The following is a 52,203-nucleotide window of genomic DNA, read 5'->3' as shown; positions in this document are numbered from 1 at the left end:
AACTGGCGTGACCACCGAGAAGTGGCCGCCTTTCACCCCGGCGCACATCGTGCGCAGCGGGTCGCCCGCATCCATGGTGCGCTGGGTGCTGGCGTTTGCATGTTCGGTAATAAAGGGCGCCAGTTCCGGCATGGCCAGCATCAGCTCGCCGCGGTTGGCAGCGGTGATGGTGCGCAGCGGCTCGTGCACGCCATGGACCCGGTCGGCACCCTGGTGCGTCACCGGCACAATGAACGGGTCCGCCGACTGGATGACGTGGCGCATGGTGCCCTTGGCGATGCGGCGCATCGTGGCGTCGGCCAGCGGCCGCTTGCGCCCGAAGATGGACGGGCAGGGGATGCTGAAGTCCAGGCAGTCGGCAGCGGATACGCGCGGCTTCTGGCCCGGCGCGGTGCCGTGGCTTGCCGCAGGCCACACGATCGTCTCACCGTCGCGACGCCCCAGAAGGAACAGCCGCTCCCGGCTTGTGCCAGCACCGAAGTCACTGGCCACCAGCTTTCGCCATTCGACCACGTACCCCAGCGCCCGCAACGCGGCGACGAACTGCCGCCACGTGCGGCCGGTGCGGCTCTTATCGGGGACCAGCTGCTGATGCTCGACCGGCACGCGCTCGCCGCGCGCTGCAACGGTGCCGTCCATCTTCAGCACGCGACCCGTCGCCTTGCAGCGCTTGGCGATCAGCGGGCCCCAGGTCAGGATCTGCCACACGTTCTCCATCGAGAAGATGCGCGGGGCGGTGTTGGTAGCGTTGACTAGGTCGGCGCGCAACAGCATGCCGATCCACTTCAATACCACCCACGACAGGGCGCGCGTCTTTCGGCTGCGCGGCTGGCCGCCCTTGGCCTGGCTGAAATGCGTGCAGTCAGGGGAGGCATGGAACCAGCCCACTGCACGGCCGGCCACGTCCACGCGCGGATCGGCGTGCCAGATGTCCTCGCGGTGGTGGCTAGTGAGCGGGTGGTTCGCCGCGTGCATGCCGATCGCCAGTTCGTCGTGGTTGTAGGCGAGCGCGGGGTCTTGGCCCAACGCCTGCTTCAGCGCCTCGCTGGCGCCGCCGCCGCCGGCGAACAGATCGACCACAATCTCACCGGGGCGCAGGCGCGAACGCTGCGGCAGCGGGAAGTTGAACGAGCGAGAGCCATCAGCCATGGGTAGATTCCTTCGGGCACTGGTTGCAGGTAGCGGTGAGCGGCGCGCGCTGAGAAAAGCGGGAGCCACGGACGGGGACGGCGGGGCAGGTGACGGTGTGCCCGCAGGACAGGAGGCAGCTGTACTGCCTGCCTGACGGGGTGGCGCTCATGACGTTCCGCAATGGATTAGCCATGACGCGGCAGGTCCAGAGAGCGCAGGCGGGATTCACGGCGCAGCCAATCACCGAAGGAGGTGTCGCTGTCTTCCCGAAGATAAGCGGCATATCGGCGCTGCCCAGGTGTCGTCTTGGGCGGCAATGCCACGGCGGCCCTGCGGCCGGCCCGTGTGGCGCAGAACACGTCATCGCCACCAGAGAGGGCGTTGCCCTGATGCCGTACCATCAGGCCGCGATCAACCAGTGCCATGCAGAGGTTGTGATCGCCACTGCCGTGGCCCGTCGCAAAGTGGTTGCGGTGACTCGGCTCCCATCCGCCGTGCCCGACGCCGAGTGCATGCCGGAGAATCTCCAGCTGGTCGGCAGGCAGAGCGGGCGATGTGACGACCTCAGCCATTGCCCACCGCCTTGTTGTCGATCAGGTATATCTCGTGAGCAACGCGGTTGTCAGCGATCTTCGTGCGCTCGTCGCGGTACTTCGCGCAATCCAGCCACGTGGCCATGTCGGCGCGGGTGGGTTTGTACGCCTTGGTGAAGAAGATGTAGCCACCGCAGCACTGATATCCATGCCAGCCGCCAGCGTGCGGGCCAAGCCGGATGGCGAGCGCGCTTGAACCATCACCGTAGCGAACCAGGTCGCCCTCAAGCGGCCACTCCTCAGCAGCAGCGCCGGCTCCGGCGGGCAACGGCGTGTCGAAGTGCAGCGCATTCTTGGCTTCCTGCTTCGCCCTGATCCGTGCCATCACGTCAGGCTGGTTGATGCGGTCCAGTTCGGCCTGGCCATCGGCCATCATGCTCAGGCCGGCCACGCTGCAGTAGGCGGCCAGCGTGACCATGACGCCGCCGACTTCCTGAGCGGGTTCACCTATCGGCCGGCCATAGACGTAGTCCACCAGCGTGCGCACGCGCGCGCTGTCATAGCCCTTCGACTGCAGCAGCTCCAGAACCTCCTCGAGCAGGCGGTCGCCGCGCTCGGTCATGTTGTGATAGAGCGGGCGCTCGAAGCACTTCCGCGCCCAATCCGCTACGCCTGCTTGAAAGTCCACGACCTCCGGGCGCAACGCCATCGGCCGCACAAACCAGGCGTACGGTCCGTCCTCGGTGTCGCCCATCCATGCCAGTCGCCAGTCGCCCTCCGGAGCTTCCGGATTCCAGGCGCGCATCTCCTTCCAATACAGCTCATCTCCGTCTTCCAGCGCCTCATCGGTGAAATCTCCGGCGACGGTCACAAAGTCAAAGCCCTGCGCGAGCACCAGCTTGTCCAGCGGTTCTTCCCTATCATCTGGCCAAGTCGGCAGATCCGGGTGGATCAGCTGCCCATAGTCGCAACGCGGGGAAAGCCGCTCAGCCAAGTAGAGGCCGCGCCACGGGTCGATGGTGTCGATCTGTGCGTTCATCGTCGGGCCTCAGTCCGCGCTGCTGATTCGGAAGGCATCGGAGAGGCGGTCAAACAGCAGGCCCAGCTCTCCGATCTGCAGGGCAAAGCGGGCATCCAACTCCGCACGCCGGCCGTCGTCGTCGCTTTCTTCCAGCTTGTCCAAGGCACCATCGAGAAAGCGCAGCTTGCGCACGACCAGGTCGTCGCCCAGCACCAGCGAGATGTTGTCCTCGACCACCAAGCCGAGGCGGGTCACCTGCTTGCCTGCATCGAGGTGCTTATTGATCTCGTCGCTGACCAATTCCTGCCGGTCGAGCTTTGCAATGGCGCCTCCGGCGAGGGGGTCCTCGAGCTGGCACTGCTCGCCCAGCGACAGCCCGGCCGGCAGCGCTTCACCCGCAATCCAGCCGGTCAGCACCGATCGCGGCGCGACCTCGGCATTCAGCGGCATGGCCGGGAAGCTGCCGAGCAGGCCACGGATGTCCGACATCAGGTACTCGCCCTGCTTGCGGCTGCTGGTGTCCACGAAGGCGACGCCGCGTGCCAGGTCGAGGAAGACATCGCAGCGAGAGGATTTGACGAACGCTTTCGGCAGCAGTTCGTGCAGCAGGTCGTCCTTCATGCGCTTGCGCTCACGGCCACCGGGGCGGCGACCTTCGTTGCGCTCGATCTCGGCCAGCTTCTGCTCCAGGGCGTCCGCGACGGCTGAGGCCGGCAGGATCTTGTCCTGGGCGCCGACCGTCAGCCACAGCCAGTCGCCGATGGCGTGGTGCAGCTGCTCGGTTTCCTCGCGCCCGAACGGCGAGATAAAGCCACGGGAGGACATCTCGAGCGGGCCGACCGGCTTCAGGGTGGCGCGCGGCAGTTGCTCGGCGACCTGCGAGAAGTCGAGGCCGATGGGGAAGCGGAACATGACGAGGTTGCGGAAGAACATGGCGGCTCCTGAAAGGGGTTGCCGGCGCGTGGAACCCGGCCGGCGCGGGGCTCGGCGATGCCGAGCGGGCGGATTCAGTGCGTATCGGTGTAGGGGTAGCGCTTCTGCTGCGCGGCACGGCGGCGCGCATCGCTGCGGCGGCGCATCTCTGCCTTGAAGGCCGGCCAGTTCTTTCGGGTCTCGACCACGGCGCGCCATGCGAAGTGCAGGACGGCGATGAGGAAGACGGCGGTAAAGGTGTGGGCGCCGGTCTGGATGGCGCGCACCAGCAGCGCCAGGCAGAAGCAGGCGACAAAAGCGCAGTAGGCGGGCACGGTGAGGTGGTTCACTGACGAACCCCCTCGCTGCCAATCAACCGCAGAGCGTCAAGATCGGACGCGGCTCCGGCCTTGGAGATTTGCCTCAGAAGGCCGCCATGGGAGGCATGCAGCTGTGAGCTGACCGTCCAGTCATCGAACGACCAATCGATAGGCAGCCGCTCAAGAGCCCAGGCCATCTCAGCTGCGGCCGCCACAGTGTTACCGGTCATGGCAATGCGCCCGGTTCGCACGTGCGTGACGACCACCTCATGCTCTCCGCCGATCATTCCGTGGATGCAGAAGTTGTCGCTTACCTTGAGCGCCTGGATGTCCCACGGGCCTTGCTCGGTTGGGACGCTGATATCAATCGTGTTCAACGGGATCTCCTACGCCGATGGCGTCCGGGTGGTGGATGGCGATATCGGCGTTTCCCTTGAGCAGCAGTGCAGGTGCCAGGGGAGCCGGGCAGGGCAGGGGCGGCAGGCCGGTCTGCATGGCGGCAATGAAGTCGTGCTCGGTCATTCGCCACCTACCTGGTGCCGCGTCTCGGGAGGAATGCCGTAGGTCTCGGCCAAGGCGCGAGTCCACCGGAACGCGGTTGCGCGGCAGACGTTGAAGCGCGTCTGGACAGCTTCGATGGTGGGGAAACGTTCCTGCTCGTGCGCCCACTTCGCGAACTCCATGACGGCGCGCAGCGTTCCGTATCCGGCCCAGTCGTGCTTTACGGTCCGCCGGCGCTGAAGCTGCATTGGCGGAAGCTTCATGGAGGAGGCAAATGGGCGGGCACCGAGGCCCATGGAGGGGCGGAGGCTCATGCGGCACCCGGTGACAGGTCGTCACGGGACTGGCGGCTCAGCTTCTGGGCGGCGGCGACGACGGCATTGCCGCGGTTCCCCGCGCGCTGTGCCGAACGGAGTTGAGCGAACAACGGAGCAGGGTTCAGACCGGCCTGACGAACGTTGTCCCGAACGGTCTGGAACTGTCGGAAGTCGAAGACTTGGGCGCTCATGCGGCCAACCTCTCGGCCCGGCTGGGGAGTCTGGGCTGAGCACTGTAGGTGGCAGCCTCCTTGGCGGTAGGATTGAAGTGCCAACCCCGCACCACACCAACCAAGGAGACCGCCAATGAACCGTCCCGCGCCCGTGCAGACCCCCTGGATTCCAGACCCCAAGGGCACGCCGCCGAGCAGGAGCCCCTCGCAGCCGGCACGGCCGGCGCAACCAGCACCACAACCATCAAATCCGAGGAGATGACGTCATGACCGATGACCGCCAAGAGCGCAGCAAGGTAGAGGTGAGTAATGATCTCGCCTACGAGATTCGCCTCCATGAGAGGCATGCCCGTCTCTACCGAAGAGTCAGGGCGACCTTGGCGTTCATCGCGTTGTGTGGAGGTGCGAGCGCGTTCGCGAATCTCTTCGCGCAGCCAGCATGGTTGAGCGGCATCGGTGGCGTGTTGATAGCCAGCTGCGCGTTCTTGGACGTTGTTTTCGACTATAGCGGCAAGGCGGTGGCTCACGATTCCTTCCGCCGGAAAGCGCTCGCTCTTCAAGCCAGAGCGTCGGCGCTGAGCTTCGAACAAATGGACGCAGCGCTTTCGACCCTTAGCCAAGAAGATCCCGGAAGCATTGAATCGCTGCGACGGCCCGCTTTCCACGACATGCTTCGCACGCGTGGATACCCGGAATATGTTGACCGGCTGAATCTGAGGGAACGCATCGCGGATCTGATCGCTTAGGCGCGCGGTTTTCTTCGAGGCGCTCATGCGGCGACCTTGCCCAGCAGGGCCCGGGTGTAGTTGTCAGCAGTGACGCGTGCCATGCGTAGCTGCTGTGCCGCGCGCTGCAGCTCGATGGCGAGGCGCTCGGCTTCGTCGGCAACGAGGTAGGCGATGGCTTGGTCGTTGACGGTGATGCGGACCAGGTCACCCGAATCGAGGGTGCTGGCCGAGGCGCGACCGGTAATGCGGGTGATGGCGGTTGCCATGGAGGTCTCCTGCGCCCGGCCCCGGGATGGGGCGTCTTCGGCGACAGGGCTAGACTACGGAATACCGTAGACACATGTCAACGGAATTCCGTAACATAATTGTGGGAATGTTTGAACGGGTTAAGCTGGACCGGCCAGCACTAACGGAGGGATGACCCACATGGATTCTTTACTTGGCGGTGCCAGCGCGCTCGTCGCGCTCGCTGCGTTCTTCTTCCTGGTGGTGCTGACGATCTTGTGGATCCTCGTGCCGTTCGCGATCTTCGGCACGAAGCCGCTGCTACGGCAGATCCTTGCGGAACTCAGGCGCGCCAACGATCTCGCGGCCCGAACGACCGTGGCGGTCGTGCCGCCGTACGAGCAGCGCCCGTCTGCACCCTATGTCGATGAGAGGGAGCGGATCGAGCCGACGCTGGGGACTATTCGCGATGCAGTGCGTCAAGCACGTGACGGTGACGGGCCCCGTTAGCGGGTCCGGCACGGGAAGAGGTTGGAGGGCGCCGCACGCAGGCCGGCTGCTAGATAGCGCGCAAGCCCCATAGATGGCATCATCACGCGGCCATCACGGCGATGGTCGGCTGCCACGAAGGGTGCCGCAAATCTACAGGGGACAAGGATGAAAAAGTTTCTGACGGCCGTTGCCGTTGTACTGCTGGTGCCTGGCTGTGCCTCAGTGTTGAACGAATCGACGCATCCCGTGCGCGTCGATACCGTAACGTCTGGCGGCGAGGTGGTTAATGGAGCTGATTGCACTGTTACCAACGACAAGGGGAAGTTCAATGTGCGCTCTGGCGATACTGTAAACGTTCGCCGTTCGGCCAAGGATTTGGACATCACTTGCACCTCGCCGGGTCAACCCAATGCTTCTGCTCGTGCTGTCTCGCGCGCCAACGGCGGCATGTGGGGAAATATCCTGCTCGGTGGCGCTGTTGGCGCGATCGTCGATCACAACAAAGGAACTGCCTACACGTACCCAACGTGGATGCAGCTCGTGTTCGGGAAAGTACTTACGTTCGACCGTCGAGGCGAAAAGGAAGGCGCCCCGGTCAAGGCCGTTGAAGTCACGACCAGTAGTAACGTAGCGGTTCAAAGCCCCTAAGGGCTCACTAACGATCCTCGTCGACACAGGCTTGGAGAGCTCCGGCATTGCGTAGATGAAGCCCCGTGAAAGCGGGGCTTTTCTTATCTAGTGACGGTGCCTTCAGAACTTCCTCAGACCGGCGTGGATCAACGCCTTCCCGAGAATTGTCACCTCGTCGGCGTCCGGCCGGTATGCGGGAAAATCGGTGTTGACACTGACCACCCACAAGCCATCGCCGCGCTTCTGCAGCATCTTGATTTGCGTTTCGCCACCGACGTTTATCAGGTAGTAGTCGTCGCCGTCGAAGTAGTCGACGCTGGTATCGATCCAGATGATGTCGCCATCCTCGAGCTTCGGACGCATTGAAGGGCCGCGTCCGGTGATCAGCTGGATGCGGCCAGGGCGGGGCAGATAGCCCAGCTTGCGCCGGACCTCCCATTCCGCAACCTCGATTGTCTGGACCACTTCAGGGTAGTCATCGTTGACCACACCAATCCCCATGCCGGCACCCCCTTCGAAAACGTCGAAGCGAACATAGCCCGGCCGTGTCTCAATCTCCGCGACGGATGCGACAGCGTCTGCTGTGACTCGCTTCTTGCCTTTGCCGGTCTCAAGCCAATCCACATGCACGCCGAGGCGGCGCGCAATCTTGTGCAGCGCGGTGCTGGACTTGGATAGCCCCAGTTCCAGATTGGACAAGGTGGTCGCCGCAATGCCGGCGGCTTTCGCCAGTTCGTTGCGTGAGATCTCTTGCGCCTCTCGTTCGGCGCGTATGCGGGAGCCAATCGTATCCATGTTCATATTTGAACGGAACTCCGTAACGGAATGCCGTTGACTGCGTGTTACGGAATACCGTAGGCTGCTCGACATGGACAAATCCTGGGCTGAAGTGATTTCCGAGCTGCAGATCAAAGGCATGACGTATGCCCTGATCGGCGAAGCGGTGGGTTGTGCAGCGTCAACGATCGGCGATCTGGCCAGTGGCCGGTCTCAGTCACCGCGCGCTGCGGCGGCCTTCGCGTTGCTCAAGCTGCATTCCGAGCGCGTCGGCAATGGCGCCACCATGTCCGCGCCGCCCGTCGCTCAAATCCGCCAGCTGGTCGACAGCCGGATAAGCAAGCGCGCGCTGCGGCAGAAGTTCGGTTTCCGGACGGACGCGCACTTGGCGAAGGTGCTGGGCCTGCCGCTGGAGCAGGTGGAAGGGTGGGGCGAGACGGACATCATTCCGGCGCTGCCGCAGGTGATGAAGCTGCTGGGCCATGAGGAACAACCGGCCCAGCAGCACCGCCCGCAGGATCCGGACGCTGGTCGAATCGTCACCCTGGAGGTGGCCTGAAATGCGCGCGCTGGAGTGGATGCTGCTGCCGTTGGGCATCGCAGGCTGGCTAATTGGTTGGCCGTTCCACGTTGTACAGGACCGGAATTGGGCAGCATTCGGCCCCGCCGCCGTTACAGCCAGGCGTGCAGCTCGCGCAGTGCGAATCCGTCCACTGCGCTGTAGAGCCCAAGCTGTACCAGCAGGTGCGAATCGCCACTCAGCAGATTCCCGTCGAACGTCATCTCGCGCATCTCGCGGGTCGTCTCGATGAAGTACCCGAGCCGATTCGACGCGGCAAACACCAGCATCGGCGGCTTGAGCGAGTACGTCTCCAGGTCCGTTTTCAGTGCCTTGGCCTGCTCCGGGTTGGGGTGCGCCAGATCCAAGATCACCAAGTACTTCTTTCGCAGCGTCATGTCGCCCTCCTTGCGGGCTGTTCGTGTGGTGCCTGCAGCGTAGCGCAAGGGGGGCGGCACCTTTCGTCCATGAGTTGTTGATGTCCATGACGCACATGTTGCGTCCCAGTAGTGCCCGAATCCACGTTCACGAGACCGCCCAATGAACATCGCAGATGCCGCCCACAAGACCGTCCACGCCTATCCGGGCGGTAGCGAAACGCTTGCCCTGCGCATCGGCATGTCGGCCGCGGTGCTCCGGAACAAGGTCAACCCGAACAACACGACGCACCACCTGACCTTGGCGGAAGCCAGCGAGGTGATGGGTGTAACCGGCAACGACAGCATTCTGCACGCCCTGGCGTCGCAGCACGGCTACACGCTGGCCCGCACTGAGGTGCCGGAGAGCGGCAGCCTGATCGGCTCGCTTCTGGCCGCCAGCGGCGCCAAGGGCGATCTGGCTGAAGTCATCGCTGAAGCCATGAAGGATCACCGCATCACGCCCAACGAGGCTGCGGCGATCGCGCACCACTGCACGACGCTGCAGGCGATCTTCGCCCAGCTGTCGCAGCACGCATCTGCCGCCGCAGCGAGGGACATGCCATGAGCGCCCAGCTTGCCCGTAACACCGATTCCAGCGGCAGCCACGCGGCTGCGGATCGCATCGTCCGGAGCGGCGCCCACGCGGCGCAAAAGGACCTGACTGCTGCCGCCGTGCAGCGCTATCCGGGCATGACAAGCATGCAGTTGGCGCGCGTCACTGGGATGGACCGCTACATGCTCGCCCGTCGCCTTCCGGATCTCGCCAAGGAAGGCCGCGCATTCCGTGGCGCCAAGGCTCTGTGCCCGATCAGCAACATCACCGTCTGCACCTGGTGGCCAGTGGCCCAAGGCGACAACTTCACCCTGGCGGTCTAAGCAATGTCCACGATCATCATGTCCCAGTGCTGGCCGCTCCAGCAGCTGAGCGTCACCCAGAAAGCAGTGCTCATCTCGCTGGCCGATCAGGCGAACGATGACGGGGTCTGCTGGCCGGCCATCGGCACCATTGCCAAGCGCTGTTGCATGTCCGAGCGCGCGGTGCGCACGGCGATGGACCATCTGGAGGCTGTGGGCCTGCTGAGCCGTGAGCGTCGATTCAACAGCAGCAACGTGTACTCGGTGACGCCGGCCAAGTTCGATGCGTCGGCGGTGGGCACCAAGGCAAAGCGAAAGGCTGCGAAGCCGGGTACTGCACCGGGCGCAGGGGGTGCATCAGATGCAGGGGGTGCGCCCGATGCAGTAGGGGGTGCGCCCGCTGCAGGGGGTCCGGCACGGGGCGCAGGTCTGGAGGTGCGCCCCGTGCCGCCTAACCGTCATATAACCATCATTGAACCATCAGATGAACCGTCATTTCCGGCGGTCCTGCCGGACGCGCCGCCGGTGGTCGAATCGGAGACCGAGCTGCAGGCGGCATGCCGGGCAGCTTGGACGGCTTACGCCATGGCCTACCGCGAACGCCACGGCGCAATGCCGGTGCGCAACGCCAAGGTCAACGCCAACGTGAAGCAGCTGGTGAAGCGCCTAGGCGTGGTGGAGGCTCCGCAGGTGGCCGGCTGGTTCCTGCGGGTCAACGAGCGAATGGTGGTCCAGGGCATGCACGACCTCGGCCTGCTGCTCGCGCGCTGTGAGGCATACCGCACCCAGTGGGCGACCGGCCGGCAGATGACCGCCACCAGCGCGCAGCAGGCGGACCAGACCCAGTCGAACCTGAGCGCCGCGGAAGAGGCCAAGGCGATCCTGGCGCAGGGGAGGACACGCAATGCTGGCTGATCACGAACAGGACAGGCTGGTGGAGCTGCTGGTGGCCACGGCCGAGGTCATCGGCGACCAGCTGCGCCCGACTGCCGCGGCGTTCATCGTCAACGACCTGGCCGGCTATCCGCTGCCGGCGCTGGAGAAGGCACTGGCCGCGTGCCGCCGAGAGCTGAAGGGGCGCCTGTCGCTGGCCGCGATCCTTGAGCGCATCGACGACGGCCATCCGGCGCCGAACGAAGCTTGGGCCAACGCCATCCGCGCAGCCGATGAGGCGGCCACGGTGGTGTGGACCGAGCAGACGCGTGATAGCTGGACTGCGGCGCTGCCGCTGATCGAGGCCGGCGATAAGATCGCCGCCCGCCAGGCGTTCCTCGAGGTCTACACCCGCCTGACGAAGGACGCGCGCGCTGCGGGCCAGCTGGCCGTGCACCACGCATCGATCGGCTTCGACGCCTCCGGCCGCGACGCGGTGCTGCAGCGTGCGGTGGCCGCCGGCCAGCTGGCCCACGAGCAGGTCGCCGAGCACCTGGCGCTGCCGCCGGCCACGCCAGCATTCAATCCGGTCGCGCTGCTGGCCGGCCGCGTCGAGGCATCGCCGGAAGCCAATGCCCGCACGCGCGCACGACTGGCCGAGTTGGCGGAGCTGCTCGGCGCGCCGAGCGCCAAGGCCGCCGCATGAGCAGGATGCCGTCCCGTGTCGAGCTGGAGATACACCCCATCGCGGAGCCGGTCTCCGTGCCCAGCTGGTATCTCGGCTTCGGCTACGGGGTGAAGCCGCTGGTGCTGTACGCATCGCGCGGGCAAACGGTTTGGCGCGATGGCGTGCGCCAGGTGCCCATCACGGGTTACGCCGGTCCCATTCCGGATGGCGTGCCCACGCGCGCTGTGCAAACCCAGCGGAACGAGCGCTGATGTGGTCCAAGGCTCCGCCAGCGACGAAGGAAGAGGGCGCCCGGATCGAGTTGGCCAAGGTCGGCCCGTGCATGGCCTGCCTGGCGCTGGTCGAGCAGCACCTGCTGGCAGCGTGGCAGGTGGTCTACGGCTGCGACTACAACCACACCAAGAGCGGGAACATCCGCCGCGGCCATGCTTTCGGCTTCGCTCTGTGCAAATGGCACCACATGCGCGTGCCGATGGAAGGCAAGAGCTTCGCCCGGATGCGCGAGATCTACGGCCCGAGCCTGATGGACGGCTCGCGGACCTTTCACGAGACCTACGGCTCGGACGACGACCTGATCGCCCAGCAGACCTATATCAACGAACTGAGGAGCGTCGCATGAGCGACCAGATCCAATCTGTAGCGGAGGAGGTGCGGCAGGCATTCCTCGCTCGCCCGGACCATGCCTTTACCCACTCGGAGCTGTATCAGGCGCTCGGCGCCGACGGCGTGCTTCAGATGGACCTGCGCGCGCGCATTCTTCAGACGCTGCGCTACCTGGTCGGGTGCGGATATCTGGCCAAGCATGGCGAGCGGGCAGGGGCCACGTTCCGGACCACCGGGCAGCCCATGACCAAGCAGCATGTAGGAAAGGACGCGGCGGCCGCCAACCGCCGCGAGCGTGAGCGGCGCCGCTACGAAGAGCGGAAGGCTGCGGGCACCCTGGCGGCGAAGAAAAGCAATCGCACGGCCCGGGTGGACTCGCGCGCTGCGATGGTGCCGAAGCCGCCGATGGCAGCGCCCACGGCTCGGCCGGTCGCGGAAACGGTGGAGCAGTTCCGGGCGCGCGGAGGCAAGGTACAGCGCCTGACGACCCACTGGGAGCAGATGGAGCAGGCAGCATGAGCATCTGCCCGATCGTCAACGAGGCGTGGCGTGTCGCCCATGCAGCCCACGCGGGCCAGGTCGACAAGGCCGGCCGGCCCTATATCGAGCACGTGGCCCGGGTGGCGCTGGCTGTGGAGGGGGATGACGAGGCCGAAGCGGTGGCATGGCTGCACGACGTGCTGGAGGACTGCCCAGCGCATTCCCACCTGGTGTCCAAGTTCCCGCCGATCATCGCCGAAGCGGTAGCGGATCTGTCCCGGTCGCCAGGACGCGGCGACGCGTTCTACTACTGGAACATCCGCCGGAATTCCCTCGCGCTGAAGGTGAAGCTGGCCGACATTGCCGACAACAGTGACGAGGCTCGGCTGACCCTTCTGGATCCGGCCACGGCCGCCGGGCTCCGCAAGAAATACGCCGAAGCGCGCGCTGCACTGGGGGCCGAATGAGCAGCGATGGCCTGAGCCCATGCCCGTTTTGCGGCAGCAGCGATGTTCGGATAGTCGAGTTCTTGGACGGTGAAGGCGACCGAGTGTTCGCAGTCGGGTGTGGTGGTTGTGGTTGCAACGGAACTCCACACATCCCGCTGATGGATGATGCTCGGCCAGCAGCCACTGCCTCTTGGAATCGGCGCGCTCCTGTGCTGTCGCCCGGCCTTGTGCCCGTCCCTGTGGTGGCCACTCAAGAGATGTACGCGGCATGGATGTGCAGCGAGGGCGGCTGGGCCCATCGATACAAGGCGCTGCTGGCCGCCCGGCCGGGAGCTGCCAATGACTGAGCGCGCGCTGGAGCTGGTGCTGCCCTGGCCGAGCAAGGACCTGTCGCCGAACGCGCGTGTCCACTACCGCGTCAAGGCGGAGGCCACTCGGCTGGCACGACAGACGGCGCTGCTCCTGGCGCTCAACGCGGGCTGGCGAAACGTGCAGCTGCCCGAAGGCCGGCTGCACCTCTGGATCGACTGCTACCAGGCGCCGGGGAAGAAGCTGCCGGACGACGACAACATGATCGGCCGCTGCAAGGCCTACCGGGATGGGATCGCTCAGGCGCTGGGCATCGACGACAAGCGGTTCAAGAGCCACCCGGACGTCAAGGAAGAGCGCCGGCCGGGCGGTCAGGTGGTGATGCGGATCACGGGCGAGCTGCCAGCAGCAGCCCAGCAGCAAGGGGAGCAGGACAATGCAGGTTGATACGTTCGGGGCATACGTGAGGGCGGAGCTGGAGCACTGGGGTAGGGAGTTCGCGCTGCACCGTGACCTCGACTATCTGGGCCACCATTCGAAGAACGTGCTGCAGGTTCTGATCGAGCACAAGGGCGACATGCCGGGCAGGGCGCAGGGGTACAAGCCGCTGGAGTCGGACAGCCGTGCGCAGATGATAGAGGACATAGTGGCATCCATCAGCCGCGATAACGTCGCAATGGCGTGCTCCCTGCGCGCGTATTACTGCGGGCAGGGCCGCAAGAAGGTAGAGCGCTTTGAAACCGCCCTGCTGCTTATGGCCAATTGCTGTAAAGCATCAGTGTCAGCACGGCAATACCTGACACTTGTGGAATTGGGTTTCCAGAGAGTCAGGGGCAATCTTGAGGGAAGGGCCTTGGCCGCTTAAGCTTGCGCCTTCACTGCGAAGGAGTCACGGATGACGTTGCCACACTACGGTCATGTGAAGTCGGTCTTTAGAACTCTGAGCCTAGAGGATTCGCTCATACATATCTGGGCCATGTCAATGCACATATCCCGTGGTATTCCACTGCCTTATGGCTACGAGGACGTTGCTGGCAGAGGTAGTCGAGATCTAAAGAGTTATCTCTTTCCCCATCAGCTTGATCTAATGCTAAGGGAGACGGTGTTGCACGCCGGCTACGGCGCCGTCTCTAGAAGTCTCTTAAGATGGGACGATTTAGCAGACGCCGTCAACTGTATAAATAATTACGGAAATAGTGTCTTCGACGAAGGCGAGAGCGATGCTCTCATGCTCACGATGCACCGATGCGCTCATCAGCAGTTCAATATCTCTAATCCGCTGGATAAGCAAAAGATCGGCAGGTATCTCGCTCTTTATCGTTTCGAGCCGCTCGCAAAAATATTTGAAAGACGCTTGGGAATAGGGGTGGACGAGTATTTCATTCTGGCTTTCGGTGTGCTAGCGGGCTTCTTGTCACGACCTCGCTTGAATGCATCGACCGACTTTTCCGTCCTCGGCTCTAGCCGTTCTGCCTCAAGCGCGTTCTTTTCCCGTCTGATCGGGAGTTATCCGACTTTGAGGTCAAGTCTGATTGCCAGCCAGAACCTCGGGAGTTGTTGGGAGTACACAAGAAATGCGATTCATTTTAGGCCATTGATAAACGTGGACGTCCGGAACCCGGACCGTGTTTATTGCCCGATGCCCGCGTTGCTGGAGCAAAGACTCTACGCGGGAGTTTTCTACGATATTGTCGAAGATACCGAAGAGTTCTCAAAAGCTTATGGATCAGGATTTGAGGACTTAGTTGGCAGAGTGTTGAAGTGCGCGCCCGAGCAACTTGCCGTCGTGAAGCCCCCCGTGTATTTCCTCGGAAAGAGGCGGATGGATGGCGTCGACTGGCTGGTGTCTGATGAAGGTTCGCATCTGTTCATTGAGTGCAAGACAAAAAGAATCACGGCAGCGGCAAAAACTGCTGAAACAACGGCTGCGATAGCGAGCCAGGTAGATGTTCTGGCAAAAGCGATATTCCAGAATTATAAGAACATTGGTGACGCGCTTGACGGCGCTTGGGAGCTGGAGCACCAAGGAAAGAACATCTATAGCCTCGTCGTTACATTGGAAGATTGGCATCTGTTCTCCCCGATCGCAACAGATACATTGCGGCTCTTGGTGGCGGACAGGCTGGTCTCTGCGGGTCTGCCGGATACCTTGCTTCAGCAAGTGCCTTACTTAATATGTAGTATCGAGGAGCTCGAGTGCCTGATCGCAGTATTGCAGTCCCATACGATCGATGAGGTACTTGCGGGGCTTTTTGCTGACGAGTTCCGCGGATGGACACTTGGCACTTACCTCAATCGCGCCTTCCCGGAAGGCACTCGCAGAAAACGAGTCGAGTTCTATACTGACTTCGAGGAAGTCGTGAACAAGGTCGTAGGGAAGTTTCGAGAAGCTACTTGACAGGTGCACACCTCTAGCCTAAAGTTTCAGGCACTGTGACATAGAAGCCTCCGGACGTCTCCGGGGGCTTTTTCATTTTCGGAATTCCTATGCTCCTGACCGCCTCGACAATCCAGCAGGCGGTCGGCTGCAGTGCCGCTACCGCACAGCTATGGGCCAAGCCGCTCTCTGATGCGTGTGCCCTGTATGGGATTAGCACGCCGAAGCGGTTGGCGGCCTTCCTTGCCCAAGTCGGGCATGAGTCGGCCAGCCTGAAGAAGCTGGTGGAGAACCTCAACTACGGCGCCCAAGGCCTGGCCGACACCTGGCCGACCCGTTACGCGGTGAACCCGAATGCCCGCCCCCGAGTACCCAACCAGCTCGCGCACGCGCTGGAGCGGAAGCCGCAGGCGATCGCCAACAATGCCTATGCCAACCGGATGGGTAACGGGCCCGAGTCGAGCGGCGATGGCTGGAAGCATCGCGGCCGTGGGCCGATCCAGAACACCGGAAAGGCGAACCACGCTGGCATGCGCGACACGCTGCGCGCCAAGGGCGTCAAGGCGGTTCCAGACTTCGAAGTGAGCCCGGAGCTGCTTGAGGTTCCGCAGTGGGGCGCCTTGGCGGCTGCTGCGTACTGGGATGCGAACAACCTCAACAAACTGGCCGACGCCGGCAGGTTCGATGAGATCACCCAGCGTATCAACAACGGACAGACCGGCGCCGCCGACCGCCGGGCGCGGTATGCGCGTGCGCTTCCGATCCTGGCGGAGCGAGCAAAGGCTGCCGCGTCAGCTGATTTCAGTCGGGTGAGCGCCACGGTGGACAGCACCGCTCGCAAGGTGGTGCCCTGATGGAAGAGACGACAGCCCCTTGGTGGCTCGCCGGTGGTGCAGCCGCGCTCTGGATTGCCCGCGAGTTCATCGGTGCAGTGCTGAGTCGCAAGCAGGACAAGGCCGAATCAGAGGGGAGTGTTGCCCTCATCGCCGGCCTCACGGCTCGCGTTGAAGGTCTGGAAGCAAGCCAGCTGAAGCTGGGTCAGCAGCTCGCCGAAGAGATGAAGTTGCGGATGGAGGCTCAGGAGCTCGCCCACAAGTTGAGGCTGCGTGTGCTGTCTCTGGAAGCATCCCTTCGCGGCCTCGGTGCCGTCATCCCGCCGGAGATCCCTGGATGAACCGATTCCTGATCGCTCTCGTTATCTTCGCTGCTGGATTCATCGGGGGGTGGTCTTGGCGTGGTGATCGCGCTGAAGCAGCCGTTGCCGTGCAGGAGGTCGCAGCGGTCAAGCAGAACTTGACCGCTGAGCAGGGCGCCCGCGCCGAAGAACACAAGCAGGCCGATACCCTGGCCACCATCGGAGAAAAGCATGAAGAAGCCCGCGCTGCGGCCCCGGCCGTCGCTGATGCTGTTGTGGCTGGCCTGCGCGATGGCACTCTCCGCCTGCGCAACGACCTCGCCGCGTGCCACACCGACCTCCTGTCCCAGACCGCAGCCGGCACCCTCGAACGTGATGCGGCCACCCAGCGCCGAGAAGAGTTTGCGGGCCGAGTTGTTCGAATCGGCCGAGACGCAGACGACCAGCTCCGCGCCTGCCAGGCCGTAGTCGCGGCGGATCGCGCCACATCTGCGTCGAGCGCAGCCCACGCGTGGAACGCCTTCGTGGAACATGGCACCGACCTTTTGCCCACAGGGTATCCACAGAAAGCTGAACGGGCGGGGCCCCTGACGACACCTGTCGCTACCGGGGGGGATTCGGACCCCGGTAATTAAGCGTTTTTCGGCCCCTAGGATGCTCCACCACAGGGCCCGCGTTTTGTCGGATTTCCCCGGGAGAAAGCGCACTTTTTAGGTAGGACGACCTGTACATCGAGTAGGACATGGCCGACATTCGTGACTTCTCTCCAGGCTGGTCAGTCGCCCGCCTGGCGGACGAGTTCGGCATGGACCGGCGAACCGCCGCCAAGCGGCTGCGAGACGCTGGCGTTGCGCCCTTTGGCAAGCGTGCTGGCCACGACGTCTACCGCTTGGCCGACGCCGCCGTCGCTTTGGTGCAGGTGCCAGGCGTCGTTGGCGCGGATGGCGTCGTCGACCCGCGCGATTTGCCCCCGATGGAGCGCCGGGCGTTCTACCAATCTGAAAACGAACGGCTGAAGGTCGAAACCACGACCGGACAGCTTGTACCTGCCGCCGAGGTCGAGGCCGACTACGCCGAGTTGGTGAAAAAGGTCGTGCAGTTCTTCGACACCCTCCCGGACGTTCTCGAGCGCAAGGCGGGGCTGACCCCGGAACAGGTGGTGAAGGTCCAGGACGCCTGTGATGGCGTGCGCCAGACGATGTTCGAGGCAATAACCGATGACCTACGCGACAGCGCGTGAGCTGCGCGGCGGCGTAGCGGAGATGATCAGGCCGCCCAGGCGCATCAAGGTCAGCGAGGGCGCGAAAGCGCTGCACGTGGCCAACGCCAGCGGCGCTGCAGGCAAGTGGGATCCCTCGGTGTCGCCCTATATGGTCCAGCCGCTGGACATGACGGGCAGCCGGCACTACGAAGCAGTGGTGTTCGTCGGGCCGGCGCGGTCCGGCAAGACGATCTCTCTCATCGATGCGCGCTTGGCCTACCTGATCACCTGCAACCCGGCCGACACCATGGTCGTGCAGATGTCCAAGGACGCTGCGGAGGACTACAGCAAGACCCGTATCGCACGTGGCATCGCGGCGAGCCCAGAGCTTCGCAAGCGGCTCAGTCCACGCGCGCATGACGACAATATCCTGCTGAAGTTCTTCCGGTCAGGGATGTCGCTGCGCATGGGATGGCCGTCCATCTCGGTGCTGTCCGGCAAGGACATCCACGACGTGCTGATGACGGACGTGGATAACTACACCGGCGACCTGGGAATCGACGAATGCTTCGGCCTGGCGCTCAAGCGGACGCAGACCTTCATGTCAGCGGGCATGGTCGTAGCCGAGTCGAGCCCTGCCACGGATTACACCGACGGTGCCTGGAAGCCAACGCACCCTCACCACGGCCCGCCCGCTGCCGGTATCGCGGCGCTTTATGCGCGCGGCGATCGCCGGCGGTGGTACTGGCCTTGCCCGGAGTGCGGGGAGCGGTTCATGGCGGCTCCCGGCTACGACGGGTTCGCTCTGCCGCCGATGGACGAGCTGCTCGAGCGCGTGCTGGTGGACGACATCCAGCAGATGGCCAGGCATTACTCCCTGCTGCACTGCCCGAGCTGCGGCGTGGGTTTGGACCATCGCTGGAAGGACGACATGAACCAGGCCGGTGTGTGGGCCGGCGAGGGGCAGATCGTTCATCCGGACGGCAGTATCAGCGGCGATCCGCTGGAGACGCGCATTGCCAGTTACTGGCTGGGCGGCGTTGCTGCGGCGTACCAGTCCTGGGAGTCGCTGATCGAGCGATACCTGCAGGCGATGCGCACCTTTGCCAGCACGGGCGAAGAACGGCCGTTGAAGACGACGCACAACGTCGACGGCGCCATCAATTACGTGCCGATGGCGGCAAGGTCCTCCAGCGATCCGAACGAAATGAAGGAGCGAGCAGAGACGTGGCCGTCAGGCTACGTGCCTCCCGGCGTGCGCTTCCTCATCGCCACCGTGGACAACCAGGCCAACCGGTTCGTGGTGCTGGTTCTGGGGTTCGGCGTGAACGAATCGGGCCAGCTGGAGCGTTGGGTGGTGGATTCCTTCACCCTGCGCACGTCGGCACGTCCGGACGGTTCGGGCGGCTTCCTGCCGCTTGATCCTCCGAAGTACCTCGAGGACTGGGAGCGGTTGGTCGACAAGGTCATCACCAGGCGCTATCCCCTGGGCGATGAAACCGGTCGCAGCATGCCGATTCGCGCCGTCGGCATCGACTGGGGTGGCAAGTCCGGCACGTCGGTGCGAGCACTGGAGTTCTGGCGGTCGCTGAAAAAGCGTCAGTTGCACGGGCGCGTCCGACTGGTGAAGGGCGGCACAAAGCGGGACGCCGCGCTGTTCAAAGAAACGTATCCCGACAGCAGCAAGCGAAAGGACCGTAAGTCCGGCTCCGCCGGCGACGTTCCGCAGCTGCTGCTGAACGCTGATCGGCTGAAAGACACGGTCGACGCGAACGTAAAGCGGGCCGAGCCGGGCCCTGGCTTCTACCACTTCCCGGACTGGCTGCCGGAGGCCTTCTACGCAGAGCTGACCGCAGAGACGCGCACAGCAAATGGCTGGAAGAACCTCGCCGGACGCCGCAACGAAGCCTTCGACTTGAGCGTGTACGCCGAGGGCTTGGCGCTTTGGCTGAAGGTCCCGTCGATCGACTGGAAGGCGCCGCCGGCATGGGCCGCGGAATGGGACGAAAACCCCGATGTCAGGGCTGACGACGTTGCGCCGCCGCCGGCGCGCACGCGCACCCGACGCGTTATTCGAAGCAAGTACCTGGGACGCTGATATGGCATTCACCAATGAGCAAATCGTTGCGCTGGAAAGCGCGATCGCCAGCGGCATCTTGACCGTTCGGTACGCCGATCGCACCGTCACCTATCAGAGCCTGAAGGAGATGCGCATCACGCTGCGGCAAATGCGCGGCGAGATGGCGGTGCAGGCACCTGGCAGGCCGCGCGCGCGGCGCACCATCCGCCTCTACCAGTCGGGCAGCGGCAATGTCTGAGGTCGATGAGAGCACCTACCGAGCTGCTGGCATGGGGCGAAGGCTGCGGATGTTCCGGCCGGCGTCGCTCGGGCCGAACGCAGCGCTGCTCAGCCTGCCCACCGTGCTGGCGCGCGCGCGCCACTTGGCACGCAACGATCCGTGGATGGTCAGCGCTCTCAACAAGAGCGTGTCCAACGGCATCGCGACTGGCATCCAAGCCAAAGCCATTTGGGGTACGAAGGCCCACAAGGCCCAAGTCGCAGGCCTGTGGAAGCGCTGGGGGAAATACGCCGACGCTGACGGCGTGTTGGACTGGTCCGGGCTCCAAGCTTTGGCCTGGCGGGAGTGGAAGGAGGCCGGCGAGGTGTTCGCGCGGATCCGGTTCCGTCGTCCGGAGGACGGGCTGCCCGTTCCGCTGCAGGTGCAGCTGATCGAGTCGGAACAGTGCCCTCAGCATTACTACGGCGTGGCCAGCAACGGCAACGCGATCCGCCAGGGCATCGAGTTCGATCGCATCGGTCGCCGTGTTGCGTACTGGATGTACCGCGAGCACCCCGGCGACTTCCATGTCGCGATCAACGGCAATGAACTGGTCCGCGTGCCAGCCGAGCAGGTCATGCACCTTTACCGGCCGAACCGCGCTGGTGCCATCCGGGGTGTGCCGACTTCCGCGCCAGCGCTGCTGCGGATGTTCAACCTGGACCGCCTCGATGACGCGGTGCTGGAACGACAGGCGATTGCCAACCTGTTCGCGGGCTTCTTCACCACGCCTGAGCCCCAAGAAGACGCTGAGGCAACGCCGCTGGGTGACTTGGCCACAGGTGATGATATCGACGGTACGCCGTTGGGCGGCCTCGAGCCGGCGACGATGCAGGAGCTGCCGCCGGGCTACAAGGTTGAGTTCGCCAATCCGCCCAGCGCCGGGTCCGACTACGCGGAGTTCCTGCGTGGACATCTGCTTGCGATCAGCGCGAGCCAGGACGTGCCCTACGAAGTGCTCACCGGCGACCTGCGCAACGTCTCCGATCGTGCCCTGCGCCTGATCCTCAACGAGTTCAGGCGGGTGATTGAGCAGGACCAGTGGCTCTACATGATCCCGATGTTCTGCCAGCGAGTGCGCGACGCCTTCTACGACCAGGCGGTGCTGTCAGGCCTGCTCCTGGTGCCAGGGTATGCCGAGCTGCGCGATGAAGTGACCGAGACCCTGTGGGTGCCGGAAGGCTGGCCGTGGAGCCACCCTGTGCAGGACGTGAGCGCAGAGCTGAAGGCTGTGCGGGCTGGCTTCAAATCGCGCTCCAAGGTGGTCCTGGGGGCCGGCGAGGATCCTGAGCAGGTGGACGAAGAGAACGAGGCCGATAACCAGCGGACCGATGACAAGGGCCTGATTTACGACAGCGACCCCCGCCGTACCAATGGCTCAGGCGCGCTGCAAGGCGCTGCGGAAGACAAAGGCGCCGCCGGCGCCGCAGACCCCAATGAGGAAGACGATGAACAGTAAGCCCGGCCTTCTGGCCCGTATCTTCGGCCGCGGCAGCCGCGCGCCGGTCGTGTCGTCGCTCGCGGCGGTGGCGCTCAACAGCCCGCTGCTGGTGCATCAGGGCCACGGCGAAGCCATCATCGGGGCCTACCTGACTGGCGAGGTCACCAGCGCTGACACCGAAATGCGCACCGAGCGTCTGGAGCTGCCTGACGGCGGGGACACCGTTGCGCCCGATCGCTCGCTGATAGGCGTCATCAACGTATCCGGCGCGCTGGTCAATCGTCCGATGCCCGGTCCCAGCGGTGCCGGCCCGATGAGCTACGCAGCTCTGCGCGCTACTTTCGACGAGCTGATCGAGGACGACCGGGTAGGCACCATCATCCTGCGTCTCGATTCGCCCGGCGGAATGGCCGCGGGCTGCTTCGACCTGGTGGATCACATCTACGCCGCCCGCAGTAAGAAGCCGATCTATGCACTGGTCGACGACAACGCGTATTCGGCCTGCTTCGCGCTGGCCACGGCCTGTGATGAGATCTGGATCAGCCGCACCGGCGGCGTAGGCTCGGTCGGCGTAGTGGCCTACCACTACGACTGGAGCGCAGCCGACGAACGCATGGGGCTGCGAGCGACGCCGATCTATGCCGGTTCCCGCAAGGTAGACCTCAGCCCCCACATGCCCCTGAGCGACGAGGCACGCGCCTCGGCACAGGCCAACATTGATGCGCTTTACGGCATGTTCGTCGACACCGTGGCCCGCAACCTCAGCATTGATGCGGATGCGGTGCGTGCCACCGAGGCCGCGTGCTTCCAAGGGCAGGCGGCAGTCGATGCGGGCTTCGCCACGCGCCTTGGCACCTGGCACGACCTGCTGGCACATGTCGGCGCTGAGGGAGCGCCGAGTTCTGCGGCGCCTGGTGATCCGGAGGCAGACGACGTCGAGGCGTCTGCTGCAACCGTAGAGCCGGGGGCTGCGCCGGGTGACGCTGCGGCAGCAGGCCCTGGGCCGGCTGCCACGACGGCATCCCCTGCGGCCGCATTGGCCAGCGCGGTTGCCGACAGTGACCTGCCCTCGGATATCGGAATCGCTCTGATTCGCCGCGGCGTCAAAGGCGAGGAAGGAGCGGAGGAAGCGCTCGCATACGCCGTCGCGGTGCAGGACGCATGCGCGGCCGCATTGCGGGACGGTGCTTCGCTTGCGCCGGGTTTCATCAAGGAGAACACCGATCTGGCGACGGTTCGCACGCAGCTGCTGTCCATGAAAGCCACGGAGGGCGAGAGCACCCAGATCGTGACCACCACGCCGGCGGCGGATGCCGCGAAACAGGCCAACCCGGCGAAGGCCCAGCTGGATCCCAACCACATCTATCAAATGCGAGCGAGGTAAAGAAACATGGAAATCAACCTGAAAGGCGTGCGCAACGCCGAGTTCCTGCTTTCGGAGGCAGGCGGCCAGCGGAGCCGCGAACTGGTCGTGCTGCCGGCCGGCCAGGGCGTGCTGCCGGCCGGGGCCCTGCTGAAGGCCGACAACACCGCGGCGGAAGATGGCGCCGAGGCAGTGAAGGTCCTCTATGGTGCGGTGGACACCGGTGAGCCCGGAACGGAGATGCCCTCGAAGGGCACTGCGGTGGTGCGTGACGCCGAGGTGTTCGGCGAGATGCTTTCCTACGGCAATGCTACCGACGACCAGAAACTGCTCAGTGCGCTGAGCCTGGCCGAGTCCGGAATCATCGTGCGGTGGACCAAGAAGCCGGCTGCATCCAACACTGCCGACAATCTGAAGTTCTCCTCCGCTCCGGCCGCCGGCACGGCAGGTGTCGTTGTGGATCCGGTGGTGGCCAAGATCAAGGACATCTTCGGCGGCCTGGTCACTGGCAGCGCGGCGAGCGTGACGCTGGCGAAAGCCACCGGCCCGGGCAACGTCGTCGGCGGTGGGGCGAAGGCTGCCGTCAACGGTGTGGTGACCTGGGACGCGGTGACGTTCTCGGCTGCGGGCGACTACACCCTGAAGGTCACCGCCGCTGGCCTGGGCGAAGCCATCACCGAAACCATCACCATTGCCGCCGCTGGCGGCGCGTAACAGCCGCACCGCTTGCTTACCAAGGCCCCGCTCAGTCGGGGCCTTTTTCATTCCCCCGATCTACCACAGGACTCACCCACTATGGATCTGGCAACTCTGCTCGCACTGGGCGTACTGACCTTCGATCAGCTCAACGCCTACATCAACAACCTGCCGCGTATCCACACCCGGATCGCGGACATGAACCTGTTCCAGGAAGACGGCCTGGTCGGCACCACAATCGTCAAGGTCGGACTGGCCGGCGACAAACTGGTGCTGGTGCCGAACGTGCCGCGCGGCTCGCCGGCTCAGCCCAAGGGTCTGGCCCGTGGCAAGGTCAAGCTGCTGGAGACCACCCACCTGCCGCAGCGCTCCACGGTGATGGCCGACCAGCTGCTGGGCGTGTATGACCCGGTCAACGACCCGACGGGCACCAACGTGGCCTCGGTTGTGAATGCCCTGCAGGCCATCCACAAGCGCGACCTGGACTACACCATCGAGTACCACCGCATCGGGGCCCTGCGCGGCCAGGTTCTGGATTCCGATGACTCCGTCATCGTCGATCTCTACGAAGAGTTCGGCGCGGAGCAGACCGTCATCGGAATGCAGCTGGGCGTCGCAGACACGCGTATGCGCGCGAAGGTGCTGGCCATCAAGCGCCAGATCGAGGCCAAGCTGGGCGGGGTGCCGCACCGTGGCATCCACGTCTTCTGCAGCGCCAGCTTCTTCGATGACCTGACCGAGCACAAGCAGGTGAAGGACGCCTACGCGCGCTGGCAGGACGGCGCCGCCCTGCGGGACGACATGCGCCAGGGCTTCACCTTCGCCGGCGTGACGTTCGAGGAGCTGCCGGGCGGCATCGGCGAAAATCCGTTCATCCCGGAAGGCGAAGCCATCGCGTTCCCGCTGGGCGTGCCGGACATGTTCATCACGCGCTTCGCCCCGGCCGATTACCTGGAAACCGTCCGTACCAAGGGCCTGCCGTACTACACCAAGACGGCCAAGCTGCGCATGGACAAGGGCATCGAGCTGGAAAGCCAGTCCAACCCCCTGAGCCTCAACACCCGCCCGGACGCGGTGGTGCGGCTGAAGCGTGGCGCGGACGACTCCGAAGAGTAAGCCGCCGGCACCCGGCCCGCATCAGCGGGCCGGGTAGGGGAGCACACCATGGCCCAGATCAAGATCGGCGTGGATCCAGACGGTCTGTTCGATCGCCAGCTGACCGAGCTGGAGACCCAACAGGTTCCCTTCGCCGCGCGCCAGGCATCCAACGCCGTCGCCTTTGAGATCCGCGAGCGCTGGAAGCGCACGGCCCCGCGCGTCTTCGACAGGCCCACGCCGCTCACGGTCAATGCGGCCATGTACCGCAAGGCCACAAAGGAGCAGCCCTACGCGGAAATCTTCATCCGTGATGAAGCGTTCAAGGGCACGCCGCCAGCCAAGTACCTGCTGGCCGAGGTAGAGGGTGGTGAGCGTCGTAAGAAGGGGTTCGAGCGGTTGCTGCAGCAGCGCGGCCTGCTTTCGCCCAGCCAGTTCGCAGTCTTGGGCAGAGGAGCGAACTCCAACGCCTATGGGAATCTTCCTGCAGGCCAGATCACCAGAATCTTGTCCCAGCTGGGCGCATCACGCGACCAGTACCAGGACCAGACCGACGTCAGCACCAAGCGCCGGCGGCGGTCCAAGAAAAAGCGAGGCGGCGAGTACTTCGTGCTGCCCAAGCGTCGGGGCGCGCTGCGGCCCGGCATCTATGAGCGCATCGCTACGCCGTGGGGCTCGGCAGTGCGCTCGATCTTCATCTTTACCGGCACCGCCAAGTACCGGTCGCGCTACGACATCTTCGGCATGGCCGACGACACCTGGAAGAGGCTGATGCCCTTCTTCCTGAAGCGCGAGCTGGAGAAGGCCATGCAAACCGCCAGGCCAAGAGAATGAACCAGAGAGCGTTTCTCCAGGGCCTCGACGCCCTCATGTTCGCCGCCTTCAAGGGAGCCGGCATCGCCGACGGGGCGACCTACCAGCACAGCACGGCCGCGCCGGTGCCGTGCACCGCGCTCCACGACGAGGGGGTGCAGGACTTCGACGAAGAGGGAGTTGCGGTGAGCACGCCGTATAACCGCGTCACCCTGCAGCTGGCTGAAGTCTCGCCGCGAGGCGGTGGCATCGTGCAGATCGACGCCACAGGCCGACGGCTGAAGCTCGAGCAGAAGATCCGCGGCGATGAGTCGTCGCAGGTCTGGGAGGTATCCAATGCATAGCCCGAGCCCGCGCCGTCTCTTGCTCGGCGCCTTTGCCGAGTGCCTGTCGGTCATCTCGACCAACAACGGCTACCGGACCAACGTCGGCGCGGACTGGACGCTGGAACCGCGTCCTGGTGACGCCACCAGCACCGGCGTTTTCAGCGCGCTGATTGAAAAGCAGCAGCGCGCCGCTGACGCCGCTCTGGTGCAGACCCACCGCCTTACCACCGTAGCTGTCATCGCAAAGCTGCCGGCGGACACCGATCACCTGCAGGAGCGTCTGGACGACCTGGTGACCGACATCGAGATGGCGATGTCCCAGAAACAACGCAGGTTCCCGCTTGGCTTCACGTACCCCGTCTATCTCGGTATGGAACCGCTGATGCCGGAGTCGGCAGCCGCCGGCTGGGTGGGCGTTTCTGTGACCTACCAGTCCCACATCCCCAAGTAACCAGCCGCTCAGCGGCTTCACCGGAGAAACACCATGTCCAAAGATTACAGCTACCTGGGTAGCGGCATCGTCCTGATCCGCGAATGGAACAGCGGCCAGCCGCTGGAAGAGGTCGGCAACGTGTCGGCTTACAGCTTCTCGCCGCAGACCAACACCATCGAGCTGGCTGACGGGCAGAACCCGGGCGGCGGCCCGGCCAACAGCGTCGATCGCGTGACCGGGTACAACCTGTCCTACACCTTCCACGACTTCAAGCCCTCCAACTTCGCGCGCTCGCTGCGCGGCAAGGCCACGGCAGTGGCCGCCGCCACCATCGCGGAAGAAGCCGCAGCTGCCGCGATCGGCGCGTTCGTTCCACTGACCCGGATTGCCGCGGAGGTGACCAGCGTTAAGAACACTGCCGGTGCCGTCACCTACGAGGCTGGGAAGGACTACCGTCTGGAACGCGGCATGCTGTTCATTCCCGTCGGCTCTGCGATTCCCGCGCCGGTGAACGGGGTGCCCAACATCAAGGTCAGCTACAAGCACGGCGCCATCGGCCGCGTGGAAGTTGGCGTCACGTCCCAGAAGTTCTACGAGATCCACTTCGTTGGCATCAACGAAGCCCAGGGCGGCAAGCTGGTCCGCGCGATCGCACACAAGGTGAAGGGCGGCATGCTCAACGAAATGGGGCTGCTCGGTGACCAGTTCGCCTCCGGCACCGTCGCCGGTGCGCTGGTCAAGGACTCGGCCAAGGCCACGGGCCCGGACATCTCGCCCTACTTCTACTGGGAACAGGAGGAGTAAGGCATGGACGGCTTCGAAGTGGTGACGCCGCCGACGGCGCAGGTTTCGTTCCGTGGCGAGGTGCTGGAAGTGGGGCCGTTGCGGCTGGAGCAGCTGGCCCCCTTCATCACCGCAGCGCGCTCGATCATCGGGCGCGTGGTGATGGCGGCGGGGCTGCTGGGGGAGGGCGCCCAGATGGAAAGCGGTGCTGTGGTGTTGGACCTGCTCGAGCAGGATGCTCCGGCTTTCGCCTCGGCCCTCTCCATCGTTACCGGCCGGCCGCCCGAATGGATCGCCAAGGGCACCGTGGATGAGGTGGCCAGCCTGGTGGAGGCGGTGGTCGGGTTGAATCGCGATTTTTTCGCCCGACGGCTTCCGCACCTGTTGGCAAAGGTGGCGAAGCCGAAGATTCCGCCGACCACGGATGGGAAGACCTCATCCACCAGCTCATCGCCTGCGGACACCAGCGCCGCGACATCCTGACCTACACCCTGGCCCAACTGCGGGCCTTTGGCACCGCTGCTGCCCGCGCCGAGCGCCAGCAGCGCGCAGGCATGGCGGTCGCCATGCGACTTGCCATGACGCCTGACCAAGCCGCGTGGGCGCAGTATCTGAAGGAGAACCTGCATGGCTGAGCCCACTGCCAATCTGCGTGTGCGCCTCAGTGCGGACATCGACGACATCAAGCAGGGCATGGCGGTCCTGCGCCGGGAGCTGCGGCAGACGCAGAGCGAAGCGGCGCGCCCACTGCCGAAGAACAACGGCATCGCCGAACTGGGCGTCAGCGCTGGCCAGACGCAACAGGCACTGCGCCAGCTTCCTGCCCAATTCACAGACGTCTTCACCAGCCTGCAGGGTGGGATGCCTTGGTTCACGGTCCTGGTGCAGCAGGGTGGCCAGATCAAGGACAGCTTCGGCGGCGTTGAGCCGGCGCTGAAGGGCGTGTCCTCGGCGGTGCTGGGCATGGTCACTCCCGTCACCGCCGCCGCCGCCGCCGTTGGCGTGCTGGTCTACGCGTGGTACGACGCCGAGAAGCAGCAGGAAGCCTACGTGCGGGCGCTGGTGCTGTCCCGTAACGAGGGCGAGGCAACCACGCTGAGCCTGATCAACCTGGCCAAGCGCACCACAGATGCGATGCAGGTCACTGCCGGCGCAGGTGCCGAAGTGGCTCAGGCGATCGGCGCCAACGGGCAGGTCGCCGCCCAGAACATGCAGGCCGTGGCCAACGCGGCCATTGCAATGAAGGAGCTGACCGGCCAGGCCGTCGATGAGACGGTGGCCACCTACGGGAAGCTGGCCGACGCGCCGGTCAAGAACGCCCAGAAGCTCAATGAGCAGGTCAACTTCATGACCGTCGCGCTCTACGAGCAGATCAGGGCGCTGCAGGAGCAAGGGCGGAACCAAGATGCAGCGACAGTAATCACCCGAGCGGCGGCCAGCGAGACCGTGATGGCCCTAGCTAAGGTTCGTTCCAGTCAGAATCCGGTAATCCGTGGTTTCAAGGAGCTGTTTGCCGAAGCCACGAAGGCTTGGGGCGCTATGCAGGCCAGCGCCGGCTTCGGTGCGCCAGCAGCTCAGATGCAGCAAATGCTGGCGGACAACCAGCGTGATTTGGCGCGCCTCAACCAAGCCGTGGCGCAAGGCGGGGTGGCTCAGCCGATTATTGAAGCTATGAGGCGCGACATTGTGCGGCGGTCGGCTGAAATCAAGGAGATTTCGCTTGATTTGATTAAGGAGCGGAAGGATGCCCAGATCAAGGCTGCACAGGCGGCATCAGCGGAGACCGTGGCGGAGATGGACACGATCATCGACTCCGAGGCATCCAAGGAAGAAAAAAAGCGGCGAGATGTAGCCCGTATCTCGGGGCAAGCCGATGCTGCAATCCGGAAGGCGCGGGCCGCAGGCCTGGTAGACGAAGTTGCAAAGATCGAGGACCGCAAGGCAAAGGCGCTCGCCGCGATCGACAAGAAGTATGAAGAAAAGCCCAAGAGCGGAAACGCGGCAGGCGCTTTGCGGTCTGCCGGCCTGCAGGGCTATCGCGATGATCTTCTGGAAGAGCAGGCCGCGATCACGGCCGGCACCCAATTGTTGCGCGCGCAGTACTCGGCAAGGGAGATCACGGCGACGGAGTACTACCGCCGCATGCGTGACCTCGCGCAGGCCAGCACGGACGCCGAAGCGCGCTCGCTCGAGGGACAGATCGCATTCCTGAAGCAGCAGACCGTTGCTGGCAAGGATGGCATCAACGTCAGCCGCCAGCTGGGCGATCTCGAAGCACGCCTGGTCAAGGTTCGCACCGAGGGTGCGAGCAAGCTCCAGGTGCTGGCGACCGAGGAGACGGCGACCGCGCGCACGCGCACGAACGTCATCGCGGCATACGCCAATGCTCTCGATGCGAGCAATGAGGCGCTGGAGCGCCAAATGCGTGCTGTGGCAGGGCGTGTCGGAATGGGGGAGCGCGAATACGAGATCCAGCAACGCATCAACGATGCCTACGGCGACCAGGCGGACAAGCTGCGCGAGCTTCAGCTGCAGCTGAACGCATCCCAGATCGATCAGGAGACGTTCGAAGCTGAGCGTGCGGTGCTGCTCGCAAAGACCACCGATCGCCTGCAGATCGTGCGTGAAGGGTACGCCCAGCTGGCGGTTGCCGAGGGCAGCTGGCTCAACGGTGCGCGCGCTGCATGGGCGGACTACCAGCAGCAAGCATCCAATGCTGCCGAGCAGCTTGGTGCTGTGGCCGCGAACGTGTTCAGCGGGATGGAGGATGCCTGGACGAAGTTCACGACCGGCGGAAAGGTCAGTTTCTCGGATCTCACGCGCTCGGTAATCGCCGACCTGTCCCGCATTGCCTTCCGCCAGGCGGCGATGGGCATCTTCAACACGGCGCTGGGCAGCACCATCGGCCCGGTGGTGCGCGAGAAGATCAGTTTCGATACCGGCGGCTACACGGGGCCGGGCGGTATCCATGAACCCGCAGGCATCGTGCACAAGGGAGAGGTGGTCTGGTCGCAGGCCGATGTCGCCCGCGCCGGCGGCGTTGGGGTCGTTGAAGCAATGCGCCGTGGGCTGATGGGCTACGCGTCGGGCGGTGCGGTCGGCGGCGGGAGCCCTTCCGTAGCAGGACTCGGCGCAGTCAACGTCATCGTCAAGAACGCACCGGCGGGCACCACGGCAACCGCCACGCGTGGGCCGGGCGGTGTCGATGTCGAGGTACTGCTTGGCCAGCTCGATGATGCGCTCGGCGGGCGCATTGCCAGTGGCACCGGATCCACCTACGGGGCCTTGCGAGGTCGGTTTGGCTTGGAGGACACGCTCTGATGGCGCAGCTTCCCAGCACTGCCCTGGTGATGTTCAGCAACCTCCAGAACGGCTTCGATCCGTCTGTCCAGCGTGATGAGATGGAGCGCGGCCCGGCCAAGGAAAGGGTCCTCAACAGCAGGGTCGCCATGACACAGGCCCTCTCGCTCTACTTCGAGACCCTGACCGCCGCGGACGAATTCGAGGCTTGGTACTTCGATGTGATCGGCCGGATTGGGTGGTTCACCATGCGCCACCCGTATCGCGGGACCAACATCACCGTTCGCTTCATCAAGGGCGATATCGGCCAGCTGGTCCCTGACCAGCACGGCCTGGGCGACTACCGGCGCGACACCGTCGTGGAGTACATGCGATGACCACATTCACCGAGCGGCGCCAGCGCGTCACGGACCCGGTAGGCACCTTGGCCCTGCTGGAAGTCTCGGCACCTTCGTTTGCCGAAACCCTGCGCATCTGCAACGACCAGCGGGACTGGGTAAGCCAAGGCCTGACCTTCGTTGGGGCTCAATTCGGCTTCAAGCTGCCCGATGACATCAACGGCCAGGCCCCGCGCGCGCAGCTGGTGATCAGCAACGTTGGCCGGGCTATCACCGAAGACCTGGAGCGGTTGGCACCTGGTGAGCTGGTCACGGCGCGCCTGATGATCACCGACCGGGCAGACGTGAACGTCATCGAGCAGGATCACTTCCTGCCGATGATGACCGTATCGGTGACCCCGCAGGCTGCCACCTCCGCTTGCGGGGTGGACTTCTTCACACGGCAGCAGGCCGTTCGGTTGCGCTTCAACGCGCACATCGCCCCGGGCATCTACTGATGCGGCCGTCAGATGTCGAGCCGTTCACGCTCATCCCCTACGACCCTGATTCAGCCGATTGCGCGGACCTGGTGGTGAGGGTCCAGCGCGAACTCTTCGGTCGGCACGTCGAGATGCCCAGCCGCCGGCCGCGCGGCGCGCGCGGGGAGGCCGAGCTGGGGGCGCTCTCCCGGCCCTATGCACGATTACGGGAGGGACCGCCGCAGGACGGCGATCTGGTCCTGATGTTCGACCACGGACAACGAAACCCCGGCCACGCCGGGGTTTTCTTCTTTCTGGCCCATGAGGGCTGGGTACTCCACAGCAACGAACGCCACGGGTGCAGCGTCCTGCACCGCGCGCGCGATCTGCAGGGCTTTGGCCTGCGCATTGAAGGCATCTACGAATGGGTCTGATATGCCAATGCCGCCACCCGAGGAACTAGTGTCTCTGCCGTTGCGAGCAGTGTTACACAAAGCATCTCCAAGTGAAAACTTTGGCAGGGTAGTCAAGCGTCAAGCACCCATTTCGCAACAAGCCGCGCCCCAAAATTACAGAGTAGGCGGGGTGCACGTGAGCATCATCTTGACGAGCGATGTCTGCCTTTATTGGGATCTGAAAACCTTCATTAGAAGCGATTATCAAAATCGCGTTGTGCACGTTCGTTACGTTGGATCCGGTCGCTCCTTGGTGTTTAACCGAGCGAGTTACAGGGGCTCCAACAGTCTCAAGAACCCGCCTCGAGGCCACGCAGCAATCCGCGCCCGTGTCGACTAGCGCCCGGGACCTGATCACAAGGTCAGCGTTAAACGGGGAGCGTACCAAGACATCCATAACTGGAATGCAATCCGACTCTGCCGCTGCATCCGGGCTGGTTGGGTTTCCGTTTCGGTCGACAAACCTTATCGGGATCACCCTCAGTGACTTCATCCGCATGCACCTTGGCTGAGAAATCAGATATTAGCTCGACAGGCCGGCTCATCGTCACCCCCCACCCCGTGTTGGTAGATGGCCAGCGCAACCAGCCGGCGGACCTGCGCCCGGACGAATCCCTCTGCGCCTTCCTGCATCGTCACGTGACCGACCTCGATGACCAGGACTGGGTGGTGCTGATCGGCGGCCGCGCCGTCCCGCGTGACATGTGGCCTTTCGTGTACCCCAAGCATGGGCAGGTGATCGAGGCCCGTGGGGCGGTAGGCCGCTCTGCCGTCGCGCTGGTGGCTACGTTGGCGCTGACCTACTTCACCTTCGGCTTCGGCACGGCCACCGCCGGGTGGTGGGGTGCCGGTGCATTATCGGGGGCGTGGGGTGCTGCCGCTGCTACGGGCGTCTACATGGCCGGATCGGTGCTCATCAATCGCGTGCTGCAGCCCAAGCAGCCTAAGCAGAGTGCTCCCGGTCAGTCGACGTACTCGATCGCGGCCGGCCGCAACCGTGCACGCCACGACCAGCCGGTGGGGCTGCTGATCGGGTCGATGCGGATAGCGCCCGATTTGATCAGCAACTACTACACCCACTACGAGGGTGACGATCAGTTCCTGTCGTTCGTGCTCACGCCCGGGCTGAACGTGGACAGCGTGGAACAGCTCCACAACGGCGATGCGCTGTTGTCATCGTTCGACGGCGTGCGCGTGTGGCATAACGGGTTCCCGGGCATGCCCAGCGTGGAAATCCCGCTGTACACCAACCCCGATGTGACCGACGGCGGGACCTTGCTGGACACCAGCAACGACCCCAAGCACCAGCCGAGCGCGTGGGTGCAGCGCACCAGCTCCGCCGGCACCATCCGTCTGATGGTGGGCGTGGAGTTCCAGATCTGGGACCGGTCCACCAAGGGAAAGGACAAGCAGAACAGCGACCAGATCCAGGTCCAGTACCGCGCTGCCGGCACGGCCAACTGGCAGGTGTTCGGCAATTACAACGTCCGCGGCACCAACAACAAGAGCCAGCGTGCCAGCTATGCGATCGACGTGCCCGAGGGGCAGTACGACGTGCGCGTGCGCGTGGCCGGCAACAACACCGATGGCAGCGGCGCCGAAGCCTCGTTCGTCTGGACCACGCTGACCAGCGTTCAGCGCGACACGGCGAGCTACGCCGGCATTCCGCGCATTGGCATCCGCATGCAGGCCAACGGGCAGCTCAACGGCGCTCCGGACGAGATCCGCTGCATCGCCCATTCCATGCCGATTCCCGTCTGGACCGGCACGGAGTGGGTGACCCAGCGCACCAGCAATGCGGGGGCATGGATCCTCGCCTATGCCCGTGGCATCTACGCGCCAGATCCCATCGCACCAGGTGGGCGCGCGCTGGTTGCCGGCATGGGTCTGCCCGAACGGCAGATCGACCTCGAGGGCCTCAAGGCCTTCATGCTTCACTGCGCCGCCAACAATTTCACCTACAACAACTGGATCACGGATGTCCGCAGTCACCAGCAGGTGCTAGATGTGCTGGCGCTGGCCGGGTTCGGGCAGATCAGCTGGCCGCGCGGGCGGCTGTCCGTAGGCTGGGCCGCCGATGAGCAGCCGCTGTCCGGCGTGGTCAACATGGCGACCATCAAGAAGGGGCAGTTTCAGGTTGACTACACCCTGACCAACGGCGCCGACGGCATCGAGTACACCTACCTGGACAGCGCAACCTGGCAGTCCAAGACGCTGCGCGTGCCTGCCCCGGGCGTCACCACCATGCTCAACCCGGCCCAGGTGAGCGGGGAGGGCGTCACCACCGAGGCGCACGCCGTGATGCTGGCGCGCTGGCACTTGGCGCAGAGCCTGTACCAGTACAAGGCGATCAGCTACAGCACCGATATCGAACACCTGTCCTACAGCCGTATGTCGATGCTGGCGCTGCAGCACGACATGACGCAGTGGGGCTTCGGTGGGCGGGTCAAGGGCGCCTCGATCGCAGGCGGCAAGGTGACACTGCAGCTTGACGAGCCCGTGCCGGCGCCGGCGCAGGGCAACGCCTTTGTTGGCCTGCGCGTCCCGGGCGAGCGCGTGTACCGCGTGCTGCGTGTGCAGCCCTTTGCGGGCACCAGCGACGCTCTTGTGCTGGCCGATGCCTGGCCTGCCGATGCGGCCCTCCCCGGCAACAGCGAGGCCAACCCCGCGTGGGACACGCTGTGGATCTACGACTTCAAGCAGACCCCGGGCCTGCGCGTGCGCGTGACCAGCATCCGCCCCGAGAGCGACCTCAAGGGCGCCGCGGTCGAAGTGGTGGCCGAGAGCCCGCAGTTCTGGCAGTACGTGAAGACCGGCGAGTACGTGCGGGATCCGAACGAATCCCTGCTGCAGACCCGGCCGGTGGCCAGCGACCTGAAGATCACCGAGCGCCAGGTGGTGCAGGGTGATACCGAGTACACCGAGCTGCAGGCCAGCTTCGCCATCACCGGCCCGGTGGGCGACACCGTGGTGCTTTCCGACCTAGACGGCAACGCGGCGCTCGAGGAAGTGGCCAGGACCGTGACCCGCACCGCAACGTGGCGGATTCCGGGCGCTGGCACCTACCCGGTCACCGTGCGTCCCTACAGCCCGGATGGCAATGCGGGTGTGGCTGCCTCGGTCATCTACACGACCCGGGGCGCCGACGCGCCGCCGGTGCTGGTGGACCTGTTCGACGTCGAGCAGCTGAGCGGCGGTGTGCGGCGCTACACCTGGGGTTTCTTCAGCGACACCATCCAGTCGGCCAACTTTGCCGGCGTGGAGATCCGCTACATCGCCGGCAGGCACGCGGCACCGGCGTGGGATGCAATGACCCCGCTGGGCGACGACGGCTACCACGCGTCTGCCTTCGAGGCTGTCCTGCCGCCGGCGGGCGAGTGGACCTTCGCCTGCCGGTCGCGCAACACCGCTGGCACCTTGTCCACCGGCATGCAGGTGCTGGCCAAGACCCTCCCGGCGAACCTGGGCGAGGTCATCGGCGGTATCGAAGACTCGCTCGAGGAGCAGATCCAGAAGCAGGTCGAGCAGCAGCAGCAGATCGACCGCGATCGCGCTGACAGCATTGCGCGTGACGCCGCTGAGGCTGCTGAGCGGGCGGCTGCCTTCGCGCAAGCGCAGGTCAACCTGGTCAACGAATCGGCCCTACGCCTGGCCGACGTGCAGAGCGTCCGGGACCGTGTGGTCGCCGTGGCCGAGGACGTGGCCGAAGAAGAGGCCGCCCGGATCCAGGCGATGCTTAATGCAAAGCTGGAATGGAAGGCCGATATCGCGGTGGAGACCACCGCGCGCCAGACCGATGTCGAGTCGCTGGCGCGGCAGGTGTCGTCGGTCGCCGCCGGCAGCGGCACGCAGTTCGACAGCAAGCAGGTGTGGTACTTCGACACCACCGTGGAGGGCTGGACCGGCAACGGCACGCCGACCATCGTGGACGGCTGGCTGCGGCCGGCAAACCAGGCCAGCAATCCGTACATCACCTCGCCGGCGGCGCTGGCGGTGGATGGCGCGGCGTACCGCTTCATCAAGTTGCGCCTGCAGCGCGTTGGCACGCCGACTTGGCGCGGCCTGGTCCAGTGGATCACCAACGCGGACACCACCTGGAACACCGCCAAGTCGGTGACCATCCCGGCGCCGAACTTCGACGCCAACGGCATGGCCACCTTCGACGTGGACAACGTGCCGTGGAATGGAGCCTCGCCCGTCAGGCAGATCCGGCTGTCGCTGGCCAGCAACCAGACGGCGACCGCCTACCTGCTGTTCGATTACATCGCAATCGGCCGCCCGACGCCCGGCGCCAGCGTTGCGCTGGTCCAGCAGGAGACCTTGGCGCGCCAAACCGCTGACGCCACCGAGGCTACCCAGCGCAACACTCTGGCGGTGCAGTTGCGCGGCGAGTATGCGGGCAATGACGCCGCGGCCGCGCAGGGCATGATCGGGCAGGTCAATTCCGCCCGGATCGAAGGAGACCGCGTAATCGCTGAGCGCACTGGCCTGATCGAGGCACGCCTGCCCGCCGGCGGTGGAGCCTTGGCGAGCCAAGCGTCGGTGACGGAGGTAGATCAGGCGAGCATCGCGCGAGACGACGCCAACGCCCAGTCGATTACCAACGTGCAGTCCAGCCTGCAGAACGTCGGCGGCGCCAACCTGCTGCCCAACAGCGGTTTCGAAGACTTTACCGCTGCAAATGTCCCGCGCTACTGGGGCCGACAAACCAACGGTGGAACCACCGGGGGAGCGCAAGCCCTTGTCCCTTCGGATCGCGTCGGTTCAAAGCTGGCGTTCCGCATCGAGTACACCGACGTGCCCAACACCAGATACATGGAGGTCATCCAGTACGCCAGCAGCGGCGGCGCAAAGGTGGAGGGTGGAAAGACCTACGTGATGAGCGTCGATGTCAAGACGCTCGCTGGCGCGGGGATCGTGCTGCAGGTAGCCTTCACAGGCGGTGGGGCTACTGTCTACCGTTCGGTTAACGCGGGCCTTGCGCCGAATGGCGAATACAATCGCTACGTTGGCGTCTTTGCATGCCCAGCAGGTTACACGCTGGGCGTGCCATACCTGCGCGTGTCTGCAACGCCAACCGTCAACGGTCCGATGTGGGCGGAGTTCGACAACGTGCAACTGCAGCTGGGCACGGTAGCGACCGCATGGCAACCCAGCGCGTTTGATCTTGACCAACAGTTCGCAGCGAATGCGGCCGCCACCACCGCTCTAAGTTCGCGCGTCACCGCCGCCGAAGGCAGGATCGACACGCAGGCAACTGCGCTAAGCAACGTGCAGAGCAGCATCACCGACCTTTCGGCTCAGACGGCTGCTAACACGCAGGCTACGTCGTCGCTGAACACCCGTGTGAGCTCAGCCGAAGGGACGATTGCGAGTCAAGGCGCCGCGATCACCAACGTGACAGCCGCGATCAATGCCTCGGCTGCTGCTGGCCCCAACATCCTGGCGGACTCAGGTTTTGAGGGATACGCCGCAGGGGCAAGCGTTAGCACGGCCATCGCACAAGGCACGATGCTAGCCATTGCCGCCGCACCTGGAGCGCGGTCCTATGCCGGGCAGCGCGCAGCGCGTCTGCTCCGTACGGCAGGCGCAAGCGTAAGCAACACCGATGCGTACTTCGGTCCGGTCATACAGAGTAACCAAGGCCGGGTCTACTACGTGGAAGCGTGGGTAAAGAATGACCCCGATGCGACGGCGCCGATGGGCAGTATGTTTCGCCTTGGTGTGTCAGGGCTCAATAGCGCAGGGGCACGCGCTTGGTACGAGGCGTTCTCGCCGCGCAGGTTGGACAGTGTTGCAGGATGGACGAAGGTGTCAGGCTACGCCACTGTTTCGAATCCAACGCTCACCGTCCAGCTATGGGCAACCATCGCCGGCGCGGGTGCCGTGGCGGGCGCTGCACTGCTGATCGACAACGTTCAGTTCCAAGATGTGACGGATGCTTACAACGCGCAGCAGTCTGCCAATGCTACCGCGCAGGCCACTACGGATCTGACGGCACGCGTGGTCACTGCTGAAGGCAAGATCGATACACAGGCGACCGCGCTGACCAAGGTGCAAAGCAGCATTGGGGCAGCTGTCGGCCAAGGCAGCAACATGCTGTTGAACGGAAGCTGGGACTATGGTGCAACCGGTTGGAACTACGGGGCCAACACCGCCTACAACGCGACTGAGGGTCGTGGTGGCGGGGGCTGCTGGAAGGCGGGGTCCTACCCCGACGCGGCCGCTGCTCGCGCCGCTGACGCCAATAGCGGCGCGAGCATCCCCGTAACGCCCGGCCGCAGCTACCGTGTCAGCTGCTGGTACAAGATGGATGCAGCCTTCGATGGCACCATTGCCAACACCAAACTGCGCATTGGCGGCCAAACTGGGAACCTTCTGCGAACGTTGGATTTTGCGAAGACCACGGAATGGAAGTACATGGAAACCGTGTACGCGGTCCCTGAAACCACCAGCATCACCGCCTTCAAGATTCAGGTGATGCGAAATGGCGCGCTGGGGAACGTGTGGGTTGACGATGTGATCATGGAGGATGTGACCGACGCACTCGCAAACGCGCAGGCGGCTTCGTCGTTGAACACGCGCGTGACTGCGGCTGAAGGCACCATCACCAGCCAGGGCACAGCGATCACCAACGTCACGGCTACGGCGAACTCTGCGAAGTCGACGGCGGACACTACCGCGTCAGGTCTGAGCGCAACGCAGGCGACGGTAACGCAACAGGGCAACACCATTGTTGCCCAGGGCAATCAGATCAACTCGGTGCAGGCGGGCTTGGGCGAAAAGGCGAGCGCCTCTGCGCTTATCAGCCTAGACGCGAAGGTAAGCAACTCAGGTGGCGGTGGTAATTTGCTGACGAACGCGACTTTCCCACTCTGGCGGCGCAGCGGCTGGGGTTGGGGTTCAAACGGCAGCGGTTTTACCGAACTGGGTAACCCTACCGGTAATGCGGATTTTATCCCTTACGGCATGATTTCGGCTATCGGCGCAACTAAGGTTGGGGCGCTGCCCACAAGCAGTGGGGACTATCTCGTAACCGAATACAACATCCCGGTCACTTCAGATAACACTTATTGTGTCTCTGCGTACTTCAACACGCATCGTTGTCAAATCCGAATGTGGGCTGAGTGCTTTAACAATTTGAACCAAACCGTTGGATATATAACTACAGACTGGGTGGGTCCATCTGGGCAAGGCAAAGCACTGCTGCGTGAGTACACTCGGCCATTCGGCATCGGCAAGCCACCGGGCGGCACAAGCTATGTGAAGATCCTCGTGCAGGTACGCGGCACGGGCGAGAGCAATCCGTATTTCTGGATGTTCAACCCGATGTTCTCGGAGGTGGTAGCCGGAGCCACTCAGCCACCCACTTGGTCAGCAGGGGGCAAAGAGGACCACGCTGATATCAGCCTGTTCACCGACGTCAATGGCAACATCAGCGGCATCCAGAACAAGAACGACGGCACCACGGGCGAGATCAACATGCTCGCCAATGTGCTCAACGTCCTGAGCCCCGGTGCGGTCGACGGCCTGGAGCTGCGCGACGGCTATCTCCGTGTCTGGCGCGGCAACGTTCAGCGCATCGTAGGCAACGGCTTCGGCCCCGACGGCTTGATGGACTACTTCGGTCCGAACGTAGGCGCCGGCAATGCCAGCAAGGGCATCGCCACGATGTGGATGGACGTCAACGGCAATGCCTACTGGGGCGGCGCATTGGCGGCCGGCGTGCGGCGCAATGCCAATCAGTCCACCAGCATCCAGACCGTGGGCAACAACGTCCAGGTGGGGCCTTTCGACACCAACGGCGGCAACAAGAACGTGGTGGTCAGCTTCCAGCGCAACATCAGCCGGACGAAGTGGGCAGGTGGAAACACCGGGTTCGTCGCCGGTGGCGGCTCCAACTACGCCGTCATTCAGGTGTTCCGCCAAGTCGAAGGGCAGGGCGAAGGCTTGTGGGTCCAATTCACCGTGGGCGGTGACGTCAACATCTTCAACCAGCTCGACGGCAGTGACAGCGCCGAGTCGTACTGGTCGGGGTCGTACACGCTCAACGACCAAAGCGACGGCACCGCTCGCCGTACATACCGGGCAATCGTCGCCGACTACGGCGAGCGAACCGTTACCCACCAGTCGGGCTCCTTCGATACGCAGAACGTCACCCAGAGCCTGTCGCTGGTCTCCATCGAGCAGTAACGCTGCAGGGTCGCCGGCGCATGCGCGGCCCATCCTTCCCATGAGGTAGCTCACAATGAATTTCGATACCGTCTTGAACCTCCGCACCGAGAGCGCCGGGCAGCGTGGCGTGGTCATCCTGCAGTTCGTCCCGCAGCAGGCGATCGGCACGCAGCAGCTCACGCTCTCCACTGCCCCGGCGACCGCCGCGGCTATGGAGGTGGGTGCCCGCTACAACTGGACCGCCGTAAAGGTTGAACCAGGCGACGGCAGCACCGGCGGCGCGTCGACCGCCATGAGCTTCGCGGCCACGTTGAACCAGCGCACCGAGTCCGCGAGTCAGCCTGGCGTGGCCACCCTGCAGTTCGTGCCGGAGGCCAGCATCGGGGCGCCCCAGCTGACCATGACGGTGCCGCTGGCGGTGTCTTCCCCGCTCGAGGTTGGCTGCACCTACCGCTTTGAGGCGGTCAAGGTCGAAGAACCAGACACCGGGGCACAGGCGCCAGCTGATCCGGTCGAAGATGCTGCGTAAGGGCCTGGCAAGGCCTACGCAACGGCCGCGAGCAAATCCGGCACGTTGTTCCTGGGCGAGTTCACGGCACGGCTGACGCGGTAGGCCTCCATCGCCGGAGGCTCGCTGGCCAGAAGCATCGCCATGGCGTCGTCGGGCTCGGCGGCCATCCACTCGTCGACCTGCCCGGGCTGCAGCCACACCGGCATGCGGTCGTGGACGTCGGCCGACACGCCGCTACTGTCGCCGGTGATGATGGTGAAGGTGCCGAGGTTGCCCTCGGGCAGCAGTGGGCTGGTGTCTTCCCACAGCCCCGCCGCCAGCAGGGGCCCGGCCGCGTGGATGAACCAAGGGTCCTTCTTCCCGTCCTCGGGGCTGACGGACCATTCGTAGTAGCCGGCCATCGGCACCACGCACCGGCGCTTCTTGAAGGCAGTCCGGAACGCCGGCTTCGTGGCCACGGTCTCTATCCTGGCATTGATGGTCGAGCCCTGCAGGCCCTTGGCCTTGGCCCAGAAGGGAAGGAGGCCCCACGCTAGCCGGGTGACCTGCCGGCCCGTGCCGCAATCGAGGATGACCGACGCGCGCTGGGTCGGTGCCAGGTTGTAGCTGGGCGGCAGCTCGAGCAGGCCCTGCGCCAGGTCGGGCAGGCCGAGCTGGTCAGGCTTGAATATCGGGGTCTGGACGAAGCGGCCGCACATAGTGCTTCTCTAACGTGCTGGTTGTGACCTGCCTGCGAAGGCTTTCTGTAGCAGCCGTCACAGCGCGGTAGCTGCTGCGTGCGTAGGGTCGGAGGCCCGCTAGGAGGTGGTGATGCCAGTTCGTGCTCTGGTTTACGTGAGTCAAAAGTCCGATCGGTTGGGCGAGTACGACTTGGAGGCACTCGTCGCGGATGCGGCAACGTTCAACGCGACAGCCGATGTCACCGGCATCCTTCTGTTCGATGGGCAGAGGTTCCTGCAGTATCTAGAGGGGCCCGCGGCCGGCGTTGAAGCTGCCTTCCGGCGTGTATGTGTGGCCACCAGCCACAAAGAGATCATGCTGCTAGCCGGGGGGATTGTCGGCGCTCGCTTCTATCCGTCGTGGTCAATGATGCTCATCGGAGCCGATCGCTCAAGCCTCGACCAGATTGCGTCGGGTGATTGGAACGGCTTCGTGCGCAGGGGAGTAGTCGCGCGGCCCACTGCGGTGGATCACATGCTTACGCTTACCGAGAAGGCTTAGGCGCTCGCTGACGCGCGGGCGGTCAAGTCTTTTTGGGCTGGTTGCCAAGCCCTGCATTGGCAACGCCCTGCCGAGCGCCACAGCTCGGGCAAAAGAGGATGACTCCCCCCGGAAGGCTGCGGGCTGCATCGATATCCGCAGTAGTCACATGCTGGCAGCGCAGGCACTGCGCGGTCACGGACGTAACCGAACTGAATAGAGAATCGCCCTGAGGACCAAGGTCGAACGAGAGAATGAGGAATGCACCGGTGGAAGTCATGCGCGCAGTCTTAAGGATGACTAGTTCATACTAGGCATGAGCCATTAATTTGACCTCTAGCTGAACAGAGAGCAGGCTCACGGCAAGCACAGGGGATTGTCGCATTTCACTCACGCCAAGGACCGCTGTGCCAATTCAGGCTATTTCATATACCAGCAGGGCTAGCCCTGGCCTCGGTCCAGACGCCATTGACGAGCTTGCACGCTCTGCGGCTGTGTTCAATGCGCAAGCTGGGGTGACCGGGCTGCTGCTTTTCGATGGCAGCCGATTTCTGCAGTACCTCGAAGGGCCTCGTGACGGCATGGCGGTCGTCTTCGCCAAGGTGCAGAACTCACGCTCTCACCTGGAGCTGGTCGAACTGGGGCGCGGCTTTCCCGGGCGACGCTTTTTCCCCTATTGGTCGATGCAGCTATTGCCAGCGGAGCCGACGGATCTTTACGACATAGTCGGTGCTGACTGGTCCCGTCTGGTGCTTAGGCGGACTCGGGAAGAGGGCGAGGCGGAGTCTGGCGTTGAGCGTTTGGCGCGTCTCACGGTTCCCCATTGGGTCGACCGGCCCTTGGCTCCTTGAGGGGAGCGGATGGTATCGGCCCGTGAGACTGGACCGGCCTATGCTCCCGCCCATGGACGCCGACACCCAGACCCTCACCCCTATGCCCGATGGCTTCTGCTGGAAGCCCCGCTGCCACCTGGACACCCTGCCGACGGGGTTGTTCCTGCACGGCGTGCAGGTGGCCTCGATGCAGCAGAGGGTTGATGGTTCGTGGCTGGCCAGGCTGAGCCCCGAGGATGGGTTGCATGCCCCGCTGCTGCTCAGGCCGTGCAGCTCGTTCGATGCCGGCCGGCGCGGGTGCGAGCTGTGGGCTCTACGCCACGAGCAGCTGCTGCGGCGGAAGGTGGCGAAGAAGCTGCAGTGGATCCAGGACCACGTCGTGCTGCGGGGTAGGGGGAAGCAACTGGACCCGGGCAACGTGCTGGGGCGCCACTGACGCGGTCAGCTGCCGTTGCCTGCGTATCGGCCCCTGCGACAGGCCGGCGGGACAATGGGCCCATGACGAGAGAGCACGCAGGAAAGGCGCGCTGGGCGCGCACCAAGGCTGCCGGCCTATGGCAGCAGGCCACCGAGCTGGACCGTGACCGCACCGGCAGCTGGGAGGACAGAGCAGGGCGCCGACGCGCCGCTGATCGGCTCCGCACCGAGGCGGCGCGGTTCGAATTGATGGGGCGCCGCTTCGACCCAACTCCCGACGATCAAGCCGCCTGACCACGACGCAGCGGCACGACGTTGCTCATGCGCAGCCGATCCAGATAGTCGGCCCAGTCCTGCATCATCCGCGTCCGCTCCACCAAGTGCGTGGTCCGGTTGTAGGCCCGGCCGTTCGGGTCCTTCACCGCGTGCGCGAGCTGGTGCTCGATGATGTCCGGCCGGAAGCCCAGCACCTCATCCAGCAGCGTGCGCGCGCTGGCTCTGAACCCATGGCCAGTGGCTGTGTTCTTATCGAAGCCCATGACGCGCAACGCGGCCAAGACGGCCACCTCTGACATGGGCCGCTTGGCGCTCCGCGCGCCAGGGAAGACGTACGTGCCCCGGCCTGTCAGGTTGTGTAGCTCCCGCAGCACCTCAACGGCTTGGCTCGCGAGCGGAACGACATGCGCCTGGCGCATCTTCATCCGGGCCGCCGGGATGCTCCAGAGGGCACCGTCCAGATCAATCTCGGCCCAAGTCGCCTGCCTCAGCTCGCCCGGACGCACAAACACCAACGGCGCAAGCTTCAGGGCAGATTGAACGACCAAGGTCCCGCGATAGGCATGCAGGGCCCGCAGCAGCCCGCCCAGCGCGACAGGATCGACGACTGCGGCATGGTTCCGCTCAGGCGCCGGCGCGAGCGCGCCGCGCAGGTCAGCCACGGGATTCCGTTCAGCCCGGCCTGTCGCGATGGCGTAGCGCATGATCTGGCCGCAGTTCTGCATGATCCGGTGGGCAGACTCGATGGCGCCCCGCGCCTCGATCCGCCGTGCTACCCGAAGGAAGTCAGGGGCCGTCAGTTCGCCGATGGGGCGGGAGCCAATCCAAGGGTAGACGTCGTTGGCCATCCACGCCTCGACCTTGATGGCGTACTTCGGCACCCAGTCGCGTTTGGCCAACCATTCGCGCGCTGTGACCTCGAACGTGTTGGATCCCAGCTCAGACTTTGCCTGGGCCACCGCTTTCCGGTGCTCGCTGGGGTCGATGCCGCGAGCGAGCAGCTGCCGGGCCTCTTCCCGCCGCTGGCGGGCCAGGGCCAACGGCACGTCCGGATAGACCCCGAGGGCGAGCCGCTTCTCCTTCCCGTCGAACCGGTACTTGAGGCGCCACCATCGGCCGTCCCGGGGGGAGATCTCCAGATAGAGGCCGCCACCGTCGAACAGCTTCTGCGTACGGTCAGCGGGCTTCGCCCTGCGTAGGGCCAGATCGGTAAGTGGGGGCATCAGGTCGGGGGCGGGGGGCAGATGCCCCAGAATATGCCCCCACCGTCTCACCAACTGCAACGCACGGCGCCGAACGAGCCCGAAAACGAAAAAGCCCGGAAACCCTTGAAGTGCGGGGGTTTCCGGGCTCTCGCGGACCTTCTCGGTCCCTTCAATGGTGGAGGTGGGCGGAATTGAACCGCCGTCCGAAGGCACTCCATCCCCAGCTCTACATGCTTAGCTCACCGTTGAGTCTCGTCCCGGAACAGCACGGTGTGCGAAGCACATCCCGGAACAAGCCTGTTGCGTTCTAGTGCTGGACTGACAGGCAGCCGCCCAGCTCGATTCCATGATAATGACTCTACGCTGCGAGCATGGACACAAGCAGTTTCGAGGCTCCGCCTAAGTCGGCAGAAGGTCTAACTCAACAGCTTTTAGGCTGCGAGTGCGACCGGAGCGTAGTTGTCGTCGTTGGCAACTAGAGTTTTGCAGCTGGATTTACGAGGAAAGCTACCCCCTCGGCATGCGCCAAGCGACTTCACAACCCCCGTCGAAACCAATGCACCCCCGGTTTCAAACAAGTGCTTGCAAGTACTGGCCCGGTCCCGATGACTTGGAGCAGGGCTGCCCAACGCGGATGATGCTACGCCAATCCGGCTGAACAGTCACGCAAACGCGCGTTTTTCCGGTAGCAAGCGTGGATCTTGAACTGTTAACGTCTTCCCGACCTCTTTGCGACGCCCGCCGGGCAAGCATGGGGACTGGCTCTGCAGGCGAGGTTACAGGTGGACGTAAGCAACAAGCGCAGCCTTCGGCAGTTGGTCGGCCCGGTGGGAATGGGCTACCTGCGCAGGGCCGTGCCGCCGCCGTGGGTGTGGACGGTGCTGGTTGCCCTGGTAGCGGCCGGGTGCCTGATCGAACTGCCGGTGACGGCAGCTGCGGCCTTGGTGGCCAGTGCGGTGGTGGTGCACTGGCCACGCCGCAAGCGACCCTCGCTGGGCTATTGGCGGCTGCTGGGCCTGCTGTTGCTGGCGGTGCTGGCGTGGGCCCCGGAGCCGGACATCCTGTCCCAATGGTTCGAGCATGGCTTGGCGATCGCGCTGCTGGCGTTGGCCATGGTGAGTGCACTGACCCACGTGCTGCAGGCGCGTCGGTTGTCGCGCCGTCTCCAGCAGGCGGCCGATGCGATGGATGACTCGCGGCTGCTGGCGTTGCTGCCGGGCGAAGCGGCGACGCTGGCCAATCGCTGGCGCGCGGGTGATGACAGTCATGCTGACGAGCTGGCCGTGGTGATGCACCTGGCGGTGATGCACGCGGCGTTGTCGCCGCGCAAGCCGGGTGGCGCGGTGGACGTCTGAGGAGGGGAGGGCGTGATGACCAATGTCCGTCACCCACCGAAGCGACGCATTGACGGCCAGCGGCCGTCACTACCGGACTATCCGGGTGGTGGCGCCGAGCCATGCTCGGCGAGCGTGGCGGCACGGGCGACAGCAACAGCGTGACGACCTGCGGTCGTCACCCACGTTACGAAGGCCCCGGAAGTGCGCAACCGATCAGGCGTCTCGGTTGCCGCGGCGCATGACCCGCGACTTTTCAATCGCCCATTCGCGGTCCTTGGCGGCGTCACGCTTGTCGTGGTCCTGCTTGCCCTTCGCCAGCGCCACTTCCAGCTTGATCTTGTTCTTGCTCCAGTACATCGCAGTGGGGACGATGGTGTAGCCATCGCGCTCCACCTTGCCGACCAGCTTGTCGATCTCGCTCCGATGCAGCAGCAGCTTGCGCTCGCGGCGGTCTTCGGCCACTACGTGGGTGGACGCCTGGATCAACGGGGTGATCTGCGCGCCGATCAGGAAGATCTCACCCTGTTTCACATAGGCATAGGCGTCTACGATGTTGCCGCGGCCTGCACGGATCGATTTCACTTCCCAGCCCTGCAGGGCGAGGCCCGCCTCGAAGCGCTCCTCGATGTGGTACTCGTGCCGGGCACGCTTGTTCAACGCGATGGTTTTGTTGGCCGTCGCGTTCTTTGCTTTATCCTTGCTGCTGTTCTTGCTCATTCCCGTATTGTCTCCGATTCGGGCCCGCCCGGTCGATCACCTGCAGCCGAATCTGAAATGCCTACCATCCGTCGAAGCGCCCTGGTTGAACACTCCGCGGCGCGCATGTTTGATCTGGTCAACGATATCGCCGCCTATCCGCGTCGTTTCCGCTGGTGTTCGGCCGCGCAGATCCTGGAAGAGGGCGACCAGCGCCTGGTCGCCCGCCTGGACCTTGGGCTGGGCTCGTTCTCGACCTGGTTCATGACCGAGAACACCCTGGCACGCCCTGCATCCATCGACATGAAGCTGCGCGATGGTCCGTTCAAGCGCCTGCACGGGCGTTGGGACTTCCATTCGCTGGCCGAAGACGCCTGCAAGGTCAGCCTGGAACTGGAATTCGAACCGAAGTCACGGTTGCTGGCGCCGGCGCTGGCGCTGGGGTTCCAAGGGCTGGCCGACCGCATGGTCAACGATTTCGTGCGCGTGGCTGACGAGCAGGAATGAGCGGGTGATCCGGGTTCAGGTGGTGCTGGCCTGGCCGGAGCGGGTGCTTGATCGCACGCTGGAGCTGGCTGAAGGCGCTACGGTGGCCGAAGCCATCGCGGCTGCGGCGCTGGAAGGCGGCCACGCATGCCCGGCGGTGGCGGTTCACGGCGTCATGGCGCGTGCCGACCAGGTACTGCAGGACGGCGACCGGGTAGAGCTGCTCCGCCCGCTGCTGGCCGACCCGAAGGACAACCGTCGGCGGCGGGCGAAGGCGCAGCCCAGGTAGGTGGGGCGGTGAGGCTGTGACGGCCAGCGGCCGTCACTACCGGCTCAGCCGCCGCCGCCCTTCTTCTTTTCCTTCGGCAGGTTGCGGCCGAACTGACGCACGGTCTGGGTGGCCAGCTTGGAATCCTGGGCCGGGAAGTAATCGCCTTCCCAGCGGGTGACCGCATCGTTTTCGAAGTACACGGTGAAGTTCTTCGTCTCGGTACGGCCCACGCGATCAATGCGCTGGCTGGCCATGTAGTCCCAGCGCTGGGCATGGAACGGGTCGGCCACCGAGGGGGTGCCCAGCAGGGCGTTGACCTGCTGCTTGCTCTGCCCGACCTGCAGCTTGGACACGGCATCTTCCCGGACCAGGTTGCCCTGATAGATGGGTTGCTTATAGATGATGCCGCAGCCCGTGGTGGACAGGGCAACGGCGGCGACCAGCAGGAGATTGCGCATCGGGAATCGCGTTTGGGGAAATCGATCCGATGATACACTCCCGGCGTGCCACCGCGACCCAATCCGAGGCAGCTGGCGCTAAATCGCCAATGAACGGAGACATATGGAAACCCACGACCTGCGCAAAGTCGGCCTGAAGGTGACCCATCCGCGGATGCGGATCCTGGCGTTGCTGGAACAGCGCAATGCCCAGAACCACCAGCACCACATGACAGCCGAAGACATCTACCGCCAGTTGCTGGAGCACGGTGATGAGATCGGCCTGGCCACGGTTTACCGTGTCCTGACCCAGTTCGAGGCCGCCGGCCTGGTGCTGAAGCACAATTTCGAAGGCGGCCAGGCCGTCTATGAGCTGGACCGCGGCGGCCACCACGACCACATGGTGGACGTGGATTCGGGCAACGTGATCGAGTTTGAAAGTGCTGAAATCGAAGAGCTGCAGCGCAAGATCGCAGCCGATCACGGGTATGAGCTGGAGGAGCACTCGCTGGTTCTCTACGTGCGCAAGAAGCGCCGCTGAGCCCTGGCATGAGCGTGACGACCAACGGTCGTCACCCACCGAGGCAAAACGCTGACGACCAACGGTCGTCACCCACCGAGGCGAAACGCTGACGGCCAGCGGTCGTCACCCACCGAGGCAAAACGCTGACGGCCAGCGGCCGTCACTACCCAAGGCGAATGGCGACGGCCAGCGGCCGCCATCCACCGAACGGTAGCACCGACCCATGGTCGGCGAGCGCAGCGGGCCGTCGGGCGGCCCGCCCGCAGGTCAGCCCGCCAGCAGCTTCCTGGCCGCCGCGCGTGCTTCCTTGCTGACTTCCACCCCGCCCAGCATGCGCGCCAGTTCTTCTTCGCGCGCCTTGGTGTCCAGCTTTTCCACCGCGCTCTGCGTCATGCCCTCCACCGGCGCCTTGCTGACCCGATAATGCGCATGGCCCTTGGACGCGACCTGCGGCAGGTGGGTGACGCACAGCACCTGGCGTTTCTCTCCAAGCGCGCGCAGCTTCTGCCCGACGATGTCGGCCACCGCGCCGCCGATGCCCGAATCGACTTCGTCGAACACCATGGTCGGCACTGCATCCAGGTCCAGAGCGGCCACTTCGATGGCCAGCGAGATACGCGAAAGCTCGCCACCGGAGGCCACTTTGCGCAGGGGGCGCGGCGGTTGGCCGGCATTGGCGGCCACCAGGAACTCCACCCGTTCGGCGCCCTGGGGATCCGGCTTGGCCAGGTCCTGCGGTTCCAGCTGGATCAGGAACTGGCCGCCGCCCATGCCCAGTTCGGCGATCAGCCCGGTGGTGGTAGTGGACAGTTCGGCCGCTGCGCGCTGGCGCCCGGCGCTGAGCACCGCCGCCTGTTCGCGCCAGGCGATCGCGGCCTTTTCGATTTCGCCGGCCAGCTTCTGCAGGCGCACGTCAGCCCCCCGCAGCTGCTCGACTTCGGCCTGCATGCGGTCACGCTGGGCGGCCAGCTCTTCCATCGGCACGCGGTGCTTGCGGGCCAGGTCATGCAACCGGCCCAGTCGGCGCTCGTTGTCTTCGAACTGCTCCGGGTCGGCGTCCAGGTCATCGTGCACGCGGTCCAGCAGGCTCAGCGCTTCCTGCAGCTGGATGCTGGCGCTGTCGATCAGCGCATCCACCTCGCCCAGCCGGGCATCGTGCTCGATCATCCGTCCCAGGTCGCCGCGCACCTGCGCCAGCAGCCCCAGCGCGGAGGCGTCGTCATCCCCGTTGATCCGGGTGGTGGCGGTATCGCAGGTGGTCAGCAGGGCGCTGGCGTGGGCCTGGCGGCGATGGCTGGCGCCCAGCGCGATGATCGATTCAGGTTCCAGATCTTCGCGTTCCAGTTCGCGCAGCTGGTGTTCCAGGAAGCCGATGCGGTCGCTGACATCGCCCTGCTGGGACAGCGCGGCGGCTTCGTCGACCAGCGTCTGCCAGCCGGCCGCAGCCACCCGTACGGCGCGGCGCTGCTCGGCGTTGCTGGCATAGGCATCCAGCAGGGCCAGCTGCGAAGGCCGGGTCAGCAGCGCCTGCTGTTCGTGCTGGCCGTGGATTTCCACCAGCAGGCCGGCCAGTTCAGTGAGCTGGGAAATGGTCACCGGGCGGCCGTTGATCCAGGCCCGCGAGCCACCGTCGGCGCGGATCACCCGGCGCAGCTGGCATTGTTCGTCGTCGTCCAGTTCGTTGTCGGCCAGCCAGCGGCGGGCGCCGGCCAACTGTTCCAGGGCGAACTCGGCCGACAACTCGGCGCGCGGGGCGCCGTGGCGCACCACGCCGCTGTCGGCGCGCAGGCCGGACAGGAAGCCCAGCGCGTCCACCATCAGCGATTTGCCCGCGCCGGTTTCGCCCGATACCACGGTCATGCCGGGGCCGAACTCCAGTTCCGTGGCGCGGACAACGGCGAAATCCTTGATTGATAAGTGTCTGAGCATGGTCCAGTAGGTCTCTCAAGCCGCGCAACGCTAGCACGCACGGTGGCGTGCACCAATGACTTGCCAAGCGTCCTTCCCGGCATTATCTAGGAGGGGAGTCTCACAGGCTGATCCAATGCCGCCGTCTTTCGACCAACTTGCCCCACGTTCGCGGCACCTGCTGCGTACCCTGATCGCCCGCCACATCCAGGATGGCGAGCCGGTCGGATCGGCAACGCTTGCGCGCACGGCAGGGCTGGATGTCAGCGCGGCCACCATCCGCAACATCCTGGCCGACCTGGAAGACCTGGGGTTGCTCAGTTCGCCACATACCTCGGCCGGGCGCATTCCCACCGCGCACGGCTACCGGGTGTTCGTGGACAGCCTGGTGCAGATGCATCCGCCGGGCGAGCAGGACCTGAGCCGCCTGCGCAGCGAGCTGGCCAGTGGCGCTGGCACCCAGGCGCTGCTCGGCAGTGCCTCCGAGCTGCTGTCGGCGATGAGCCATTTCGTCGGCGTGGTCAGTGCGCCCACGCGCGAGCAGTTCGCCTTCCGCCAGATCGATTTCGTGGCGCTGGACGCCCATCGCGTGCTGGCGATCGTGGTGTTCGCCGACAGCGAAGTGCAGAACCGGGTGATCGAGGCCCGCAGGCCCTGGGAGCCGGGCGAGCTGGAGCAGGTCGCCAACTACCTGAACAGTCATTTCGCCGGCCTGCCGGTGGCGCAGATCCGCCGCCGCCTGCTGCACGAGCTGCGCGATACCCGCAGCGAGATGGAACAACTGCTGGCGCACAGCATCGAGTTGGCCGAGCAGGCCCTGCAGCCGCCGGCCAACGACATGCTGGTGGCCGGCCAGACCCGCCTGATGGGCGTGCAGGACCTGTCCGACCTGGAACGGCTGCGCGAGCTTTTCGAGCTGTTTTCGAGCAAGCGCGAGATCCTGCAGCTGCTGGAGCGCACCATCCAGGCGCCGGGCGTGCGCATCTTCATCGGCGAAGAAACCGGGGTGGTGCCGTTGGAGGGCGTCTCGCTGGTCACAGCGCCGTATATTGCCGATGGGCAAGTACTGGGCGTGTTGGGGGTGATCGGGCCGAAACGGATGGCCTACGATCGGATGATCCCGCTGGTACAGGCCACCGCCGAGGTGCTCGGGGCGGCCTTTTCGCCGGGATCGGGCAACGCGATGACCCGCGGCGCTTGAAACGCAGTTTCCCGCCCACACTAGGTGGGATGGAGGCGGGGAGTCACCGCCAGGGAAACGCACATGAACCAAGATCATCACGATATCGAATCCAACCCGGCCGCCGACGAGGCCGCCACGGCCCACCACGACCAGCTGGAGCAGCTGCGCGGTGAGCTGGAGCAGGTCAAGGCCGATGCGCTGCGTGAGCGCGCCGACCTGGACAACCAGCGCAAGCGCATGACCCGTGACGTGGAACAGGCCCGCCGTTTCGCCAACGAAAAGCTGCTCGGCGAGCTGTTGCCGGTGTTCGACAGCCTGGACGCCGGCCTGAAGGCCGCAGGCGAGGACGCCAGCCCGCTGCGCGACGGCCTTGAAATGACCTACAGGCAGCTGCTGAAGGTGGCCGCGGACAACGGACTGGCGCTGCTGGACCCGACTGGACAGCCCTTCAACCCGGAACACCACCAGGCGATCAGCCAGGTCGACGCCAACGGCGCCGCCCCGGGCAGCGTGGTGCAGGTGTTCCAGAAGGGTTACCTGCTCAACGACCGCCTGCTGCGCCCGGCGCTGGTGGTGGTCGCACGCGACTGACCGCGGGTCGGGAAAGCCGGTGCCGCCGGGCATGGCCCGGCGCTGCCTGGATCCTGAATCGTGGAATACAGCGTCCCGGGATGGCTTGAATGTTCCACGAGCCTCCCCCACATCCCATTCATACACCGGCTGCGGCCGGATTAACCGAATAATCTTCAGGAGTCCCCCATGGGCAAGATCATTGGTATCGACCTCGGCACCACCAACTCGTGCGTGGCGATCATGGACGGCGGCAAGGCCCGCGTCATCGAAAACTCGGAAGGCGATCGCACCACCCCGTCGATCGTGGCCTACACCAAGGACGGCGAAGTCCTGGTGGGTGCCTCGGCCAAGCGCCAGGCGGTCACCAATCCGAAGAACACTTTCTACGCGGTGAAGCGCCTGATCGGCCGCAAGTTCACCGACGCCGAAGTGCAGAAGGACATCGCCCACGTGCCGTACGGCATCCTGGCCCACGACAATGGCGATGCCTGGGTGTCCACCAGCGATGCGCGCAAGATGGCGCCGCAGGAAATCTCCGCCAAGGTGCTGGAGAAGATGAAGAAGACCGCCGAGGATTATCTCGGTGAGAAGGTCACCGAAGCGGTCATCACCGTGCCGGCGTAC

65 protein-coding genes and 1 other RNA gene (1 of these 66 only partly in view) are annotated in these 52,203 nt (G+C 64.7%); 48 read left to right on the top strand and 18 right to left on the bottom strand.

The annotated features are described in order from the left end of the window. From ACI2JH_RS05730 to ACI2JH_RS05690, 9 genes are all read right to left on the bottom strand, one after another. On the bottom strand, window positions 1–1,149 hold the 5' portion of the coding sequence (locus ACI2JH_RS05730) for a DNA cytosine methyltransferase (protein ID WP_404735669.1). It extends 945 nt beyond the left edge of the window; the window shows 1,149 of its 2,094 coding nt (coding positions 1–1,149); the start codon lies at window positions 1,147–1,149; its stop codon lies off the left edge, out of view. Between the two features lie 167 nt (window positions 1,150–1,316). Continuing rightward, window positions 1,317–1,703 (bottom strand): hypothetical protein, encoded by a 387-nt coding sequence (locus ACI2JH_RS05725; protein ID WP_349998101.1) that lies wholly within the window; start codon window positions 1,701–1,703, stop codon window positions 1,317–1,319. After that, window positions 1,696–2,703, bottom strand: coding sequence for a hypothetical protein (locus ACI2JH_RS05720; protein WP_404735668.1), 1,008 nt, complete (start codon window positions 2,701–2,703; stop codon window positions 1,696–1,698). Before ACI2JH_RS05720 ends, ACI2JH_RS05725 begins: the two co-directional genes overlap by 8 nt. A gap of 9 nt (window positions 2,704–2,712) precedes the next feature. After that, window positions 2,713–3,618 carry a recombination-associated protein RdgC gene (locus tag ACI2JH_RS05715; protein ID WP_404735667.1) on the bottom strand — a complete coding sequence of 302 codons (906 nt, stop codon included), beginning with the start codon at window positions 3,616–3,618 and terminating at the stop codon, window positions 2,713–2,715. A gap of 74 nt (window positions 3,619–3,692) precedes the next feature. Next, window positions 3,693–3,947: a hypothetical protein gene (locus tag ACI2JH_RS05710; RefSeq protein WP_404735666.1), complete on the bottom strand. Its 255-nt coding sequence runs from the start codon at window positions 3,945–3,947 to the stop codon at window positions 3,693–3,695. Next, window positions 3,944–4,294, bottom strand: a complete 351-nt coding sequence (locus tag ACI2JH_RS05705; RefSeq protein ID WP_404735665.1) for a hypothetical protein — start codon at window positions 4,292–4,294, stop codon at window positions 3,944–3,946. Before ACI2JH_RS05705 ends, ACI2JH_RS05710 begins: the two co-directional genes overlap by 4 nt. After that, complete coding sequence (locus ACI2JH_RS05700) at window positions 4,281–4,439, bottom strand: hypothetical protein (protein ID WP_404735664.1); 159 nt, start codon at window positions 4,437–4,439, stop codon at window positions 4,281–4,283. Before ACI2JH_RS05700 ends, ACI2JH_RS05705 begins: the two co-directional genes overlap by 14 nt. Next, window positions 4,436–4,732 carry a hypothetical protein gene (locus tag ACI2JH_RS05695; protein ID WP_349998106.1) on the bottom strand — a complete coding sequence of 99 codons (297 nt, stop codon included), beginning with the start codon at window positions 4,730–4,732 and terminating at the stop codon, window positions 4,436–4,438. Before ACI2JH_RS05695 ends, ACI2JH_RS05700 begins: the two co-directional genes overlap by 4 nt. Next, the gene (locus ACI2JH_RS05690; protein ID WP_349998107.1) at window positions 4,729–4,926 is read right to left on the bottom strand and encodes a hypothetical protein; all 198 of its coding nucleotides are present in this window, start codon (window positions 4,924–4,926) and stop codon (window positions 4,729–4,731) included. Before ACI2JH_RS05690 ends, ACI2JH_RS05695 begins: the two co-directional genes overlap by 4 nt. A 248-nt stretch (window positions 4,927–5,174) precedes the next feature. Between ACI2JH_RS05690 and ACI2JH_RS05685 the strand changes: the two genes are divergently transcribed. After that, window positions 5,175–5,654 carry a hypothetical protein gene (locus tag ACI2JH_RS05685; protein WP_349998108.1) on the top strand — a complete coding sequence of 160 codons (480 nt, stop codon included), beginning with the start codon at window positions 5,175–5,177 and terminating at the stop codon, window positions 5,652–5,654. Between the two features lie 23 nt (window positions 5,655–5,677). On the opposite strand, the gene ACI2JH_RS05680 is transcribed toward ACI2JH_RS05685, so the two are convergent. Beyond that, window positions 5,678–5,902, bottom strand: a complete 225-nt coding sequence (locus ACI2JH_RS05680) for a hypothetical protein (protein ID WP_349998109.1) — start codon at window positions 5,900–5,902, stop codon at window positions 5,678–5,680. 160 nt (window positions 5,903–6,062) lie between these two features. On the opposite strand from ACI2JH_RS05680, the gene ACI2JH_RS05675 reads away from it, so the two are divergent. Further along, window positions 6,063–6,371: a hypothetical protein gene (locus ACI2JH_RS05675; protein ID WP_404735663.1), complete on the top strand. Its 309-nt coding sequence runs from the start codon at window positions 6,063–6,065 to the stop codon at window positions 6,369–6,371. Between the two features lie 147 nt (window positions 6,372–6,518). Then, window positions 6,519–7,001 (top strand): hypothetical protein, encoded by a 483-nt coding sequence (locus ACI2JH_RS05670; protein ID WP_349998111.1) that lies wholly within the window; start codon window positions 6,519–6,521, stop codon window positions 6,999–7,001. Between the two features lie 102 nt (window positions 7,002–7,103). Here the strand turns inward: ACI2JH_RS05670 and ACI2JH_RS05665 are convergent, their stop codons facing one another. After that, window positions 7,104–7,784: an XRE family transcriptional regulator gene (locus ACI2JH_RS05665; protein WP_404735662.1), complete on the bottom strand. Its 681-nt coding sequence runs from the start codon at window positions 7,782–7,784 to the stop codon at window positions 7,104–7,106. Between the two features lie 67 nt (window positions 7,785–7,851). Between ACI2JH_RS05665 and ACI2JH_RS05660 the strand changes: the two genes are divergently transcribed. Continuing rightward, window positions 7,852–8,319 carry a hypothetical protein gene (locus tag ACI2JH_RS05660; RefSeq protein WP_404735661.1) on the top strand — a complete coding sequence of 156 codons (468 nt, stop codon included), beginning with the start codon at window positions 7,852–7,854 and terminating at the stop codon, window positions 8,317–8,319. Window positions 8,320–8,432: 113 nt separating this feature from the next. Here the strand turns inward: ACI2JH_RS05660 and ACI2JH_RS05655 are convergent, their stop codons facing one another. After that, window positions 8,433–8,717, bottom strand: coding sequence for a hypothetical protein (locus ACI2JH_RS05655; protein WP_101098447.1), 285 nt, complete (start codon window positions 8,715–8,717; stop codon window positions 8,433–8,435). Between the two features lie 142 nt (window positions 8,718–8,859). Here ACI2JH_RS05655 and ACI2JH_RS05650 point away from each other — a divergent pair, with 142 nt between their 5' ends. The 33 genes from ACI2JH_RS05650 to ACI2JH_RS05490 all read left to right on the top strand — a co-directional run bounded on the left by ACI2JH_RS05650 (window position 8,860) and on the right by ACI2JH_RS05490 (window position 40,252). Further along, a complete protein-coding gene (locus tag ACI2JH_RS05650) occupies window positions 8,860–9,303 on the top strand; it encodes a phage regulatory CII family protein (protein WP_404735660.1) in 444 nt (147 codons plus the stop codon). Beyond that, window positions 9,300–9,614 carry a winged helix-turn-helix domain-containing protein gene (locus ACI2JH_RS05645; protein ID WP_404735659.1) on the top strand — a complete coding sequence of 105 codons (315 nt, stop codon included), beginning with the start codon at window positions 9,300–9,302 and terminating at the stop codon, window positions 9,612–9,614. Before ACI2JH_RS05650 ends, ACI2JH_RS05645 begins: the two co-directional genes overlap by 4 nt. A 3-nt stretch (window positions 9,615–9,617) precedes the next feature. Continuing rightward, window positions 9,618–10,508 carry a helix-turn-helix domain-containing protein gene (locus tag ACI2JH_RS05640; protein WP_404735658.1) on the top strand — a complete coding sequence of 297 codons (891 nt, stop codon included), beginning with the start codon at window positions 9,618–9,620 and terminating at the stop codon, window positions 10,506–10,508. Further along, window positions 10,498–11,172, top strand: coding sequence for a hypothetical protein (locus ACI2JH_RS05635; RefSeq protein ID WP_404735657.1), 675 nt, complete (start codon window positions 10,498–10,500; stop codon window positions 11,170–11,172). Before ACI2JH_RS05640 ends, ACI2JH_RS05635 begins: the two co-directional genes overlap by 11 nt. After that, window positions 11,169–11,405, top strand: coding sequence for a hypothetical protein (locus tag ACI2JH_RS05630; protein ID WP_404735656.1), 237 nt, complete (start codon window positions 11,169–11,171; stop codon window positions 11,403–11,405). The genes ACI2JH_RS05635 and ACI2JH_RS05630 overlap by 4 nt, the downstream gene beginning before the upstream one ends. After that, a complete protein-coding gene (locus tag ACI2JH_RS05625; protein ID WP_349998119.1) occupies window positions 11,405–11,773 on the top strand; it encodes a Ref family recombination enhancement nuclease in 369 nt (122 codons plus the stop codon). Before ACI2JH_RS05630 ends, ACI2JH_RS05625 begins: the two co-directional genes overlap by 1 nt. Then, complete coding sequence (locus tag ACI2JH_RS05620) at window positions 11,770–12,276, top strand: hypothetical protein (protein WP_349998120.1); 507 nt, start codon at window positions 11,770–11,772, stop codon at window positions 12,274–12,276. The genes ACI2JH_RS05625 and ACI2JH_RS05620 overlap by 4 nt, the downstream gene beginning before the upstream one ends. Then, a complete protein-coding gene (locus ACI2JH_RS05615) occupies window positions 12,273–12,704 on the top strand; it encodes an HD domain-containing protein (RefSeq protein ID WP_404735655.1) in 432 nt (143 codons plus the stop codon). Before ACI2JH_RS05620 ends, ACI2JH_RS05615 begins: the two co-directional genes overlap by 4 nt. Next, the gene (locus ACI2JH_RS05610) at window positions 12,701–13,033 is read left to right on the top strand and encodes a Lar family restriction alleviation protein (protein WP_404735654.1); all 333 of its coding nucleotides are present in this window, start codon (window positions 12,701–12,703) and stop codon (window positions 13,031–13,033) included. Before ACI2JH_RS05615 ends, ACI2JH_RS05610 begins: the two co-directional genes overlap by 4 nt. Continuing rightward, window positions 13,026–13,442 carry a hypothetical protein gene (locus ACI2JH_RS05605; RefSeq protein ID WP_404735653.1) on the top strand — a complete coding sequence of 139 codons (417 nt, stop codon included), beginning with the start codon at window positions 13,026–13,028 and terminating at the stop codon, window positions 13,440–13,442. The genes ACI2JH_RS05610 and ACI2JH_RS05605 overlap by 8 nt, the downstream gene beginning before the upstream one ends. Further along, entirely contained in the window at window positions 13,432–13,860 is a 429-nt protein-coding gene (locus tag ACI2JH_RS05600) for a hypothetical protein (RefSeq protein WP_404735652.1), read from the top strand. Before ACI2JH_RS05605 ends, ACI2JH_RS05600 begins: the two co-directional genes overlap by 11 nt. A gap of 30 nt (window positions 13,861–13,890) precedes the next feature. Beyond that, complete coding sequence (locus tag ACI2JH_RS05595) at window positions 13,891–15,393, top strand: hypothetical protein (RefSeq protein ID WP_404735651.1); 1,503 nt, start codon at window positions 13,891–13,893, stop codon at window positions 15,391–15,393. Between the two features lie 89 nt (window positions 15,394–15,482). Then, window positions 15,483–16,226: a glycoside hydrolase family 19 protein gene (locus ACI2JH_RS05590; protein WP_404735650.1), complete on the top strand. Its 744-nt coding sequence runs from the start codon at window positions 15,483–15,485 to the stop codon at window positions 16,224–16,226. Further along, the gene (locus ACI2JH_RS05585) at window positions 16,226–16,546 is read left to right on the top strand and encodes a hypothetical protein (protein ID WP_101098462.1); all 321 of its coding nucleotides are present in this window, start codon (window positions 16,226–16,228) and stop codon (window positions 16,544–16,546) included. Before ACI2JH_RS05590 ends, ACI2JH_RS05585 begins: the two co-directional genes overlap by 1 nt. Next, window positions 16,543–17,142, top strand: a complete 600-nt coding sequence (locus ACI2JH_RS05580) for a hypothetical protein (protein ID WP_404735649.1) — start codon at window positions 16,543–16,545, stop codon at window positions 17,140–17,142. The genes ACI2JH_RS05585 and ACI2JH_RS05580 overlap by 4 nt, the downstream gene beginning before the upstream one ends. Before the next feature lie 107 nt (window positions 17,143–17,249). After that, complete coding sequence (locus ACI2JH_RS05575) at window positions 17,250–17,747, top strand: DUF1441 family protein (RefSeq protein WP_019182745.1); 498 nt, start codon at window positions 17,250–17,252, stop codon at window positions 17,745–17,747. After that, window positions 17,725–19,806, top strand: a complete 2,082-nt coding sequence (locus ACI2JH_RS05570) for a phage terminase large subunit family protein (RefSeq protein ID WP_404735648.1) — start codon at window positions 17,725–17,727, stop codon at window positions 19,804–19,806. Before ACI2JH_RS05575 ends, ACI2JH_RS05570 begins: the two co-directional genes overlap by 23 nt. 1 nt (window position 19,807) lies before the next feature. Beyond that, the gene (locus ACI2JH_RS05565) at window positions 19,808–20,026 is read left to right on the top strand and encodes a phage head-tail joining protein (protein ID WP_404735647.1); all 219 of its coding nucleotides are present in this window, start codon (window positions 19,808–19,810) and stop codon (window positions 20,024–20,026) included. Then, entirely contained in the window at window positions 20,019–21,506 is a 1,488-nt protein-coding gene (locus tag ACI2JH_RS05560) for a phage portal protein (RefSeq protein WP_404735646.1), read from the top strand. The genes ACI2JH_RS05565 and ACI2JH_RS05560 overlap by 8 nt, the downstream gene beginning before the upstream one ends. Then, entirely contained in the window at window positions 21,496–22,872 is a 1,377-nt protein-coding gene (locus ACI2JH_RS05555) for a S49 family peptidase (RefSeq protein ID WP_404735645.1), read from the top strand. The genes ACI2JH_RS05560 and ACI2JH_RS05555 overlap by 11 nt, the downstream gene beginning before the upstream one ends. 6 nt (window positions 22,873–22,878) lie before the next feature. Next, the gene (locus ACI2JH_RS05550) at window positions 22,879–23,565 is read left to right on the top strand and encodes a head decoration protein (RefSeq protein ID WP_404735644.1); all 687 of its coding nucleotides are present in this window, start codon (window positions 22,879–22,881) and stop codon (window positions 23,563–23,565) included. Between the two features lie 81 nt (window positions 23,566–23,646). Continuing rightward, window positions 23,647–24,663: a major capsid protein gene (locus ACI2JH_RS05545; protein WP_404735643.1), complete on the top strand. Its 1,017-nt coding sequence runs from the start codon at window positions 23,647–23,649 to the stop codon at window positions 24,661–24,663. Between the two features lie 48 nt (window positions 24,664–24,711). Then, entirely contained in the window at window positions 24,712–25,476 is a 765-nt protein-coding gene (locus ACI2JH_RS05540; protein WP_404735642.1) for a hypothetical protein, read from the top strand. Next, a complete protein-coding gene (locus ACI2JH_RS05535) occupies window positions 25,473–25,799 on the top strand; it encodes a hypothetical protein (RefSeq protein ID WP_349998136.1) in 327 nt (108 codons plus the stop codon). The genes ACI2JH_RS05540 and ACI2JH_RS05535 overlap by 4 nt, the downstream gene beginning before the upstream one ends. Next, complete coding sequence (locus ACI2JH_RS05530; protein WP_404735641.1) at window positions 25,792–26,232, top strand: hypothetical protein; 441 nt, start codon at window positions 25,792–25,794, stop codon at window positions 26,230–26,232. Before ACI2JH_RS05535 ends, ACI2JH_RS05530 begins: the two co-directional genes overlap by 8 nt. A gap of 33 nt (window positions 26,233–26,265) precedes the next feature. Continuing rightward, window positions 26,266–27,018: a hypothetical protein gene (locus ACI2JH_RS05525; protein WP_019182755.1), complete on the top strand. Its 753-nt coding sequence runs from the start codon at window positions 26,266–26,268 to the stop codon at window positions 27,016–27,018. A 3-nt stretch (window positions 27,019–27,021) separates the two neighbouring features. Continuing rightward, on the top strand, window positions 27,022–27,480 hold the full coding sequence (locus ACI2JH_RS05520) for a hypothetical protein (protein WP_404735640.1): 459 nt from the start codon (window positions 27,022–27,024) through the stop codon (window positions 27,478–27,480). Window positions 27,481–27,624: 144 nt separating this feature from the next. Continuing rightward, entirely contained in the window at window positions 27,625–30,318 is a 2,694-nt protein-coding gene (locus ACI2JH_RS05515) for a phage tail length tape measure family protein (protein WP_404735639.1), read from the top strand. Next, window positions 30,318–30,674: a hypothetical protein gene (locus ACI2JH_RS05510; RefSeq protein WP_404735638.1), complete on the top strand. Its 357-nt coding sequence runs from the start codon at window positions 30,318–30,320 to the stop codon at window positions 30,672–30,674. The genes ACI2JH_RS05515 and ACI2JH_RS05510 overlap by 1 nt, the downstream gene beginning before the upstream one ends. Beyond that, entirely contained in the window at window positions 30,671–31,132 is a 462-nt protein-coding gene (locus ACI2JH_RS05505; protein ID WP_404735637.1) for a DUF1833 family protein, read from the top strand. The genes ACI2JH_RS05510 and ACI2JH_RS05505 overlap by 4 nt, the downstream gene beginning before the upstream one ends. Continuing rightward, on the top strand, window positions 31,132–31,527 hold the full coding sequence (locus ACI2JH_RS05500; protein ID WP_101116689.1) for a hypothetical protein: 396 nt from the start codon (window positions 31,132–31,134) through the stop codon (window positions 31,525–31,527). The genes ACI2JH_RS05505 and ACI2JH_RS05500 overlap by 1 nt, the downstream gene beginning before the upstream one ends. A 525-nt stretch (window positions 31,528–32,052) precedes the next feature. Further along, entirely contained in the window at window positions 32,053–39,741 is a 7,689-nt protein-coding gene (locus ACI2JH_RS05495) for a host specificity factor TipJ family phage tail protein (RefSeq protein WP_404735636.1), read from the top strand. 55 nt (window positions 39,742–39,796) lie between these two features. Next, window positions 39,797–40,252, top strand: a complete 456-nt coding sequence (locus ACI2JH_RS05490) for a hypothetical protein (protein ID WP_404735635.1) — start codon at window positions 39,797–39,799, stop codon at window positions 40,250–40,252. A gap of 14 nt (window positions 40,253–40,266) precedes the next feature. Here ACI2JH_RS05490 and ACI2JH_RS05485 read toward each other — a convergent pair whose 3' ends face one another. Then, window positions 40,267–40,932: an SOS response-associated peptidase gene (locus ACI2JH_RS05485; RefSeq protein ID WP_404735634.1), complete on the bottom strand. Its 666-nt coding sequence runs from the start codon at window positions 40,930–40,932 to the stop codon at window positions 40,267–40,269. Between the two features lie 112 nt (window positions 40,933–41,044). On the opposite strand from ACI2JH_RS05485, the gene ACI2JH_RS05480 reads away from it, so the two are divergent. The 4 genes from ACI2JH_RS05480 (at window position 41,045) to ACI2JH_RS05465 (ending at window position 42,978) form a co-directional block, all read left to right on the top strand. After that, a complete protein-coding gene (locus ACI2JH_RS05480) occupies window positions 41,045–41,455 on the top strand; it encodes a BLUF domain-containing protein (RefSeq protein WP_404735633.1) in 411 nt (136 codons plus the stop codon). Window positions 41,456–41,841: 386 nt separating this feature from the next. Continuing rightward, window positions 41,842–42,285 carry a BLUF domain-containing protein gene (locus ACI2JH_RS05475; RefSeq protein WP_019182765.1) on the top strand — a complete coding sequence of 148 codons (444 nt, stop codon included), beginning with the start codon at window positions 41,842–41,844 and terminating at the stop codon, window positions 42,283–42,285. A 52-nt stretch (window positions 42,286–42,337) separates the two neighbouring features. Continuing rightward, window positions 42,338–42,703, top strand: a complete 366-nt coding sequence (locus ACI2JH_RS05470) for a hypothetical protein (protein WP_404735632.1) — start codon at window positions 42,338–42,340, stop codon at window positions 42,701–42,703. A gap of 62 nt (window positions 42,704–42,765) precedes the next feature. Next, a complete protein-coding gene (locus ACI2JH_RS05465) occupies window positions 42,766–42,978 on the top strand; it encodes a hypothetical protein (protein ID WP_404735631.1) in 213 nt (70 codons plus the stop codon). On the opposite strand, the gene ACI2JH_RS05460 is transcribed toward ACI2JH_RS05465, so the two are convergent. Then, window positions 42,966–44,234 carry a tyrosine-type recombinase/integrase gene (locus ACI2JH_RS05460; RefSeq protein ID WP_404735781.1) on the bottom strand — a complete coding sequence of 423 codons (1,269 nt, stop codon included), beginning with the start codon at window positions 44,232–44,234 and terminating at the stop codon, window positions 42,966–42,968. The genes ACI2JH_RS05465 and ACI2JH_RS05460 overlap by 13 nt on opposite strands. Window positions 44,235–44,338: 104 nt before the next feature. Beyond that, window positions 44,339–44,731: a transfer-messenger RNA gene (gene ssrA, locus ACI2JH_RS05455) on the bottom strand. Window positions 44,732–44,998: 267 nt separating this feature from the next. Between ssrA and ACI2JH_RS05450 the strand changes: the two genes are divergently transcribed. Continuing rightward, the gene (locus ACI2JH_RS05450) at window positions 44,999–45,520 is read left to right on the top strand and encodes a hypothetical protein (RefSeq protein ID WP_182655807.1); all 522 of its coding nucleotides are present in this window, start codon (window positions 44,999–45,001) and stop codon (window positions 45,518–45,520) included. A gap of 195 nt (window positions 45,521–45,715) precedes the next feature. On the opposite strand, the gene smpB is transcribed toward ACI2JH_RS05450, so the two are convergent. Next, complete coding sequence (gene smpB / locus ACI2JH_RS05445) at window positions 45,716–46,219, bottom strand: SsrA-binding protein SmpB (protein ID WP_042612310.1); 504 nt, start codon at window positions 46,217–46,219, stop codon at window positions 45,716–45,718. A 57-nt stretch (window positions 46,220–46,276) separates the two neighbouring features. Here smpB and ACI2JH_RS05440 point away from each other — a divergent pair, with 57 nt between their 5' ends. Together ACI2JH_RS05440 and ACI2JH_RS05435 are read left to right on the top strand one after the other, a co-directional pair. After that, window positions 46,277–46,705 (top strand): type II toxin-antitoxin system RatA family toxin, encoded by a 429-nt coding sequence (locus tag ACI2JH_RS05440; protein ID WP_101099724.1) that lies wholly within the window; start codon window positions 46,277–46,279, stop codon window positions 46,703–46,705. Between the two features lie 4 nt (window positions 46,706–46,709). Beyond that, window positions 46,710–46,973: an RnfH family protein gene (locus tag ACI2JH_RS05435; protein WP_101099725.1), complete on the top strand. Its 264-nt coding sequence runs from the start codon at window positions 46,710–46,712 to the stop codon at window positions 46,971–46,973. 44 nt (window positions 46,974–47,017) lie between these two features. Here the strand turns inward: ACI2JH_RS05435 and ACI2JH_RS05430 are convergent, their stop codons facing one another. Beyond that, window positions 47,018–47,413 (bottom strand): outer membrane protein assembly factor BamE, encoded by a 396-nt coding sequence (locus ACI2JH_RS05430; RefSeq protein WP_042612307.1) that lies wholly within the window; start codon window positions 47,411–47,413, stop codon window positions 47,018–47,020. 103 nt (window positions 47,414–47,516) lie between these two features. Here ACI2JH_RS05430 and fur point away from each other — a divergent pair, with 103 nt between their 5' ends. Then, complete coding sequence (gene fur, locus ACI2JH_RS05425; RefSeq protein WP_042612306.1) at window positions 47,517–47,933, top strand: ferric iron uptake transcriptional regulator; 417 nt, start codon at window positions 47,517–47,519, stop codon at window positions 47,931–47,933. Window positions 47,934–48,182: 249 nt separating this feature from the next. Here the strand turns inward: fur and recN are convergent, their stop codons facing one another. Then, entirely contained in the window at window positions 48,183–49,844 is a 1,662-nt protein-coding gene (recN, locus tag ACI2JH_RS05420; protein WP_182655608.1) for a DNA repair protein RecN, read from the bottom strand. 115 nt (window positions 49,845–49,959) lie between these two features. Between recN and hrcA the strand changes: the two genes are divergently transcribed. The 3 genes from hrcA to ACI2JH_RS05405 all read left to right on the top strand — a co-directional run. Continuing rightward, window positions 49,960–51,024 carry a heat-inducible transcriptional repressor HrcA gene (gene hrcA / locus ACI2JH_RS05415; protein WP_404735630.1) on the top strand — a complete coding sequence of 355 codons (1,065 nt, stop codon included), beginning with the start codon at window positions 49,960–49,962 and terminating at the stop codon, window positions 51,022–51,024. Window positions 51,025–51,087: 63 nt separating this feature from the next. After that, entirely contained in the window at window positions 51,088–51,597 is a 510-nt protein-coding gene (grpE, locus tag ACI2JH_RS05410; RefSeq protein WP_101099729.1) for a nucleotide exchange factor GrpE, read from the top strand. A gap of 168 nt (window positions 51,598–51,765) precedes the next feature. Next, on the top strand, window positions 51,766–52,203 hold a 438-nt coding region (locus ACI2JH_RS05405; protein ID WP_404735629.1), incomplete at its 3' end, for an Hsp70 family protein.

It is taken from the genome of Stenotrophomonas sp. NPDC078853, assembly GCF_044901215.1.
Lineage (GTDB): Bacteria > Pseudomonadota > Gammaproteobacteria > Xanthomonadales > Xanthomonadaceae > Stenotrophomonas > Stenotrophomonas lacuserhaii.
The sequence above is the reverse complement of the archived record's forward strand: the minus strand, read 5'-3'. Positions and strand labels throughout refer to the sequence as shown.

Bases quoted from the DNA above. Each gene is read 5' to 3' on its own strand.
- ACI2JH_RS05725 (WP_349998101.1), bottom strand. From the start codon at position 1,703: ATGGCTGAGGTCGTCACATCGCCCGCTCTGCCTGCCGACCAGCTGGAG.
- ACI2JH_RS05720 (WP_404735668.1), bottom strand. From the start codon at position 2,703: ATGAACGCACAGATCGACACCATCGACCCGTGGCGCGGCCTCTACTTG.
- ACI2JH_RS05715 (WP_404735667.1), bottom strand. From the start codon at position 3,618: ATGTTCTTCCGCAACCTCGTCATGTTCCGCTTCCCCATCGGCCTCGAC.
- ACI2JH_RS05700 (WP_404735664.1), bottom strand. From the start codon at position 4,439: ATGACCGAGCACGACTTCATTGCCGCCATGCAGACCGGCCTGCCGCCC.
- ACI2JH_RS05695 (WP_349998106.1), bottom strand. From the start codon at position 4,732: ATGAGCCTCCGCCCCTCCATGGGCCTCGGTGCCCGCCCATTTGCCTCC.
- ACI2JH_RS05690 (WP_349998107.1), bottom strand. From the start codon at position 4,926: ATGAGCGCCCAAGTCTTCGACTTCCGACAGTTCCAGACCGTTCGGGAC.
- ACI2JH_RS05685 (WP_349998108.1), top strand. From the start codon at position 5,175: ATGACCGATGACCGCCAAGAGCGCAGCAAGGTAGAGGTGAGTAATGAT.
- ACI2JH_RS05680 (WP_349998109.1), bottom strand. From the start codon at position 5,902: ATGGCAACCGCCATCACCCGCATTACCGGTCGCGCCTCGGCCAGCACC.
- ACI2JH_RS05675 (WP_404735663.1), top strand. From the start codon at position 6,063: ATGGATTCTTTACTTGGCGGTGCCAGCGCGCTCGTCGCGCTCGCTGCG.
- ACI2JH_RS05670 (WP_349998111.1), top strand. From the start codon at position 6,519: ATGAAAAAGTTTCTGACGGCCGTTGCCGTTGTACTGCTGGTGCCTGGC.
- ACI2JH_RS05665 (WP_404735662.1), bottom strand. From the start codon at position 7,784: ATGAACATGGATACGATTGGCTCCCGCATACGCGCCGAACGAGAGGCG.
- ACI2JH_RS05660 (WP_404735661.1), top strand. From the start codon at position 7,852: ATGGACAAATCCTGGGCTGAAGTGATTTCCGAGCTGCAGATCAAAGGC.
- ACI2JH_RS05655 (WP_101098447.1), bottom strand. From the start codon at position 8,717: ATGACGCTGCGAAAGAAGTACTTGGTGATCTTGGATCTGGCGCACCCC.
- ACI2JH_RS05650 (WP_404735660.1), top strand. From the start codon at position 8,860: ATGAACATCGCAGATGCCGCCCACAAGACCGTCCACGCCTATCCGGGC.
- ACI2JH_RS05645 (WP_404735659.1), top strand. From the start codon at position 9,300: ATGAGCGCCCAGCTTGCCCGTAACACCGATTCCAGCGGCAGCCACGCG.
- ACI2JH_RS05640 (WP_404735658.1), top strand. From the start codon at position 9,618: ATGTCCACGATCATCATGTCCCAGTGCTGGCCGCTCCAGCAGCTGAGC.
- ACI2JH_RS05635 (WP_404735657.1), top strand. From the start codon at position 10,498: ATGCTGGCTGATCACGAACAGGACAGGCTGGTGGAGCTGCTGGTGGCC.
- ACI2JH_RS05630 (WP_404735656.1), top strand. From the start codon at position 11,169: ATGAGCAGGATGCCGTCCCGTGTCGAGCTGGAGATACACCCCATCGCG.
- ACI2JH_RS05625 (WP_349998119.1), top strand. From the start codon at position 11,405: ATGTGGTCCAAGGCTCCGCCAGCGACGAAGGAAGAGGGCGCCCGGATC.
- ACI2JH_RS05620 (WP_349998120.1), top strand. From the start codon at position 11,770: ATGAGCGACCAGATCCAATCTGTAGCGGAGGAGGTGCGGCAGGCATTC.
- ACI2JH_RS05615 (WP_404735655.1), top strand. From the start codon at position 12,273: ATGAGCATCTGCCCGATCGTCAACGAGGCGTGGCGTGTCGCCCATGCA.
- ACI2JH_RS05610 (WP_404735654.1), top strand. From the start codon at position 12,701: ATGAGCAGCGATGGCCTGAGCCCATGCCCGTTTTGCGGCAGCAGCGAT.
- ACI2JH_RS05605 (WP_404735653.1), top strand. From the start codon at position 13,026: ATGACTGAGCGCGCGCTGGAGCTGGTGCTGCCCTGGCCGAGCAAGGAC.
- ACI2JH_RS05600 (WP_404735652.1), top strand. From the start codon at position 13,432: ATGCAGGTTGATACGTTCGGGGCATACGTGAGGGCGGAGCTGGAGCAC.
- ACI2JH_RS05595 (WP_404735651.1), top strand. From the start codon at position 13,891: ATGACGTTGCCACACTACGGTCATGTGAAGTCGGTCTTTAGAACTCTG.
- ACI2JH_RS05590 (WP_404735650.1), top strand. From the start codon at position 15,483: ATGCTCCTGACCGCCTCGACAATCCAGCAGGCGGTCGGCTGCAGTGCC.
- ACI2JH_RS05585 (WP_101098462.1), top strand. From the start codon at position 16,226: ATGGAAGAGACGACAGCCCCTTGGTGGCTCGCCGGTGGTGCAGCCGCG.
- ACI2JH_RS05580 (WP_404735649.1), top strand. From the start codon at position 16,543: ATGAACCGATTCCTGATCGCTCTCGTTATCTTCGCTGCTGGATTCATC.
- ACI2JH_RS05575 (WP_019182745.1), top strand. From the start codon at position 17,250: ATGGCCGACATTCGTGACTTCTCTCCAGGCTGGTCAGTCGCCCGCCTG.
- ACI2JH_RS05570 (WP_404735648.1), top strand. From the start codon at position 17,725: ATGACCTACGCGACAGCGCGTGAGCTGCGCGGCGGCGTAGCGGAGATG.
- ACI2JH_RS05565 (WP_404735647.1), top strand. From the start codon at position 19,808: ATGGCATTCACCAATGAGCAAATCGTTGCGCTGGAAAGCGCGATCGCC.
- ACI2JH_RS05560 (WP_404735646.1), top strand. From the start codon at position 20,019: ATGTCTGAGGTCGATGAGAGCACCTACCGAGCTGCTGGCATGGGGCGA.
- ACI2JH_RS05555 (WP_404735645.1), top strand. From the start codon at position 21,496: ATGAACAGTAAGCCCGGCCTTCTGGCCCGTATCTTCGGCCGCGGCAGC.
- ACI2JH_RS05550 (WP_404735644.1), top strand. From the start codon at position 22,879: ATGGAAATCAACCTGAAAGGCGTGCGCAACGCCGAGTTCCTGCTTTCG.
- ACI2JH_RS05545 (WP_404735643.1), top strand. From the start codon at position 23,647: ATGGATCTGGCAACTCTGCTCGCACTGGGCGTACTGACCTTCGATCAG.
- ACI2JH_RS05540 (WP_404735642.1), top strand. From the start codon at position 24,712: ATGGCCCAGATCAAGATCGGCGTGGATCCAGACGGTCTGTTCGATCGC.
- ACI2JH_RS05535 (WP_349998136.1), top strand. From the start codon at position 25,473: ATGAACCAGAGAGCGTTTCTCCAGGGCCTCGACGCCCTCATGTTCGCC.
- ACI2JH_RS05530 (WP_404735641.1), top strand. From the start codon at position 25,792: ATGCATAGCCCGAGCCCGCGCCGTCTCTTGCTCGGCGCCTTTGCCGAG.
- ACI2JH_RS05525 (WP_019182755.1), top strand. From the start codon at position 26,266: ATGTCCAAAGATTACAGCTACCTGGGTAGCGGCATCGTCCTGATCCGC.
- ACI2JH_RS05520 (WP_404735640.1), top strand. From the start codon at position 27,022: ATGGACGGCTTCGAAGTGGTGACGCCGCCGACGGCGCAGGTTTCGTTC.
- ACI2JH_RS05515 (WP_404735639.1), top strand. From the start codon at position 27,625: ATGGCTGAGCCCACTGCCAATCTGCGTGTGCGCCTCAGTGCGGACATC.
- ACI2JH_RS05510 (WP_404735638.1), top strand. From the start codon at position 30,318: ATGGCGCAGCTTCCCAGCACTGCCCTGGTGATGTTCAGCAACCTCCAG.
- ACI2JH_RS05505 (WP_404735637.1), top strand. From the start codon at position 30,671: ATGACCACATTCACCGAGCGGCGCCAGCGCGTCACGGACCCGGTAGGC.
- ACI2JH_RS05500 (WP_101116689.1), top strand. From the start codon at position 31,132: ATGCGGCCGTCAGATGTCGAGCCGTTCACGCTCATCCCCTACGACCCT.
- ACI2JH_RS05490 (WP_404735635.1), top strand. From the start codon at position 39,797: ATGAATTTCGATACCGTCTTGAACCTCCGCACCGAGAGCGCCGGGCAG.
- ACI2JH_RS05485 (WP_404735634.1), bottom strand. From the start codon at position 40,932: ATGTGCGGCCGCTTCGTCCAGACCCCGATATTCAAGCCTGACCAGCTC.
- ACI2JH_RS05480 (WP_404735633.1), top strand. From the start codon at position 41,045: ATGCCAGTTCGTGCTCTGGTTTACGTGAGTCAAAAGTCCGATCGGTTG.
- ACI2JH_RS05470 (WP_404735632.1), top strand. From the start codon at position 42,338: ATGGACGCCGACACCCAGACCCTCACCCCTATGCCCGATGGCTTCTGC.
- ACI2JH_RS05465 (WP_404735631.1), top strand. From the start codon at position 42,766: ATGACGAGAGAGCACGCAGGAAAGGCGCGCTGGGCGCGCACCAAGGCT.
- ACI2JH_RS05450 (WP_182655807.1), top strand. From the start codon at position 44,999: ATGGGCTACCTGCGCAGGGCCGTGCCGCCGCCGTGGGTGTGGACGGTG.
- smpB (WP_042612310.1), bottom strand. From the start codon at position 46,219: ATGAGCAAGAACAGCAGCAAGGATAAAGCAAAGAACGCGACGGCCAAC.
- ACI2JH_RS05440 (WP_101099724.1), top strand. From the start codon at position 46,277: ATGCCTACCATCCGTCGAAGCGCCCTGGTTGAACACTCCGCGGCGCGC.
- ACI2JH_RS05430 (WP_042612307.1), bottom strand. From the start codon at position 47,413: ATGCGCAATCTCCTGCTGGTCGCCGCCGTTGCCCTGTCCACCACGGGC.
- fur (WP_042612306.1), top strand. From the start codon at position 47,517: ATGGAAACCCACGACCTGCGCAAAGTCGGCCTGAAGGTGACCCATCCG.
- recN (WP_182655608.1), bottom strand. From the start codon at position 49,844: ATGCTCAGACACTTATCAATCAAGGATTTCGCCGTTGTCCGCGCCACG.
- hrcA (WP_404735630.1), top strand. From the start codon at position 49,960: ATGCCGCCGTCTTTCGACCAACTTGCCCCACGTTCGCGGCACCTGCTG.
- grpE (WP_101099729.1), top strand. From the start codon at position 51,088: ATGAACCAAGATCATCACGATATCGAATCCAACCCGGCCGCCGACGAG.